The following is a 57,671-nucleotide window of genomic DNA, read 5'->3' as shown; positions in this document are numbered from 1 at the left end:
GCGATTTATGACAAGAGTCAGGCGATTGCTAAAAGCGATCTCGACACGTTATCGACCCGCTACAATCTGGCTAAAAACCGCCTGGCAGATGCTAAGCGCCAGCTGGAATACACTGAAATAAAAGCGCCATTTGATGGCATCATTGGCCGCAAGCTGGTTGATAACCATGTGCAAATTCAGGCCAATACTCCAGTGTTCACTTTACACAACCTCGGTGATCTGGAGGTGGTGATTAATATACCGGATACCGTGATGTTATCAGGGATCCACGGTACGAACGCACAAGCTGAGATTTCGGCCATTCCCGGTGAAGTTTTCCCGTTAGCATTGCGTACCTATGCCACCCAAGCCGATCCAATTACTCAGACCTATGCGGTGGTATTAGGTTTTAACGACCTCAACGGTTTCCGCGTATTACCGGGTATGGCAGTCAAAGTGGTACCGATTGTACCTTCTGCTAATGCCACTGCGGTATTGTCGTCTATTACTGTGCCGTTAACGGCAGTAGTACCTGATAATCAAGGTAAGCAGTTTGTCTGGGTGATTAACAGTGCTAATAAAGTGGAAAAGCGTTATGTACAAGTGGGCGCATTGAGTAAAAACCGCATTGTCGTGAAAGATAACCTCAAGCCGGGTGAGCGCATTGCGATTGCGGGCGTATCGAGTATGAAAGAGGGAATGGAAGTTCGCCCATACACCGATGATAACAACGGAGTGTAATAGATGGACTTTGCACGTTATACCATCGCAAAACGCACTAGCGTTTGGGTGTTGATCGGGTTGATCTTATTGGGTGGCTACATTAGCTACCTGAAGCTGGGGCGCTTTGAAGATCCGGAATTTGTGATTCGACAAGCGGTGATTAATACCCCGTACTCCGGCGCAACGGCGCAGGAAGTGTCTGATGAAGTGACAGATGTCATTGAAGGGGCTGTGCAGTCGCTGCAAGAGCTCAAAGAAGTGAAGTCGGTGTCCAAGCAGGGCATGTCGGAAGTCACGGTTGAGATCAAACTCGAGTTCGCGGGGAGCGCCGCTGATCTGCAACAAGTGTGGGATAAACTGCGCCGTAAAATTGGTGATGTACAGCGTCATCTTCCTCCGGGGGCAGGACCGTCGATTGTCAATGATGACTTCTCAGACGTGTATGCACTGTTCTTTGCTGTGACCGGTGAAGGCTTTACCGATAAGCAGTTGCAAGATTATGTGGATACTCTCCGCCGCGAGTTAGTGCTGGTTCCGGGCGTGGCTAAAACGGCCACACTGGCTGAGCAGCAAGAGACTATTTTTGTTGAGATCTCCAGCGAGCGTCTGGCGAAGTTTGGTCTGTCTGCTGAGAACGTGTTCCAAGTACTGCAAAAGCAAAACCTGGTTACAGTTGCTGGCAGTATTGAGACCGATGCGATGCGCATTCCGGTGATCCCAAGTTCAAATATTCGTTCATTCACCGACTTGAAAAATCTACAGGTCAGTGTGGGCGATAATAATACGGTATTGCGACTCGGGGACATTGCGACAGTTACTCGTGGTTATCAAGAGCCATCGTCAATGCTGATGCGCTATAACGGTGAGCGAGCAATTGGCTTTGGTATCTCAAATGTCACTGGCGGTAATGTGGTTGACATGGGGGATGCGGTAAAAGCTCGAATTGCTGAGTTGGAAGGCCAGCGGCCTCTGGGTATGGAACTGAATGTCATTTCGATGCAGTCAGACTCGGTACGCGCGTCCGTGACCAACTTTATTGATAACCTGATTGCCGCTGTTGCGATTGTATTTGTAGTTCTACTGCTGTTTATGGGGGTACGCTCCGGGGTGATCATCGGTTTTGTCTTGCTGCTAACGGTTGCGGGCACACTATGTATCATGCTGATTGAAGACATTGCCATGCAGCGTATCTCGTTGGGTGCGTTGATCATTGCACTGGGTATGTTGGTGGATAACGCCATTGTGGTGACCGATGGCATATTGGTGCGGTTACAAACTGAACCAGAAGCAGATCGCGATACCATTGTGTCTGAGGTTGTTAATTCGACGAAGTGGCCACTACTGGGTGGTACAGTGGTGGGGATCTGTGCGTTCAGTGCCATTGGTTTGTCACCGTCAGACATGGGGGAATATGCAGGTTCACTGTTCTGGGTGATATTGTATTCTATGTTCTTGAGCTGGGTGTTTGCCGTTACGGTCACCCCAATGCTGTGTTATGACTTCCTGAAAGTGAAGCCGGTGCCTGCCGATCGTAAACCAGGACGCATGGTTACTGCCTATAAAGCGCTACTGAAGTGGGTGCTGGCGCATCGTATCATTAGCACCGCAATGATCTTGGGACTATTGGCGATATCCATGTATGCCATACGTTTTGTGCCACCGGGCTTTATGCCGGAATCACAGCGTGCGCAGTTTGTGGTGGATGTGTATTTACCGCAAGGTTCGGACATTAAGCGCACTGAACAAGTCGTGGCAAGCATCGAGCAAGATGTTAAAGCCAAAGAGGGGATTACCAATATCACCAGCTTTATCGGTGGCGGCGGTCTACGCTTCATGCTGACTTATGCACCGGAAGCGCGTAACCCAAGCTATGGTCAGTTGCTCATCGATATCGACGATTACACCAAAATTGCGCCATTGCTGGTGGAATTGCAGAACGAGCTTGATGCGAAATACCCGGATGCGTCGATCAAAGTATGGAAATTCATGCTAGGTCGCGGGGGCGGTAAGAAAATTGAAGCGGCATTTAAAGGCCCAGACAGTCATGTGTTACGTCAACTTGCTGAGCAGGTGAAAACCATCATGCTCAATAATGACCAGTTGATTGCGGTGCAAGATGACTGGCGTCAGCAAGTGCCAGTGCTACGTCCGGTGTATTCGGCGCAGGAAGCACAACGCTTTGGTTTGACCACGCAAGAGATTAACCAAGCTATCGCTCAGACGTTATCAGGTCGTGGGGTCGGTGTGTACCGTGAAGGTGATGATCTGATCCCGATTGTGGTACGTTCGCCTGAAAGTGAACGTGATCATCAGCGGGCGATTGAAAATACCGAAGTGTACAGTCATACCGTGGGTGGGTTTATTCCGGTCAGCCAGCTAGTTAACTCTGTTGATGTGGTTTGGCAGGATGCGATCTTACGTCGTATCAACCGAGTACCGACTATCATGGTACAAGCAGATCCGGCGCCGGGTGAGCTAACCGCTGATGCGTTTAACAGTGTACGCAGCCAAGTGGAAGCGATTGAACTGCCGCCGGGTTATGAGCTGATTTGGTACGGTGAATTCAAAGCATCGAAAGACGCCAATGAAGGTCTGGTGATTTCAGCACCTTACGGGTTTGCAGCGATGATTCTATCGGTGATCTTTATGTTTAACGCCATCCGCCAGCCGCTGGTTATCTGGTTGACGGCACCGTTGGCGATTATTGGTGTGACGGTTGGCTTGATCATCTTCCAGACGCCGTTTGAGTTTATGGCGATCCTTGGCTTCCTGAGCCTTATCGGGATGATGGTGAAAAATGCTATCGTACTGGTGGATCAGGCGGATGTGGAGATCAAACAAGGGAAAACGCCTTATGACGGGATTATCGAAGCGGCATTAAGTCGTGCTCGTCCGGTTTTGTTGGGCGCATTTACGACCATTTTGGGTGTAGCACCGCTCTTAATTGATCCATTCTTTAAGAGTATGGCGGTCACTATTATGTTTGGTTTGTTGTTTGCGACTATCTTAACCTTGGTCGTGATCCCGCTGTTCTACGCCATGTTCTTCCGGGTGAAGGTTGAAACGGCATATGTAGAGAGTCCGGCAAGTTAAAAGAAAAAATGAATTAAAAAAGGAGCTTCGGCTCCTTTTTTGTCTTTAGCCAATACGTGTATTGGTTTTCATTTAATGATCTGAATTAAACAAATCCCACTCTTTTTGCACAGTAATCATAGGGTTTGATACCATAAAAAACAGGTGTTGAAACTGGAAAATGGTTGTCTGGCTCATGCAATATATACTCTTCTCATTACTACTTGGTGTGGCAGTTGCAGGGCTTCTTTGGTATGCCTATCAAGCTCGAAAATGTAGCTCTCGACAGGTATGGGGGATCAGCATTGCGGTTTGTCTTTTCTCGCTATTTGCCTATGGTTGGCTGGGGACGCCGATTGCTAGTGAAATGAGCAGCATAAAAGCAGAGTTAGATACCAGTGATACCACTGACGTGGTTATGGATGAGTTGGGCTCACAGGCTACGCCATTACAAATACGTATTGATAATTTGCAAAACCAATTACGCAAAGATACTCAAAATGGTGAATTATGGTATGCCCTTGGTAATGCCTACATGTATGAGAACGCGTTTGATAAAGCGCAAATTGCTTTCTCATATGCCTTACGGTTAGCTCCAGAACCTCAGACTAATATCTATACCGCGTTAGCAACATCCAGTTATTATCAGCAAGGCCAGCGTTTTACCCCTGAAAGCCAAGCTTGGCTGGAGAAAGCATTACAGTTAGATGCTGATAATATTTCAGCGCTTATGCTGCTGGCATCAGATTATTTTCTGACGGCGCATTATCAAAAAGCCATCGATACCTGGCAGAGAGCACTTGATACCGAACGCAGTGATTTAGATCGCGTTGCCATTATTAATGCTATTAATCAGGCAAAAGGGCTGCTGTAATCTTTCCATGATATTCATGCTTTTGAATTAGCTATGGGTGCCAGTTTTCGTTATTTGATTTGCTTGTTTAATCTGTAAGATTTTTTGTCTGTAATCAACCATGTTGATGGAGTGAACTATAAACAATAAGAAATTATCGTAAAACGATAAGTTTTTATTGTATTACGTTATGATTATCAGGTAGTATCACGCTATCAACTTAATATGAGAAATCAACATGGATAATCTACAAAGTATTCGAACGCTTAGTAATCGTTTATTAATTGGCTTATGGGCAGTACTTATCATTAACCCTATATTTACCGCTACGATGTGGTTTAGTAGTGTTTATACGCCTAATAATGAGTTTTTCTATTCTGACTTCTCATTTCCTGTTGAGCTTCCTTTAAGTACAGGCCATGCTATTGTGGGTTATTTGGTCATTAATTTAACTGTAATTGTTGCGTCATTGATTACTTGGCAATTGATTAAATTATTTCAGCTATACAGTCAGGGAGAGATTTTCACCCTTAATAATATTAATCATTACAGAGCTATTGGTAATCTAATGATTCTTTACGTCTTGGTTGGTTGTTTAGATGGGCTATTATTAGGGCCTGCGCTAACCTATGGTCAGGAAGAAATGAGTTTTTGTTTTGATATCGCAGACAGTGATATCGCATTGTTGGTTTCTGGGGCTATTATCCGCTTAATTGCCAAAGTCATGACTGAGGCCAAAGGGCTTTATGACGAACAGTCTTTAACGATTTAGAGTATTAATATGCCTATAATAATTAATTTAGATATCATGCTCGCAAAAAGGAAAATGCGCTCAAATGAGCTCGCTGCACTGATTGGTATTACTGAGCAAAATCTATCCGTGTTAAAACGAGGAAGGGCAAAAGCAATTAAATTGCAAACTCTTGATAGTATTTGCCATCATTTACAATGTCAGCCCGGAGACATCCTTGAGTATGTCTCTGAAATTCATAGTGATAATGACTAAAAATAAAATGCCCAGCGTGTATTTACAGCGCTGGGGCATTAATGATGGCTCCCACATTTTTGTTCATTCCTGATCTGTGCCATGCATCCTATGTGCTCCCTCGCATTCTATTGTCTGTGTGCTGGGTATGTTTAATTTACGTTTTCTTCTGCTTGCCAGCCTCAACGAACAAGATAAATACCACGGTAATAATTGGCATGTGTCCGACTAACTCCTCTTTGCCTGAAAGCATAAAAGTGATTGCAAAAATAGTGAGCAGCAAAGCATAAATGATCCGGTTTGCAAGGTTGGCGATAAGTAAAATGCCAATGATTGCTTCACTGATTCCGACAAAGAAGACAAAGTGAAGATTACTAATTTGGGGAAGATGAAGCAGTGGGAAGAAGTTGTAATAGTCATTTTGATTGACGAATTCTAACGCCATACCCGGCAACATCAATTTATTGTGGATCCCTAACTCCAGTAGTTGCAGTCCTAATCCGATACGGATGAGCTGCACGGCTATATTCCGCCATTGATCTTTGTCTTGTTGCCATAATTGGCATAATTGAAAGTCATTTTTGTTTAGGCTAGGACCGATAAAAAATAACGCAAGTCCAAGAAAGAGAAACTCAAAAAGGTAGTCAAGTGCGATAAAAAATGGGAAAAAGACTAACAAAGCCAGTGATGTGGCTGCGATTGCAATCCCTGTCAGGCTGACAGAAACAGCCATAAGCACGATAGCTGATGCTTGAACAATGACGCCATACAACGCCAGTTGTGGTGATAAGTAGAGGTTTGGGGCAAGAAACTCTCCCTGCAACAGGTTGACCGCAAAGTAAATATTTACGATAAACACTAACAGATACCACATCCAAGGGTGAGAGGTCACAATGGGTCGAGTCAATCCTGTTTTGACTTTGCTTGGCAAGATCGGAGCATAAGAGAGCATCGTAGCGATAAAAAATAACCCGAGTGTGGTCACTGCGATGATCAGTGCAATGTTATCTGAGGGGAGACGTATGTCAGGGTTTGTCCCATCAGCGATAAACCACCTGACATGCGCATAACTGGATTGACTAAAGCCCATAGCCACCAGAGTGATAATGATGTAGAGCCATTGTTGGTAATGAACCAGATGTATCCTTTTCATATATTGTCCCCCGAATGTGGCTATTTTGCTGAGTTGTTTATCTCTTCACCGGTCAACGTTAAGAGAAAAGCGCTAAGTTGGTTGATTTGATAAGGTAATAATTTCAAAGCGACTAAATCGGTATGTGTGCCAGACGGCGTCGCTGCACGGTTGTAATAGCGGAGTACTTCTTTAAGCGTGTTAAATTGCCCAGCATGCATATAAGGGGCGGTGTGGGCAATATTCCTCAGGCTGGGTACTTTCGTTGCCCCCTTCAGCTCATCAGTCCCTCGTTTACTGAAAAGCAATTCTTTACACTGTGCCGAATCACTATTGCTATAGCGGCCCAAGCAATTAAAGGGATCGTCATGAGCATATTCAATACCGGCAAAATGTCCTTGTAATGCGGCGGGATGAGGGGAGGGAACCGTGGTGACATGAAAGCCGCCATTTGTTAACAGAGGGCCATTGTGGCAACGCAGGCACTTGGTTTGTTCACTAATAAATAGCTTCAGTCCTGCTATCTCATCGACATTTAATATGGCGTGTTCAGCACTTATTTCATTTTCGGGTGCTACGAAAAGTTGATCGAGATAACGGTCAAAGCGAGCCGCTTTAGGCCATAAGGTGGCTTGATATGCGGCAAGTGATTTACCTATGTTGGCAAAAACACGGTTTATACTGATTTGAATGTTGGGGGCTAGCTGTTGCCAGTTCAGTTGTTCTTTGGGTTCGCGGCTATTGGGCGAGGCTTGACTCGGTAAATTCTGCTGAGTAAGCGACCGTGGAATGTCACCAAATACTGATTGGTAAAGCTGGGGGTATCGACGAAGTACGTATTGAACATATTGGGTTCGAGTACCACCGTGTTCAAGGTGGTTTTCTAATGGTTTTAGTGCTTGTGCCCAAAGACTATCCGCACTGCCATCAAGCATATACCAGTTGAAATGCGCCGTCCCCAAGAGTGACGGGACTTGTTTGTCGAGGGTGATTTCACTGTCGTGTGGCAGGGTAAAATAGTTCCCGGGTTGGTGGCAGGTAGCACAAGCAATTTGTTTTGAGCGACTGAGCTCAGTATCAAAAAAAAGTAACTTACCCAGCTTGGCGGCTTGGGGATTATGTAGAAAGGCATTAGAGGGATCATGCACCTCCCATTGTGAGGGAAGACGTAAGCTGTTAAGTATAGCTAATTCTTTATTTGTCCAAGTGATATTCTCAGCCTTGAATATAAATAAGAAGTAATAGGCAGAGATGATAAAAATAACCACAAGTAGGACTAATGCTTTATTTTGCGTTTTCATGATCTAGATCAAGCTCAATTAATATATTAAGGGGTGGCGTTAATTTCAAATTGATTAATTCGATTTCCCATCTACCCGTCATGTTAAATTTTAAACCATCAATAATATATTCTCCTGGCATCGCTTCTTGAATGAGTTTTGGCTGCGTCGGAAAACCGTGTTGATGAGTTGGCATTCCACCATTAACCTCAAAACTCAAACCTTGTACTGGCGCCCCGGTGTTATCTTTTATGGTGATGCTCCAAGATTGTATTTTGTTTAATTTAATTGATTTTTCAATTGGTTGAGCTGTTATCTTATAATGTTCTGATAGTGAGGTAAGCGGTAATGAAGATGAAGCCCACGAGGGATATCTTATTAATGAGACAAATAGAATAACGATATATTTATAATACATACCCAGCCAATATTATTATAATTGTTATTTCAGTGTTGTATTTAAAGGATTGGTCGTCAAGTAAGACACTCAATAAGTTCATGTCATTACAATATTAAAGACGGTTTATATAGTTATAGGATAGTCTTTTACTCAGCCTGTACTATGAGGAAGGTGAGTATTGTTCAATAGATAATAAAAAGCCCCAGCATGTATTTACAGCACTGGGGCAATCATAATAAATCTCAATATTTATGAAACGTTAGCGATTATTTATCGTAAGACGCTTCACGGGCTTTTGCCTGTTTATCCCATTGTGGTACGACGGTTTCTAGGAAATCGTCTTTTTCAGCATTCATCTTGTCCATATCCATACCCAATGCTTGCTGTGCTTTTTCTTTGGTTGAAATGTCAGGGATTTGAACTTCTTCAGTGATGCCTTTGGTTGCGAGTAAGCGAACGACCTTGGTTCGGGCATCGGTTGCTTTGTCCAGCGACGTTCCAAGTACGCGTAGTGCGACCTCAGGGGCATGCATATGCACACCGTGAGAAGCAATGGCATAGTCCCAACGCCATTGAGCATGACGGATATCAGTGAGGATAGGCTTCATCTCTTCATCGGTCGCACCCGCAGCCCAAGCCGCTTTTGCTTCAAAGTGAGCGGCAACAATTTGCTTCTCAGCACGTAGTTTCATTTCAGTTACTTGTGCTTTACGCGTTGAGACTATGCCTTGTAGGGTCGCTTTGTCCTGAGTGTGACAGTTTGCACAGGTATCTTCGAAGCGGTCAAATGGATTACCAACTTTATGGTCAGTGAAGACTTTACCGTCTTCATTTTGGACTTTTGGCATGTGGCAATCGATGCACGTGACATTGTTCTTTCCGTGCATGCCGTCACGCCAAGTTTCATACCCAGGGTGTTGCGCTTTTAGCATCGGAGCTTTAGACACGGCATGGGTCCAGTCTTTGAAACCGATATCATCGTAGTAGACTTCCATTTCATCAACGGTGGTGCCTTTATCCCAAGGGAATTTTACGGCTTTGGTTGGACCGGTGAAGTAGTATTCAACATGGCACTGACCACAGACTTGGGCTTGTTGATCAAGGCGAGATTGATCTTCAAACTTCATATCGATGGCTTCCATCGCGCGCTCAACATAAGGACGAGACAGGGTGAGGGCGGGTTTACCTTGCTTGAAGTCTTCACTGCCAGTGTCATGGCAGTCAGCACAGCCGATAGGATTGTTAATTTCAGATCCTAAACGCGCCCACTTGCCTTCAAAGTAGCCATCTTCGCCGCGTTCATTAATTACACGGGCAACATCGGGACTTTTACAGCTCCAACAAGCCATTGGCATCGGGCCTGAATTGGCATCTTTTGGACCGCCAGTACGTAAGGTTTCGCGTACATCCGTGACCGCGTAGAAGTGACCTCGGGCTTTGTTATAGTCTTTGGCAAAACCATATCCGGCCCAGAGAATGACCATGTTAGGGTCTTCTGCTAATGCGTCTTCGATTTTTTCACTATTTTGAGTGGCTTCCCAGGTTTTATATTGGTCAGCATGATCCTTCGCAAACGTTGAGTTACGTGCTTCAATCGGGGTTGTTTCATTAGTGTCAGACGCCGCAGACGCATTCGCTGAAAGGCATATTGCAGACAGTAATGCTGCAACGGCGGCAGTATTTCTCGTCCATTTCATACTCACTGTGTGTACTCCATAATTTTTCTTTATAAATAGAGCCAAGCGTTGTGAATGCAGCTATTTGATACAAGAGAATTGGAGTTCTTATTTAGAATATCAGAATGATAACAATGAGTTTAAAAAGGATTTTATTTATTGTTTTAGATCAAAATAGAAATGCTGATAACGGGAGCAAGGTTAATGTTTTAACATGTTACCCCTTTTGGGGTATTTACATCAATTGTGATAAATAACGTGATGCTTGATTTTTGTTTTTATAAAACAACACGTTATGATAGTTATTTAATTTGATCTAAATCAGAAAAACGTCTCGGTAACAATATTTTATCGTATATTTGCAATTTAGTTCATGTATTCACATCTTGAAATATTGTTTAATAATCATGTTGAGCGTTGTGGCTTATGTTGATGCAAATAAGAATTGATTTCAAGTGAGGTTGATAATTATCGCACTTATCATAATTACACTGTCACTATGTTGTGGTGTAGTTAATTTGTATATCAGCACCGGTTACTTTTCAGATTTGAAAAGTAATTATGGAAGATGAAAAGGTGAACAATGGCCACTTATAAAGTAGCCCTAAATAGCGTGGTAACCCTGTTTGTTGCTATGTGTATTTGGGGTTTCTCAATAAATGTTGCCGCAGACTCTCAGCCCGCAGAAGCCACATCAGTTAGTTCTTCTGTTTCCAGCCAGGAGTTGGGTCGACATGTAGTTGAATTCAATCGGGATCGCGATTACGCCTGTACGCAATGCCACAAAGATGAAAAAGACACCCTCAAGGGCGCGCATAGCGACGCCATTCATGCACAAACCAACCGTAATATAACCTGCGTGGATTGCCACAGTAATGTGGGTAAAGATCACCGTGATGGTGCGCCTGTCGTGACTAAATTTGCCCCCTCGCAATCTGTCGCGGGTAGCGAAAAAACAGCGGCGGATGTTGCTTGGATCACCCAGCAAAATGAAACCTGTGTTGAGTGTCATGATCCGAAAGATCTCCGTGAGGTGAACTGGATCCATGACGTTCATGCGGTTGATCTCTCTTGCGCCTCTTGCCATACCATCCATCCGCAAACGGATCCGATGAAAGGTATCGATAGAAAGTCGAAGATCAAGCTTTGCGTCGACTGCCACTCAGATCTAAAAAAAGAGAAGTAGGGGGAGAGTATGACGTGTTCAAGACGTAATTTTCTGGCAGGGGCTGGGGCGGTGATCTTCACAACTGGTGTCGCGGCAAGCAATTTGCTCGGAAGGCAGACACTGGCGGCAACCATGGAAGATGGAATTAAGCGCTATGGTATGGTCCATGACGAAACCTTATGCATTGGGTGTACCGCTTGTACCGATGCCTGCCGCGATGTGAATAAAGTGCCGGAAGGGGTCTCTCGGTTAGAGATTGTGCGTAGCGATCCTCAGGGTGAATATCCGAATGTTGACTACAAGTTTACCCGTATCTCTTGTCAGCATTGTGATAATGCCCCTTGTGTGCATGTCTGCCCAACGGGGGCGGCCTATAAGGATCCTGAAACAGGGATTGTGGACGTTAATAATTTCAAATGTGTTGGGTGTGGTTACTGTCTGGCGGCGTGCCCTTATCAAGTACGCTTTGTGAATCCGGAAACCAAATCGGCGGATAAATGTGATTTCTGTAAGAAGACTAACTTGAAAGAAGGTAAGCAGCCTGCGTGTGTAGAATCTTGCCCAACCAAGGCGTTAACCTTTGGTGATCTTAATGATCCTCATAGTGAAATTAGTCAGCTGATTAAGCAAAAGCCGGTCTATCGCCAAAAAGTGGACTTAGGCACTCAGCCTAAGCTGTACAAGGTGCCACATGGAAAAGGGGAGATAGAAGGATGAGTATGACATTTGCAGATGCCTTTTATTTTGATTCATTAGTTTGGGATTGGATCATTGCGGTTTACTTATTTCTGGCAGGCATGTCAGCAGGGGCTGTGATGATTGCAATTTATTTGAAACGTAAGGTGATTGAGGGTTATCCCGCCAGTAATGGCATCATCAAGGCCACCGCGATACTGGCTCCGTTCGGTATCATCGCGGGTTTGCTGATATTGATCTTCCACCTCACTAAACCGTTGTCGTTTTGGAAAATCATGATTTTCTATAATCCGACGTCAGTGATGTCGATGGGGGTAATACTCTTTCAGGTATATCTGATCGTCCTGTTCGCCTGGATTGCCATCATCTACAAAAATGAGTTACTGAATGTGCTGGGTAATCGTTTACCGATTGTTGGTAAGGTTATGGCGGTTATTTCACGGTTTGAAAATGCAATTGAACTGTTTCTTGGGTTCTTGGCTTTGGTACTGGCTGCCTATACCGGTTTTCTGTTGTCTGCGTTACAGACCTACCCATTGTTGAATAATCCGGTTCTGCCTATCCTGTTTTTGTTCTCCAGTTTGTCCTCTGGCGCAGCAGCGTGTCTGTTGTTTGGCGTTACGGTGTTCAAAGAATCAGCGCATAGCGCCAGTGTTCGCTGGATCCATCGGTTTGAACGGCCTGTTGTGATGTTTGAGTTGTTTGTTATTTTTGCGCTATTCACTGGTTTGTATTTTGGTGGTGGGCAGAGCCAAGCGGCGGCAATGGCAGCGATTGGTGGTGGCTTTTGGGCGAGCTGGTTTTGGTATGGTGTGATTGGTATGGGTATGCTGCTACCGCTTGGTTTAAATGCTGTGAGTCCTGCAGGAGTACGCCATAACATCGCCTTTATCATGTTAGTCACGACGGTAAGCTTGATAGGGGTATTGATGCTGCGAACCTTTATTTTGTATGCCGGTCAGATCACAACGTTGTAGAAAAAAAGAGTGTCACAGCACAAGCTGTGACACTCTGCACAAGGAATTTAAATGCTCCCAGAAGTTGGACATTTCGCATTAATTTTAGGGATGGTATTCGCGCTGGGCGGGAGTATTGTGCCCGTTATCGGCTTAGTCAAAAAGGATCCCTATCTTACCGGTTACGCATGGCCATTTAGTTATGGCGCGTTTGTGTTTATCACCTTATCAATCCTGATATTGGGCGCTTGCTTTGCGACGGATGATTTTTCCGTAACTTACATTGCCCATCATTCGAATACACAACTTCCCTTCTTTTTTAAAATTGCAGCAGTGTGGGGTGGCCATGAAGGGTCGTTTTTGTTCTGGCTGTTCTCTCTTGCGGGTTGGGCCGCTTTGGTCGCTTGGGTATGCCGTGATCGGGATGAAGCGTTTATCTCCCGGGTTCTGGTGACGTTATCGTTGCTGGTGTGGATGTTTAGTGTGTTTGTATTGCTGACATCGAACCCTTTTGAACGGTTATTTCCTATTCCGTTTGAAGGGCGAGATCTTAATCCGATGTTGCAAGATATCGGGCTGATATTTCATCCTCCGATGCTGTATCTGGGCTATGTGGGGTTTGCCGTTAGCTTTGCGTTTGCCATTGCAGCATTAACGGGTGAGCAGGCTGAAGAATCATGGGCAAAATGGAGTCGACCTTGGACAGTGGCGGCATGGGTGTTTCTGACTGGCGGAATTGGATTAGGATCATGGTGGGCCTATTACGAATTAGGTTGGGGGGGCTGGTGGTTTTGGGACCCGGTTGAAAATGCCTCTTTGATGCCTTGGCTGACAGGGACTGCACTATTGCATTCGTTAATGATCACCGAGCAAAAGAAAGCATTGATGGGCTGGAGTCTGTTGCTGGCGATTTTTACTTTTTCACTTAGCTTATTAGGCACGTTTATTGTGCGCTCAGGGGTGCTAACGTCAGTTCATGCTTTCGCCGTTGATCCGACTAGAGGGGTTGCTCTGTTGAGTATTCTTGCTCTGATTTTGACGGTAGCGTTAGGACTATTTGCCTTGCATGCCGGACGGTATATTGTGCCTGCAAAATTTGGATTTTTGTCCAAACAAGCCATGTTTATGATTGGCAACAGTTTGCTGACTGTCGCAACATTAACGGTATTGTTGGGGACATTCTATCCCTTGATTTTCCAAGCGTTGGGGTGGGGAAATATTTCGGTCGGTGCGCCGTATTTTAACGCTATGTTTATTCCGATGAGCTTTGTGTTGTTTATGTTCATGGGGTTCGGGGTATTGATCCGTTGGCACCGTGTCAGCATTGATGATCTGATCACCCGTGCATTGGCACCTATGTCTATTTCTATCGTATTGGGTGTTGCCTTGTCTGTGATGTTTGACAGAGGGGTTAATCTCACGGTTTGTCTTGCCTTCACAACCGCGCTGTGGATAACGCTGACAGCGTTACAATCGATCTATATGCGGATTGTGGCACGTCGAGCTGGTCGTACTATTTCATTATGGAAACCGACAGCGATGCTACTGGCCCACGCAGGTGTCGCTGTCACTATTATTGGGGCTGCCTTAGTCAGCTTCTATAACGAGGAAATCAGTGACAAGATGGGACCTGGCGATAGTGTGGCGTTAGGGGAGTATCATTTTTCTTATCTGCAAACTGATCTGCTGGTGGGGGCGAACTTTACCGCGGAGCAGGCCAATATCATGGTGACGAAAAGCGGGAAAGTTATTGCCATTGTTACACCGCAACGTCGTCATTATACGGTCCGTACGATGAATATGAGCGAGCCCGGTATTGCGTGGTTCTGGGATGGTGATATTTATATCACGCTGGGTGAGAAATTGAGTCGTACAGATTACGCGATGCGCATCCAGTATAAACCGTATGTGCGGTGGATCTGGTTCGGTGGCGTGTTAATGATGTTGGGTGGGGCAATGGCTTTAGTGACAGTGCGACGACAGCGACAGCCACATAGCGCGTTACCACCGATCGAAAGTATTCCCGTCAAAACAGTTTCTGTTGAATTGAATAAGTAGTGGTGAAGATGAGATTGAGAATACACCAACGATTATTGCCACTGTTGATCACTAGCGTGCTGCTGGGGATGATTGCGTTGGCGATGCTGAAGCACAACGCTGGATCAGGATCGGGTTCTGGCGTACCAACTCTGGCCAATAAGCCTATGCCAGAATTTAGGTTGGATCAATTGGATGGTCAGGAAGTGGCTGATCAGTCATTGTTTATGGGTGATCTGACTCTGCTGAATGTATGGGCGTCTTGGTGCGGTATTTGTAAGAGTGAACATGGCCTCTTAATGTCATTGGCTGAGCAAAATGCGATTCGGCTCGTAGGTCTGAATTACCGTGATGATCGGCTTGCAGCAAAGCAAGAATTACAGCGTAGTGGTAATCCATATCAAACGGTTTTGTATGATCCGAAAGGTATACTGGCGATAGATTTGGGCGTTTATGGTACACCGGAAAGTTACTTGGTTGATGGCAATGGAATGATACGTTATCGCTATGTCGGGGCACTGGATGAGCAGGTTTGGCAGCAAGCGTTTCTGCCCGTGCTCCAACGGCTAAAACAGCCAGAATTACAAGGAGAAAGCGATGCATTGTCATCGTATTAAGTACTTAGTGAATATATTGGCTCTAATGATGGTCTGGATGTTATCTTTGCCAACCCGTGCACAAGTTGATCAGGTATTTATCGTGGCTGATACCGAGTTGGTGGAATCGGTAGAAACATTTCAATTTCGCTCTGCGACAGAGCAGCGGAGGGCGATTGAATTATCTCGCCGTTTACGGTGCCCACAATGCCAAAATCAGAACTTGATTGAGTCTAACTCTCCGGTGGCCAAAGATCTGCGGCTGAAGGTTTACCAGATGGTGAACGAAGGTAAACCCGATCCCATTATCATTGAATACATGACATCACGTTTCGGTGATTTTGTCCTGTATAAGCCTAAGCTCAATGTTCAAACGTTAGTGTTATGGGGGGGGCCATTTGTGTTGTTATTTGTATTTGGCATGATAATTATTATGACCATCCGCAGGCAACAGCGTACATCTTCTTCTGTGTGATTTTCTCATTTAAATGAAAGCATTAAAAAGGCCAGCCTAAACAATGCTGGCCTTTTATTTGTAGCTTCAATCTAGTCTCTGCTTCTTGCTTCTTGCTTCTTGCTTCTTGATCCTAGACCCTATGCCGCTTCTGCGCTTAATTTTGTTGATGATCGAAAAGATCGAGCGAGCAAGACCATACTGCAAGGTAAGAACCAGCTGGCGTGAGCGCTATATAGCGGTAGCCAGCTCGTCAGTATGTTATTGAGCGCTGTCGGCATCATATCCAGAATACTTACTGCATCGAGTGTGCCAAAGATAAAGGCTGTGATGATCATTGCGATATAGGTATTGGCATACTTTTTATCGCCCGGATAGAACAGCGCCGCCAGAATCAGGGCGATGGCGACCGGGCAAAGAATTAAGATAGCTGGCAAGCTGAGTGCTAGGATCTGGTTAAGGCCGATATTGGCAATCAGGCAGGTTGCTACAACGACGATAGTTGCACTACGACGAAAAGGTACGTTAAACGTCTGCTGGTAATACTCGGTACAGGCATTAGTTAGACCAACAGTGGTTGTCAGGCATGCCATGATGATAATGGCCGCCAGTAGATATTGACCATAATCGCCAAAAGTATGGGCAACATAGCGACTCAGTAACTCGCCACCATTGGTTGCGCCTGCTGCAATCGGGGAAGATGTCGCACCAACAAAGCCCAGAGCCAAATAACATGCGGCCATCAGTACGGCGTAAATCAGCGCAACTTTTAGGGTGATTTTCGCGACAGCTTTAGCACTGGTCACGCCTTTATTATTGATGTTCTTAATCACAACCCAGCCAAAGCCAACCGCAGCGATAGCATCCATCGTCATATAGCCTTGTACTAGCCCTTGAGTCAGTGCGCCTGTTGCGAAATCTGCCTGTGGAATTTGTGGTGGTGCAAGCGGGGAAATCATTGCTGTGAAGGCTAGTACACAGAGCATTACGATCAGCAGGGGGGTCATAATTTTGCCGATGTAATCGACTAGTTTTCCCGGACGGAAAGCGAGTAAAAGTGTGGCAGCACAGAAAAGGATGGAGAACAAGGTCAGGTGATCATCGGTAACGAAAGGGCTAATACCCATCTCATAAGCTACTGTCACTGCACGAGGCATGCTGAAGGCCGGACCAACTGCGGTTAGAAGAGCAACCCAAATCAGCGTTGCCAGCCCGTTTGGCAGTGGGTTGGTGAGCTGGCTGCTACTGCTCAAGCGGCCGAAAACGATCAAGGTTAACGCTGGAAGACCCACTGCGGTGATCAAGAACCCAGCCATTGCCGGTAGAAGCTGGCTACCTGCTTCCAGTCCGAGGAATGGTGGAAAAATGATGTTGCCAGCACCGAGGAACATGGCAAAAGTCATGAGCCCGATGGCAAGTATGTCGTTTGTTTTCATTGAACGGATCCTGTTTACATACCAAAAACATATTAGTTTGGTATTGGCTATTTGGACCGTCAGTTTGCTGGGAGGAAAAGAATAAAGATGAGTCATTCTCCGTCAGCATGGCTGACGGAAAAGGCCGTCAGCCTAGATAACGATGACTAGGACGACGACAGAAACAATTGAAAGTGTTGCACGCAACATCGTGCGCTTGGAGGTTTCCAAGAACGATTCAGTGATCTGAGCGATGTTTAATAGGGTTGAATACATAGTGTGTAGTCACTTAATTACGGGCAACGCAAACAACATATAAGTAATTACGCTATCTGTAAATACCGAATGGGTATTTTTAGTCACTTATTATTCTAGAGACGAGGAAAGAATGTTGCGGAGGAGTAGCATGTCTTGCGCAGAATATAGCCCTCTACAGTGCAATTACAGTAGCACTGTAGAGGAGTTGATCATTGTCGGAGTGTTACTTGATGTTTGATGCTTTTCCATCGAGGTTAGCAAGATGAACAAGGTCTTGTTGATCATCTTCAGTTTGTCGGCTTAACCATTTACTGACTGCTATCGTGGCAAACACAGGAAGTAACCAACTGGCATGAGCCGCAAATAGTGGGACATGTTTTGCCAGCGGAGCTGACAGCGTTCCAGGTAATAAATCCAGAATATTCAGGGCATCCAAGCTGCCGAAAGCGAGGGCGATGGCCATAATGACGAGATAAACCGGGAAATAACGTTTGGTTGTGGGTAGGAAAAGGGCGGAGAGCACGAGCGCAATGGCGATAGGGCATAAAACGAGTATCGCGGGCAGGCTGATCGCCAGGATATGATCCAATCCGAAGTTGGCGATGACACCAGTCATTGTTGTGACGATAGCCGCCGTAAACGCAAATGGGGCCCGAAAGGTTTGCTGATAGTATTCAGCACATGCATTGGTTAGTCCGACGGTGGTAGTCAGGCATGCCATGATGATGATGGCACCTAGCAGATATTGGCCTAGTGGACCGAAAACAGCCGCAACGTAGCGAGTGAGGATCTCCCCACCATTTGTTGCACCTTCAGCAATGGATGCAGAAGTAGCACCGACATAGGCCATCGCTAAATAACAGGCTGACATTAGCACGGCATAAATTATTGTCACCTTGACCGTGGCCGTAAAGACATCACGGGATGATGAGCAACCGGTATCGCGGATCGCTTTGATGATCACCCAACCGAATCCGACTGCTGCGATAGCATCCATGGTCATGTAACCCTGGATCAAGCCACTGGTGGTCGCTTGGTGCTGATAGTCACCAATGGGAGCTTCGAGTAAACCCAGCGGGGTAATGATTGCCGCTAATCCCAATGCAGCCAGCATGAAGACCAATAATGGCGTCATGATTTTGCCAATGTAGTCGACCAGTTTGCCTTGTTGGAAAGCGAGTAATAAGGTTGCTCCAACGAAAAAGATAGAGAACAGCATCAGGTGATCGCCAGAGAAGAAGGGCTTTATGCCCATTTCATAAGCGACGGTAACAGCGCGAGGCATGCCGAATGCTGGTCCGATTGCCGTAAAAAGTAATACCCAGAATGTAACAGCAAGAGGCTTGGGCAGGGCTTGAGTTAATTGTCCACTGTCACTCAATCGTCCCAGTACAATCAGAGTAAGTGCTGGCAGTCCAACAGCGGTTAGTAAAAAACCCAGCATAGCTGGAAGGTAATGCGTGCCCGCTTCAAGGCCAAGCAAAGGTGGAAAAATGATATTTCCTGCCCCTAAGAACATGGCAAATGTCATTAGGCCAATGGCTAGTATGTTGTGTTTTTTCAATGGACAAGTCCTCGTGCTGTTAAGCAACGTTTTTATTATGGACCGTCATATTGGCTGAAGAAAAAGAGGAGAGAAACTCAGCAATTCTTCCATCAGCCAGGCTGACGGAAGAGGCCGCCAGCCTAGTTAATAATCACTAGAATGACAGCAATAATGCCTGATGTTAGGCACGATACAGCACCGAGCATGGCTTTATGTAAAGCAGCAGATTGTCGGGCTGGGAAAAAAGGCATTAATAATATCCTAGTGGTTTATCGTGCAATTAAGCACAACATATAGCTAAAAAATTACAAAGTAAAGCCACTGGCGGTAAAAATATCGCCTGTGGGTATTTGTTTGATGTGAATTGCCTGTCATTTTCATCAAGTTGTTATCGTCATGTCTGGATTTCAGAACATTGTCTTTAAACTGGTATTCTGCCTTTTTTTGAGTGATCTAGGCTGTTAAAGAGTGCGACAAAATATGCTCAGTGAGTCCAATACTCCAAACAGTAAGGGATAATCAATGAATAAGAAGGTCATAACCGTTTTTGCCATTAGCGTGGCTTTATCTGGGATACAAAACACGGTGCTGGCGTCGGGTGGGGGTGAGGTGTTGTCTGATCCCGGTGCAGCAGAAGGAAAACATTTCGATCCTAAAGGTAAGTCGCCGTCAGATCATACGATTAAGCTGCAACAGCAACAGCGAGAATCATTACCATTTGATGATAAACGAGATTTTGATGAGGCAAAAAAAGGATTCATTGCCGCTCCAACCTACAAGCAAATAAAGTCAGAAGACGGTAATGTGGCTTGGGATATGGCGAGTTACGAATGGCTTTTGCAAGATAAAAGTTTTGACAGTATTCATCCGTCGTTGCAGCGTCAGGCTGTGTTAAATATGGCGTATGGTCTGTATGAAGTTGTTCCTGATAAAATCTATCAAATCCGTGGTTTTGATTTGGCCAATATTACCTTTATTAAAGGTAACACGGGCTGGATTATCTTTGATCCATTGACCGCGAAAGAAACAGCGGCAGCCGCTTTAAAATTTGCTAATGAGCAACTAGGTGAACGCCCCGTTGTTGCGGTCGTTTACTCGCATTCTCATGCAGATCATTTCGGGGGGGCCCGCGGAGTCTTGACTGACGAGCAAATTAAATCAGGGAAAGTGAAAATCATTGCTCCAGAAGGATTTATGGAGCATGCAGTCGCAGAAAATGTATACGCTGGTAATGCAATGAATCGCAGACTATTTTTCCAGTATGGCGTGTTGCTGCCTCGCAGTCCATTTGGTCATGTCGATCAGTCTATCGGAAAGAATACGGCGGCAGGCACCACAGGTTTAGTGCCGCCTAATATGTATATAAAACATGATACGGAAACGCACACCATTGATGGTGTAGAGATGATTTTTCAGAACACACCCGGTACCGAAGCTCCAGCAGAAATGAATACCTATTTCCCTGACATGAAAGCGTTTTGGGCGGCTGAAAATATTACTGGCACGGTACATAACATCTACACCTTACGTGGTGCCTTGGTACGTGATGCGCTTGAGTGGTCAAAGCAGATTAATAACGCGTTATATTTGTTTGGACAGGATGCGGAAGTGATGTTTGCCTCTCACAGCTGGCCTCGCTGGGGAAATGCTCGCATTCAGGAGATCATGCGATCACAGCGTGACATTTATGCCAACCTGAATAATGAAGTTTTACACCTCGCCAACCAGGGGGTCACGGTTAATGAGGTGCATAATCAGTATAAACCGCCTAAGAGTCTGCAAGAGCAGTGGTCAGCGCACAGCTATCACGGTTCTGAGGCCCACAACAGCCGCGCGGTGATAAATCGTTATCTAGGATACTGGGATGGCAACCCAGCTACATTGATCCCATTATCACCTCGAGATTCCGCGCCGCTGTATGTTGAGATGATGGGCGGGGCAGATAACATCCTCAAAAAAGGTCAGGAGCTTTATGACAAAGGGGAGTATTTAATGGCCTCTGAAATCTTAAATAAGCTGGTCTATGCTGAGCCTAGTAATCAGAAGGCGAAAGACTTATTAGCTGATGTGTTTGAACAAGTTGGTTTCCAGCAAGAAAGCCCGAGCGTACGGAACAGTTTTCTTGCGGCTGCGTACGAATTACGAAACGGCATACCCACAGGAGCGACACCCAAAACGTCAGGACCTGATGTTATCCGAGCCATGTCAACAACGTTGTGGCTTGATTTTCTCGGGGTGCGGTTAGACAGTGAAAAAGCCGAAGGGACTGAATTTGTGATTAACCTCGTGACACCGGATAACGATGAAAAGTATGCGGTCGAACTGAGTAATTCGACCTTAACAAATATTGAAGGACATTTAGCGCCCAATCCCGATCTTACAATCACGATCGATCGCGCTGATCTTGAGCAAGTGATGATGGGGGCGGTGTCGATGGATGAGCAGATTGATAATGGTAAAGCGAAATTGGAAGGCGATCGTGCTGTAATTAATCAGCTCAAAGGAATGCTCACCAGCTTTACGCCCGACTTTGAGTTGATGCCCGGTACTAAAAATTCAGATTCAACGGCGACAGACGCGAAAGAAGCGACATTTGCCCAACCTGAGTTGGGTAGTACAGAGGGAGGCTAAGCCATGCTAAATGAGGTTGATGTGTACATCGCTTCAGGGCGACATCATCCTGACAAAACAATCGTCTAAAACTAGTCAAAATGCAGGTCTTTGTGGTGATGTAAGGCCTGCATCTTCAATTACGCTTTAATAAACACGAACAAGATTAAGGCGTAAATGTGAAGATTGCATTTTTTGGTGAGTGTATGGTGGAGTTAAGCGGCCAACCACTGCAACGTACCTTTGGTGGAGATACGCTGAATACCGCATTATACCTGTCACGTCTAGGCGAAAGCCGAAACATTACCGTGAGTTATGCGACTGCTTTAGGGGTTGATAATATCAGTCAGGACATGCTTGCGTCTTGGCAGCGAGAAAACATAGAGACCTCAATGGTCCGTTCGCTTGATAATAAGTTACCCGGTATTTATTTAGTTGAAACTGAGCCTAGTGGGGAGCGTCATTTCCACTATTGGCGTAATGACAGTGCCGCAAAATTCTATTTTTCCCTTCCTTCAACGCCATTGGAGCGAGCAATTGAGCATCATGACTTTGATGCACTATATATCAGTGGGATAAGTTTGGCGATTTTGGCGGAGGATGCCAAAGCCATTTTGATCACTTTACTTGAAAAGCACAAGGGTAGAGGTGGAAAAGTACTGTTTGATAATAATTTCCGTCCACAGATCTGGACATCAAAGCAAGCTCAATACTGGTATAGCCAAGTGCTCCCCTTTGTTGATATTGCTTTAATTAGTGAGGCTGATGATCACCGCATTTGGGGGGAGGGGGATATTGTACAGCGATGCAAGGCGTTTGGATGTGGCGAAGTAGTGATTAAACGTGGAAGCGAACCTTGCCTTGTGGTCACAAACCTTCAGTCAGGCAGTTCAAATGTTTACCATGTCAGTGCGAATAAGGTTGCAAAGGTCGTTGATACTTGTGCTGCCGGGGATTCATTTGCTGCTGGGTATCTGGCTGCTCGTTTGAGTGGCGGTAGTGCAATGGTATCAGCGGAGTTGGGTCATCAGTTAGCTGCGATTGTCATTCAATACCCTGGAGCCATTATTCCATCTGAAGCAATGTATGAATTGTCGGCTGGTCTCGGTGATAACCACAAATAATGAATTGCTTGTTTTTAGGATATAGTCAACTAGCGAGAGGTTGAATTGCATACTCTTATTGATATTCAGTACAAATATCAGGCGATTGGATTTTTTTGTATAAATTATTTGTTGACTCAAGGCGTGCTTTACGTAGAATGCAACCCATACCGCAGCGGCACTGCTCGTTAGGTATAGAAGGCGCGTTGGCAGAGTGGCTATGCAGCGGATTGCAAATCCGTGTACCTCGGTTCGACTCCGGGACGCGCCTCCATTGCGACACTAGCTCAGTTGGTAGAGCGCAACCTTGCCAAGGTTGAGGTCACGAGTTCGAACCTCGTGTGTCGCTCCAAATAAATTGCGATATGGCTTTTAGCGGTATCAAAGATGGTGTTTAACTTATTCAGTTAGCGCATCGCAATACAGAATTGCGTGCCCTGGTGGTGAAATTGGTAGACACAAGGGATTTAAAATCCCTCGACGTTCGCGTTGTGCCGGTTCAAGTCCGGCCCGGGGCACCATCTCATTAGAAAGGCTTACCGAAAGGTAAGCCTTTTTTCTTGTCTGCTATTTTTATTTTTGTATTCTTTCGCACCTCGCACCTCGCACCTCGCACCTCGCACCTCGCACCTCAGTTCTAATCCATATCACTTTTCAAATTCAGTGAAAAAATATTCTCGGCGTTTTGTATTTTGAGGTAACGTGGGTATATCGATTTAATCAGTGCACAAGGATGAGCGATGAAGCTGAACTGCGATATGGGAGAGAGTTTTGGCTGCTGGAAGATGGGGAATGATGCGGCAGTAATGCCATGGGTAGACATGGCTAATATTGCCTGTGGTTTTCATGCGTCTGATCCAGACAATATGACTGCGACCATCAAACTGGCGATAATGCATAAGGTCGAGATTGGTGCTCATCCCGGCTATGACGATAAGCTGGGCTTTGGTCGTCGCACGATAGCACATACTTCTGTGGCTATTACATCTTTAGTGGCTTATCAGGTGGGCGCGCTGGAGGCGCTTTGTCAGCTACAGGGTGCATCAGTCAATTATGTGAAGCCTCATGGCGCGCTATATAACGATATGATGGCGGATACTGATATTTTCTGTGCGATATTAGCGGCTGTTGCTGGGCTGAATCAACATCGTGCGACACCATTGAAGTTGATGATTTTAGCGCGGGGGAGTAACCAGCATTATCAGCAGTTGGCAATGGCAATGCACGTGGAATTGCTCTATGAAGCCTTTGCTGATCGGGCCTATGATGACAGTGGAATGCTGGTGGCGCGGCATGTGGCAGGTGCGGTTTACCATGATAGTCAGCAAATTCGAGCTCAGGTCGCTAAACTCGCTCAAGGGGGCGTAATGACCGTAACGGGAAAGCAATTAGCTTTACAGGTCGATACGGTATGTGTACACGGCGATAATGACGAGTCGATAGCGACGGTAAAGGCCCTGTATGAGGATCTTCATCCATGATCCAGATCCTGCCAATTTCAGAAACGAATGTGATGATTTATTTGGGTGATCAGATAGATGTGTCTCTGACGCAGGTCATCAGCGCCTGGGTTGAACAGCTTCATCAACTCGCTCATCCAGCCATTATAGAAGTGATCCCTTCCTATACATCAATCTTGATCCAGTACCAGCCACGCATGATCTCTTTTGCTGAATTGACAGGTATATTGCGCGATCTTGATGCGCATTTAGATGACATCAAATTATCAGGCAGTCAGCAGAGTGAAACTAAACACATTATTCTGCCTGTGTATTACGGGGTAGATGTTGGACCGGATTTACTGCCTCTAGCGCGCAGTAAGGGATTAACCGTAGAGCAGGTGATTAAGTTACATAGCCAGAAAACCTATACAGTGAGTGCCATTGGTTTTGCGCCCGGTTTTGCTTTTTTGGCAGCCGTTGATGAGGCAATTGCGATGCCTCGTCATCGAGAACCACGTGCTTTGATCCCGGCAGGAAGTGTTGGTATTGCAAATCAACAAACGGCGGTTTATCCATCCGCTTCACCCGGTGGATGGCAGATCATAGGTAATTGTCCCCTTGCGTTATTTTCACCTGATATGATGCCGATGACGCCTTTTAGTGTGGGTGATACGGTTACTTTTACGCCTATCTCACAAGCGCAGTTTGTCCAGCAAGGAGGTGAGTTATGCCCGAGTTGGAAGTGATCCATCCAGGAATGCAGTGTTTGATCCAAGATATCGGGCGCTATGGTGCTGCAGAGCAAGGATTGAGTCAGGGCGGTGCTGTTGATCTGCACGCCCATTGCTGGGCAAATTATTTAGTCGGGAATGATCCCAATAGTCCGACCATCGAAATTACCTTGGGTCAGGCACAATTTCGAGCAACGGATGACTGCTTAGTGGTGCTGACAGGGGCCGATATGCATCCGACACTAGCCGGAACGCCGGTGCCTAACTGGCACAGTTTTGTTATGAATAAAGGGGAGTGCCTTAAACTCGGCATAGCCCGTCATGGTTTACGTGCTTACCTTGCGGTTCGGGGTGGTTTTGACGTGCCAAGCGTATTGGGGAGTTGTTCAGCAGTACTTCGTAATAAGATCGGCGGGTTAGTTCCGGGGCTGCCGCTAACCCATAATGACAGGATTATAATCAATCACCATGAGGTGATTCCTCTCGATGAACTGGAAGGGCGTCAGGCCGCTGCTCGATTTGTTCCAGACTATTCGCTACCGATCACCTTGAGGGTGATCGAATCTTATCAAAAAGCGATGTTTCAATCGGTTGAAAAAAAACGCTTCTACACCAGCAACTATACTGTTAGTCAAGACGTTGATCGGATGGGCTATCGGTTGGTAGGCCCAGCGGTTAGTGCCGATGTTGATGGTATTATTTCTGAAGGTATTGCCTTAGGGGCGATTCAGTTTCCACCTAATGGCCAACCGATTGTGTTACTTAATGATCGACAGACATTGGGGGGATATCCAAAGTTGGGATGTGTCGCGCGGGTCGATCTCCCTCGGTTAGCACAGGCAAGACCAGGGGATGTTGTCGAGTTTCGTTGTGGTGATTTAGCCGTATTGACTGAAGAGTGGCAGCGTTTTTCACGGTTTTTTGGCTTATCGATTTAATCATTCTTAACACGTAAAAGCGCAGGATTTGTAGGCAGGGATTATTATGTATATTTTTGGTTATGGCAGTTTGATAAATCGTCACTCTCGTACCTTAACAGGACAAACACAGGAAGCCATTCCGGCGACAGTAAGTGGATTACAGCGTCATTGGGGTAAAGTTGAAGGTAATTATCCCATCTCCCCGTTGGTTGCTGCTGTCGGGGAAGGGATGTGTAATGGGGTATTGGTTAGCGTGGATAAATCGGCACTGGCACAGTTTGATCAGCGTGAACGAGGCTACAATCGTATTGAGTTAGATCCGATGCAATTTGAGACTCCTCATCTATTTGATACCAATCAACCAATATGGGTTTATACCAAGTCACTACCAGAGCCCCCATGCATGATAAAACCAATAATGCAGACTTATGTTGACACGGTTTTATGTGGATGTTTGTCGATTTCGGATGATTTCGCTAAGACTTTCATTGATACCACTCAGGGGTGGCATCATCCATTAGAAAATGATCGGCATCAGCCAAAATATGGGAATTTTGCTGGCGTGCGCAATGAGCATATTGCGCATATAGACAGATTGCTAACGACAGTGAGGACGACCTGCCATTAAGCATGGATATTTAAGGTAGCTTGGGTATAAACAGGCCGCTAAGGGTGTTGTTATAAATTAAGCGCGACAGTACATATTATTTGTTTATTAAGCAGTGTTGCTTTAAGGTCGAGAATGTTACGTTTATAAGTCGCTTTGACGAGTTGGTAATCAATGTCGGGTGAGAACCACATAACCAGTTTTCGATCTTTCTTTCTTATCTGTTCAACTTTGAATGCGGTGACTTTTCCGAAATTAGAGTTGATAGTCTCTTTACCTATTACTTTGAAATAATAGTGATTAACATCATCTGACCCTTGTAGCTTGTAATCAAAATCTTTCTTTCCTTGAATCAGAGCTAATCGTATATCGCTGCTAATGGCATCGATATCCAATAAGGGAAGAGCCGTACTGGTAAATGACAATTTTTTATTATCGGTAGTAACGGTAGATTGCTTTCCTTCAGCGGTAAACGTTGCATTGGTGGTTTCGGTTATTAAACCATTCACGTGTCGTGTGAATTTTTTGGTGACAAAAGATTGTTGTTCAGGTGACCAGTAAATCATACTTTGCTGTTTAAAAAGAGTTTTTGTTGCAAGTACATTAATCTTGCTGGAGGATAATATGGTGGCATGATTGTTTTTCCAGCGTAGGCTTCGGCTTAATTGGCCTATTTTTATGTTATTGAAAAAGAGTTGATAAATAAACGTTTTGGTACAGTTATTAAGGCCAAGATCAGGGTCAGAGCTTGCGTAAGCGGTAGTGGATAATGTCGCGTAAATAAGAAATAGCAAAGAAAGCACTGCTTGCACATTGATGCCTCATAACGTCATACTGAAAGTATTAAGTTAGCAGTGAGGCCTTGGTTGTGCCACCTTAGAGGGGGGCGAAAATATTTAGCCAGAATAATAGTAGGCAGGATGATATACCCAAGCGACCTCATGCGATCACTTGGGTATAAGGGTTACTTCAACATCCGCTTTAATATTTTACCAGTGGCCGTCATTGGAAGTTCTGTCACAATATCAAGCATGCGAGGGTACTTATAATCGGCCAAGCGTTCTTTACCCCAGTGAATGAGATCTTTTTCTGTCGAGGTTGCATTTTCTTTTAGGATAACAAACGCTTTCGCTTCCTCACCGTAAGTTTTGTGAGGAATCCCGATAACCGCGACCATATGAACATCAGGATGACCCATGAAGGTCTCTTCAATATCACGCGGGTAGATATTAAAGCCTCCGCGAATAATCACCTCTTTTAAGCGATCGACAACGTAAACGTATCCTTCGTCATCCATTCGGACAATGTCACCGGTATGAAGCCAGCCATTCACCACGGTTTTTGCGGTATCATCCGGTTTTTTATAGTAGCCTTTCATTACATTATGGCCACGGATTAAGAGTTCACCTTCTTTACCGCGTGCAACTTCGTTACCGGCATTATCAACCACTTTCATGGTCACGCCGGGCAGCGGTTGTCCAATACTTCCCGGTTTGCGTTCGTACTCTAAGTGATTGAATGCGGCTACTGGTGATGATTCTGATAGACCATAACCTTCAATCACAGGAACATTCAGTTTGGCTTCAAATTGCTTGAGGATTTCAACGGGCATAGATGCGCCACCTGAAATCGCAACTTTTAAGTTTGCAGCGATGTCTTCAATATAATCGCCGCCATGTTTTTCAGCAAAAGCGAGCAGGCCAATAAACATGGTTGGTACCCCCGCGAGGTGGGTTACTTTGTGGGTCTGCATTTGCTGCATCACATTTTTAGGTACGAAACGTGGGATCAGAACCAATGCGCTGCCAGCCAGAATGGATGTATTCATGATCAGTGATTGGCCAAAGGTGTGAAATAGCGGCAATATTGCAATACTGACATCGGTCCCTTTTTGATTCGTCAGTGCCTGACACGCTTGCGCATTACAAAGCATGTTGCTCTGGCTTAATTCTGCGCCTTTTGCTCGTCCGGTTGTTCCAGAAGTGTATAAAATAACGCAGGTATCTTCTGCTCGGCGGTAGACGGCATCAAATTTCTCAAGATCTGATTGAAGCCACTGATTGAAGCGATGTGCGCCTTCAGGTAGTGCGGTGCCAGCGCCGGACTCAATCGTGATGAAGTGCTTGCAGTTTGGTGATTGATTGAAACCCTCCAAACAGTACTCCCCACAGGGTAATGCACTATTACCTTCAAAACTGATCAGAGCGACCGCATCGGCATCATCAAGGTGATAGGCCACTTCTGGGCCTTTTAACATGACGTTGAGTGGCACCGTCACTGCACCGAGTTTTTGAATCGCATAGTAGCCGATAATAAATGCCGGAGTATTTGGACAAGAAATGGCGATTTTGTCGTCAGCTTGAATACCGAGTTCTTTGAGATGGTTGGCCACTTTGTTGACCATGATGTTGAGAGTTTGATAATCGATTTTATCGTCATTGAAAATCAGCGCGGTATCGTGACCTCGAAAGACAGCATTACGCTCAAGGTTAGTTGCTAAGTTATACAAGACAGCGTCCAAAAAGTTTATTCATGATTGCCATCATTTTATACCTAAGTCACTTAAAGGTGTGCGTTGTTGCGCTAATTAATTACATTTCAATTGTTACTTTGCTGGTGGCATCTGTCTGTGGAATCGGATTCTTGCATCGTTATTCCTACGGAGGATGCTTTAGATTGAGAGTTAACGTCATAAATGATAGTTGTTACGTATTTTGAATATAAAAACGAAATTTTTATTACAGCCGTGCTTATTGTAATTCAGAGGGTTACGTGTATGTCTGATTCAACTCTACTGATGAGATAGTCGAGTGTGTAACTAACACATTGATATGATGGCTTTTTAAAGTTGGTGAGCGATAGCTGATGATGATGACAATTTGATGTCAGAAAGTTGACGATTTTCTAGACAACTTCTATTTTTAGTTGGGTTTAACTGACTGAGGTGTGAAAGATGAAGAAAATGAACTCGACATATCGTTTGCAAGTCATTAAAGAGATCGCGACCCGTCGGCGCTTGACATCTCAGGGGGATCTTATGGCCTGTCACATTTCACAGTTGCTTGATGGGAACCATGAAAATAAACCTGTTGTTGAGAAACACTTTACTGGCTGCCACTATGATGACAGTGTCGGAGGATGGGTAAGTAACTTGTGGGATCAGAAAAAGTAGGGTGTATTCCCAAGCTACCTCAATATGCTCGCTGAACCATGTATCTTGAGGTAACTTGGGCATAATCACTGGCGCAATGCGATCGACTCAGGTACATTTCTTATCGTCTTATATTTTTTGGTCGATACATGAATTACGTAGAGTTAGACAGTTATTCACGAAAGTGGATTTTTACCCATGCTTCAATGCCTGTTGAAGAATCAGACTTGGCCTTGATTAAGCCATTTACTCAAGCCCGTTCGGCTCAGATTTGGAATGAGCATATTAGTAGCCAAAGTCCAAGTGCTGATCACTTTGCCAAAGGTGATTGGGCATTTGACGACAAAGCTTGGTCTGAGGCGCATGATTGGCAAGTTGCATGGGATAGTGATGAACCTGAACTTCCCGAGGCGCTGTTGGCTTTCATTGACTGGGAAGATAATACGACAGTTTTCTTCTGCTACGAAAAATACAATGTAATTGAAACTAAATGGGGTGTATTTAAGCGGAACTGGAAGAACTTCTTGTTTTTTGATGACGGCCCTATCCTCATTGGCCGAAAGAAAAAGCAAGCGGTGTGGTTTAGCACTAAAGGAACCTACCAGCTTGGCCACCGTAATTAAGCTTGTGATCGTTGGTCAGACCCCATTGATATTGTGATGTGGGGTCATGTTTAACGAGAGCGATCATTGTCACTGGCTTAGGCGGTTATACATTAATAATCAAAAATTATTTATGTTGGTGTTACTTTGGTTGCTCTTCGTCTTTACGGTTGTATTCGATTATTTGTCCTTTACCAAGCAATTTTGCCTCGTACATTGCTTTGTCAGCTCTACGCAGTATGTCATCAATGTCTTGTTCATCCTTAGCATTGACGTAATAACAGCCAATACTGGCACTCACGGACAATGTTTTATCGTTTATTTTCATTGGTTCGCAGATCCGTTGGAACAATCGCTGACAGGTTTGTTGAACGGTGATGTATTGTTTAACGGTCGAAAGTAAAATAACAAATTCATCACCCGCTAAGCGGGAAACCATGTCACTGTTACGTACTGTTCTTCGTAATTTTTCGGCAATGATCTTCAGTACTTGGTCGCCAATATCATGGCCGTAATTATCATTGACGTCTTTAAAGCCATCCAAATCGATAAACAGTACTGCAAAGATTTCATGGGTTGTTTTTTGCTGAGTTAATGCGGTTTGTAGAGCCTGATGAAGCTTAACGCGATTCGCAAGGTTTGTCAGTGGATCATGGTTAGCGAGATGTTCAAGTCGCTTCATTTCTTTGCTTGAGCGTAGATCTGAAGCAATAACGACCGTTTGTTGTTCTTGATTATGCATATTATTGATTTGATTAATACGGACAAATAGCGGCAGTTGTTCACCATCAATTGAGTAGGTGTGAATTTCACCGTGCCACTGGTTGTCGATATCCAGAGCAGAATCGATATCTTCACGAATGTATTCAAATTCAACTGGATCAATAAATTGTAAGAAATGCTTACCTAAAATTTCACGCTCATTATAGCCAGTTAGCCGCTGGAAGGTTGAGTTCACCATCGTTATTTGGCCGTCCAGCTCAAGAAGTAAGATTGAATCTTGACTGTTATCAAAAACTTTTGCGGCCATTTTTTGCTGTCTTTCAGCTTGATGGCGTTCAGTGACATCTTCTACGGCAAATAACGTTTGAGTTCTATGGCGTAAAGGACGGCTGACAATTTGATATGTTCTGACACCGCCTGTGTATTGGTTTCCGTCAATAAGTAGGTGATTGAGTTCATCACCTTTTGCCAAAACATTATTCAGTATTTGTTGAAAAGCATAACGGTCAACAGGTGCGATAATGTCAATGAGAAATTTACCCATCAGATTGTTGATGGGTTGGCTGAAAACAGGATAACAGGATTTATTGGTTAAGGTGACTATCCCATTAGTGTCAACCACAATAAGGGCATGTTGTACCGTTTCAATAACCTCATCAGCAAAGGCTTTTTCTTCTCCTAGTTCATTCATGGCTTGACGTAGCTCATTATCTCGCTGACTGATGGTTTCTGCCATCGTATTGAAGCCGCGAGTGAGTTCATACAACTCATCGTTGGCGTATTTACCCTGCGGGATAGGCTGATGTTTATCACCGATAATGATCCGACGCATTCCGCGTTTGAGCTGGGTAATGGGATTGACAATCCACAACTGCAATCGGTTGATAATATAGACACTGGTGCCAGAGAGTAGCAGTAATAAAAATAGGCTAATTTTTAAGTGGTTAATACGTATATCTTGTAGTGCCTGAAGTGATACTGCAATGTGGATATGCGCAATATTTTCATCATTGAGCATAACGGGTACGATAATGTAGAGCATTTCAGCACCAAACAGATGGCAATTTTCAATAATTTGCTGCTGTTGTTTGGGAGTAGGGTGAATATAATTAAATGCGGAATTTGTATACTCTGCAAACCCTTGGTGATCGGGTAATTCAAGCCGTGCTTTTACGATTAATGTATCTGCTTTGAGGGTGGTCAAAATGTCTTGAGCAGAGATAGCATCGTTAAACAGGACTGGGGCGACAAGATTCATGCCGACGCCTGTAGCCAAAATTTCAGTTCGGGTTAACAGGTTATCTCGTTCTATGGCTAAATAATTTTGGTAGCTGATCAGCTGGAAGCCAAGGAAGACCAATAAAATAAAGCTCATAATAGGGATAGAGAGCCGTTGATTAAGCGAGAGTTTTTCAATCCATTTACTCATGGCGGCCTCCTGCGTTAACGGGGTGTGGTGTATCTAAAATTGCAATTTTAAGTAATTGTGAACTGACTGTGAGGGACGCTTTTTCAATATTTGCCAGTGATAAAGCGGGTTTAATTTGTTGGTTCAGTTTGCGTAACTCTATCATGCCTCCGCGATTGAGTGTTTCCGAGCTGTCACTAACCGTGAGCAAGCCTGAATATTGCGGAATGGTTTGTAATATTTGCAGTTTGCTTTCTGTTATATACAGAAGGTCACATTCCAGGCTGGCTTCAGTCAAATTAATCATCGTATGAAGGCGTTTGCTCTCTGATCTACTAATGATTAACTTCTCTAAAGTCACGGTAGTGCTATCACGACCAATCGCACATAGCATTGGCGTTGTCACCGTTTTATGATCCCATCGGATGAAGTTAGCAAGGCGGTAGATATATACCGCTTTGATTTGATGCTCAGCAAAGCTTTGGTCTGTTGAATTAGCACCATAAGCGGAAACGCTGGCAAGTGTAAGGATACTTGTCCCTATTATAATCAATAAGTGATAGGCGTAGCTTAAGTTCATTATTGAATATTCCAAGATGCTCTTAAGAATACCGTCTCATCGATATAAGCTTTATCGGTTAGATCTTGGTAATCATCTTTATCAATAGCATCGATAATTAATTCGACTCTTGGCCAGTTCTGTTGTTGCTGCCATGCTAAGCGCATATCAATCGTACTGATTGATGGTGCGTCGAAGTATGTACTCTCAGAGGTTACAGCGCTCTTGTGCTTATACCAAAGATCAAGCTGCCAACCGGGTGCGAAACTCCACAAGCTTTGTAATGAGACTAGATGCGCAGGCTGGTTATTGTACTTTGTTTTGTAACCAGAAGGGGATGTAGTGTCACAGCTAACATGGCCTGAGCAGGTGGCATCGGTTCGGATATAGCTATAGCTGGTATTAATCATGACGGTATCGAAAGGCGTCCAGCGAATAGCGGTTTCAAATCCATAAGTGTCGGCATCTAGTGCATCACTATAATTCTCTATAAGCGCAAACATCTCAAGCGGTAATGTTGAACCGTCATTGCATTGCCCATAAATACAACCCCATTCACTGTTTCCTTCCATGCGAAGGTTTTTGTATTGGCTGTAGAACAGAGTGCTATCGATGTTTAATGACGATGAAGGGGTATAGCGGTGACCCATATCAACTGTTGTCACAGATTCGTTTTTTAGCTCTTGATTGGCAGTGGTATAAACAACCGTAGGTTTGCTGTCAATGGGCAACCCCGTCGGCTTGTCGATGATAGTCACCGTGCCAAGGAAATAAGCATCTGTCTTGGTGTCAACAAAGGACGGTGTCACGACGGCACGCCCAGCCCCAGCCCAGAACTGTTGTTCATCATTGTATCGGTACAGTAGTCGTGCTTGTGGTTGGAATTCGACGGTGTCATTGAGGGAGAAGTATTCGATTTTCCCTCCCAGTGTAGAGGTAAGCTTATCACTGAGCTGAGATTCAAGCTGGGCATAACCATTTACGATAATGTCAGTGCCTTTTGGATCACGGCTATAGCGGCCCCATGGTTCAACATATGAATAAAAATTGTCCGGGTAGGGTTCAGTGCGGCGATGAATAACCCGAACACCACCGCCGACAGTGAGTTCATGCTGGTGATTTAGCGAAGTATGGGCAAGTGTATCGATATCGAAGGTATAAAATTCACCTGCTGCAGACGGTTCATTTGTGGAATTAGTATCCATCCACATATGCAGTTCATACTGGGTGTCGTGATGTTGCTCAAACCAATCTATGCTCACATACGCACCGCGGGCGTATATGTTGATATCCGTTTCGTTGAAAACATTAGCTGGATCACTATAGAAGTTCATGTAGTACCAGTAATGCTCTGATCGTGTTTGGTAGCCTCCTACCTGAAACGTTACTTGACGATGGGTTTCTTCATAGTCTGCTCTTATACCGCCACGAAGGTTTCGCCAGTTATCATCTTGACCTAGATAGTAATCCGCATTAACGCCCTTGATGAAAGCACGCGCAGTTAACCTGTCATTAATTCTGGCACCATAGCGGTAGTTTATTTCTTGATAGTCACGTTCGCCATAAGCCACTTCGGTGTAATGCCCTAAGGTATCACGGCTATTTTTGGTAATAATATTAACCACGCCATTGGCCGCATTGCCACCCCACATAGTGCCAGCTGTTCCTTGGATCACTTCGATTCGAGCAATATCTTCAAATACGGTATCAACGGTATGCCAGAACGTTCCTGACATCAGTGGGCTGTATACACTACGGCCATCAATCATGATCAGTAATTTATTAAATAAGACCTCGTTTAATCCACGTAATGAAACCTGCCAATTAAACTCTGAAATACGTGTAACTTGTAAACCAGGGGCGAGTGATAGCGCTTCAGCCACTGAACGTACACCGCTACGGCGAATTTGTTCATTGGTAATAACGTAGACTGCTGCTGGTATTTCATTGATTGATTGATTTTTTTTTGCTACTGATGTCACGCTGATATCAGCATTTGACAGTTCGTCAAGGCTCATTGACATCAGGCGTTCAAGCTCATCAACACTTGCTTGCGTGGTCGCACAGGTAAACAGAAGCAATATCGCTATTTGTTGACCTAGTGGTGATCGCTTGGAGTGGTGACAAACAGGGAATGACATATTTCAGGAAGTCCACATTTAAGATACGCACTTATTTTACCAAATAAATGGATAATTCCTTCTAATTTACTTATATGATCGGAGTGGAAATTAATTTACCAAATACCTAAAAGGTATTAAATTGGCTTTCTAAAGTAGGTTGAATATTATGGTCTGATGTTTATCAGGTAAAAAAATGACACCTTATATGATAAATTTCTCATAATGGAGAGTGAATAGAGTTGAATAATAATTTATGAGTTAAAAATGACGCAAAATTTAATGAAGAAGCGTATGTGTTCACCCAGAAAATGAATTATTTGAAATGTGACTAATATCACTAATCCAATGTTGTTTATGTCAAAATTATTTTTTCAATACCATAAGATTTGCAATGATTTGGGTGGATTTTGACATATTTTGTGCAGATGAATGAACAGAAGATGCTGAAGTAAAGAAGGATTGGTTCAGTGGCTCTCCAACAATAACAAACATTCTAGCGGCAATGTGACCGGTTCGAATTTCAATCGGTAGCGATGATGGGTATAGCGTTGCCATTTGATGGTGATGAAGCTGGCTACCACTAATATAAACACAACCAGACTGAAGATAGACAAATCCTGTCGTTTGATTATTATCTGGAATAAAATGCCAGACATCATAGGGAGCAATCATTATATCTAAGTAAGTAATCGGGTTGCTGTAGTGTGCTGGACTGATTGCTCCTTTATAATTTCCCACGATGACTTTGGTAATTGTATTATTTTCTTCGAGTAAAGGCAGTTGACTGGCTTTGATTGTACGACTGAAGGCGGATTTCATTTCTGATGTGCCGGCAGGTAATGCTGTCCATAAACTAAATGACTCAGCGTGCCCATTTTGCGGGGTCATTACATCTTTGTGAATAATACCATTACCTGTTGTCATAATATGAACATCACCGCTCAAGAGAAGGTCATGGTTACCGGTTGAATCGTGGTGGTTTAGTTTGCCAATAGTGGGATAGCTGATAGTATCAATACCAGAATGGCCATGATAATTTAATCCTATCGCGCTGTGGTTAGCTTTTACGGCGAAGTGATCCCAAAGCATGAAAGGATTAAGTTGCTCTATCTCGGAATTGTCAATAAAGGCCGTAAGTAACCCAGTTCTTTTGCCAAATCGAATTTTATGTACACTTCTTGTCTGTCCCATGGCTGGCCACCAAAACACGATCATTATTTAGTTATTCTATAAATATAGAAGTGATCATCGATTAATCGATAGAAACATTAGATGTAGCATTATGGCAGAGTAAATGAATTTTCAGTAAGTCGTTTAAAATTGTTATCAACGCTTAATTCTTTCAATGGCTTGGCGGCTTATCTGCTGGTATTATTCGCCGCAAAGTACATTGAAAAATTAATTTGTTAGCGCAGGTGATAAGGATGGAAGTCTTCCGTTGGTGGAGTGTATTGTGGCTATGCTTTATGAGTGGCTGGGTATCTGCCAGTGAACCTGTGTCAAGATCAGTTGATTCACCCAATATAGTGGGTGCTGTTTGCGTTATTCGCCACGGTAACCAAATGGTGGTGCAGTCTGAGGTGATCACCCAAAAATTTTCACTACCCGGCGGATATATTGATAAAGGTGATACGCCCCAGCAGGCTGCTGCAAGAGAGGCGTTAGAAGAGACGGGTATCGATGTGGCGGTGGGACCGCTAATCCAATATCGTGGACATGCCGCTATTTTTGCCTGTGTTGCTAAATCGCCTATATTAGTATCGTCATATCCCGATCAGCGCGGTTTCTCTATCGTGGCATCATGGTTTTCACCTCATTTCTCGACAGAAATTGAACGTGTTTATTTAATTGATCCGGATGATATAGATGCCAGTGAATATCGATATGATAAGGATGCTAAATTATTACCAGCTTGGCTTGAAAAAACACCAGAAAGTGACATTTTAGTATATGAACGGCTTGATGATCAGGCTAATATTCTTGACCAATTCGAAATAAGAATGATTGATAACTTTCAGAATGCGATTAAACAATGGTCTCCGCGGTCTCAGCATTTTTTTGATATTTTTGTTGCAGTGCTAAATATGCCTGGTGAAGCATGGTTTATCTGTATATTATTGTTATGTGCCGTGAGTTTTTGTGGGCAGCGAATATTTCTTGAATTATTATTTTTTCTATTATTATCATTATTTATATCATCGTTACTTAAGCATGTAATGGCATCACCAAGACCCTTTTTTATTGTTCCTGAATTGCAAAAAGTGGCGGCCTATGGTTTTGGTTTTCCAAGTACTCATACATTGTTGGCAACATTATTATGGGGAATGTTGTGGCATCGACTCAGTCGGCAATTAGTCTTTAGTCAGAAAGTACTCTTAGCCAGTGTGGCATTGCTACTGATGCTCGGCCAAGGCATGGCGAGAGTATGGTTTGGTGTCCATTTTGTCAGTGATGTTATTATTAGTATCATGCTAGGATTGATCATTATTTCAGCGTTGAATGTTTGGCGGGCGTATGAACGTTCATCCCTGCAAGCTTGCCTGAGTAATCGATGGTTTTGGTTTTTTGCCACAATGGCGGTGGGTATTGTGATGAGCTATTCAATGGCACCATTTCATGTCTATATTTTTGCCATAATGCTAGGCGTTTTTCTCTCTGTCGAATATTCAGTGCAAGTTGATATAAATCAACCGTCACTATCATGGCAAAAGTCATTGGTGGTTTGTGGGGGCATTACGGTTGTTTTAGCCGTATTATATTGGGGCTTTTATTATCTAGCAGCACAGCAGACGGTTAGCTTAATTGTATTGACTATTAAAGGGATTGGCTGTGTCATCATGACTATGTGGTTGTTAGCTGGGTCGGCTTGGATAAAGCAAAAACTATCGAGCTAGGTTGGTCTTTATGAGGTTGTTCTTAAGCGGTTGATTTGATGCTTCACATCACACTTTTTTTCCCTTCACTGGTAGGGTAAAGTGTTTGTATAACCTGAATTAGATAGGCCAGTTGTCGTAGGAAACGGCAGTAGACTGGACAAGGAGAGCAATGTTACCTGCACTGACATATCAAGACAGCACCGATGATGTGGTTATGTCGTACCTGCAAACGCTGAAAAATGCGGGCTTTTGCGGTGATATCGAACAAGCATATGCCAGCCGTTTAGCGGTAGCGACTGATAACAGTGTTTATCAGCAAATCCCTCAAGCGGTTGTTTTTCCTAGGCATACGCAAGACCTGATCACACTAGGTAAAACAGGAAAAAACGATGAGTTTTCTGTTATTACTTTTTCCGCCCGCGGTGGGGGTACTGGCACTAATGGGCAGTCGTTAACGCCAGGTATTGTGGTTGATATTTCTCGTTATATGAATAATGTGCTGGAAATCAATACAGCAGAAGGTTGGGTGCGTGTTGAAACCGGGGTAATAAAAGATCAGCTTAATGATGCATTACGGCCTCTAGGTTTCTTTTTTTCACCAGACCTTTCAACCAGTAACCGAGCAACAATCGGTGGAATGATTAATACTGATGCATCCGGGCAAGGATCGCTTAAATACGGCAAAACCTCTGATCATGTTTTATCACTAAAAGCGATATTGGTGGACGGCTCAGTGCTGGAGACCGAGTCTATTGGATCTGATGTGATTCAGGCTATGCCAGAACAGCCAACGTTAGCCAATCAGGCGCTAAAGGTTTCAGAGCAAGTTTGCCGTGAAAAACGGCGACAAATATTAGCAAAATTCCCACCCTTGAACCGTTTTTTAACGGGATATGATCTTAAGAATGTTTTTGATGAGGCCGTAAATCAGTTTGATGTGTCGCGTTTATTATGCGGTGCAGAAGGTTCATTGGCGTTTATTGCTGAAGCTAAGCTCAATATCACCCCAATCCCCAAAGCTCGCACATTGGTGAATATCAAATACGATAGTTTTGATTCGGCGTTGAGAAATGCCCCCATGATGGTTGAAGCGAAGGCACTGTCGGTAGAAACGGTTGACTCTCGGGTACTGAATTTAGCCAAACAAGACATCGTATGGCATACCGTCAGTGATTTACTGAAAGATGTACCGGGTAAGGAAATGCTTGGCATTAATATGGTCGAGTATGCCAGTCAGGATCTTGACGAGAATACGGCATTGGTTGATACGTTGTGCCTGTGTCTTGATGAGATGATAGCGAAGAAGCTTAATGGTGTGATTGGTTATCAGGTGTGTCATGATCTGGCAGGGATCCAGAAAATTTATGCCATGCGCAAGAAGGCGGTGGGTTTATTAGGTGCAGCAAAGGGCAGTAAGAAGCCGGTTGCTTTTACTGAAGACACCTGTGTCCCGCCTGAGAATTTGGCTGATTTTATTGCTGAGTTCCGAGATTTGCTTGATGGTCATCACCTTGATTACGGTATGTTTGGCCATGTTGATGCTGGTGTATTGCACGTGCGCCCTGCACTGGATCTTTGTGATCCTGAGCAAGAAAAGCTGATGAAGAATGTGTCAGATCAGGTTGTTGCATTAGTCGCTAAATACGGTGGATTAATGTGGGGAGAACACGGTAAAGGTTATCGTTCTGAGTATGGTCCAGCTTTTTTTGGTGAGGAGCTGTTTACCGAATTACGACGGATTAAAGCTGCTTTCGATCCTGATAATAGGATGAATCCGGGTAAAATCTGTACCCCACTTGGTAGTACGGCAGCGCTGGTAAAAGTCGATGGGGTTAAGCGTGGTTTCTATGATCGCCAGATTCCAGTAAAAGTACGCGATAGTTTTAAGCAGGCGATGGAATGTAATGGCAATGGCCTGTGTTTTAACTATGATACCAGTTCGCCAATGTGTCCATCGATGAAGATCTCAGCAGATCGGCGCCACTCCCCCAAAGGCCGGGCTGGGCTGGTTCGTGAGTGGCTGCGGCAGCTGGCTGAGCAGGGTATTGACCCTATCGCGCTTGAAAAAGATCTGATGGACACATCGCCAACGGTCAAGCAGATCATTGATAGGCTTAGGAATAGTTTCGGTCAGAAGCGTAAGGCATATGATTTCTCGCATGAAGTGATGGAGGCAATGAATGGCTGTTTAGCGTGTAAAGCCTGTGCCAGCCAGTGCCCGATCAAAGTTGATGTGCCTAGTTTCCGTTCCCGCTTTATGCATATTTACTACAGCCGTTATCAACGTCCGGTGAAAGACTATTTGGTCGCCTATGTTGAAAGTTATTTACCCTTGATGGGAAAAGCGCCTGCGACGTTTAATGCGCTTATGCGGCCTGCATGGTCAAAAAAATTGACTGAGAAAACTATTGGCTATGTTGATATGCCTGCGCTATCCGTTCCCTCCTTGGCCGAATGCCTAGATGGTCATCATGCCACCCGGTTTGACATGCTGTGGTTACAGGCGCTTTCCTCCCGAGAGCGTCAAGAGTATGTGTTGATTGTACAAGATCCATTTACGAGTTATTACGATGCTGATGTAGTGCGTGATTTTGTGTATTTGGCGGATAAGTTAGGTAAAAAACCGATACTCGTGCCGTTTAAACCCAACGGTAAAGCTCAGCATATCAAAGGATTTTTACGCCAGTTTGCCAAAACCGCGAGGAGTACGGCTGAGTTTCTTAACCAGCTTGCTGATCTGGGTATTCCGCTGGTGGGGGTTGATCCGGCATTGGTGCTGTGTTATCGCGATGAATATAATGAGATTCTGGGCGATAAGCGAGGAGAGTTTCAGGTTCTGACTGCCCATGAGTGGCTTGAGCCTATGCTGGAAGTACTGCCTGAATATACACTACAGGCTGATGATTACTGGTATTTGTTTGCCCACTGTACTGAAAAAACCAAGTTACCCAATGCGGAAAAAGAGTGGGCCGCGATTTTCCGTCATTTTGGTGCAAACCTAATGCCTATTTCAGTCGGTTGTTGTGGGATGGCGGGGACGTTTGGTCATGAAAAAGACAAGCTAGAGATGTCACGTGGTATCTATAACCTGAGTTGGCAGCCAAACTTAGAGCAGTTAGATCCTGAACGGTGTATGGCGACCGGATACTCATGCCGTAGTCAGGTGAAGCGTCTTGAACATATTAAGATGAAACATCCTGTACAGGTATTGCTGCGGATATTAAGTGTTCGTCAGTAATTTACCGCGTTATATTTTCAAGATCATTGGTTAGATACAGGTATAAAAAATGCGGCAGTATGCCGCATTTTTTTTACGTGCTGAGAAGCCGTATTAGCTATCTTCATTGGGACTTAGCCAGCGGTATAACCATCCCGCTACGAGTGCTCCTAATATTGGAGCAAGCCAGAATAACCACAGTTGGGCCATCGCCCAGTCACCGACTAAGATAGCGGGTCCCGTACTGCGTGCGGGGTTTACTGAGGTGTTGGTTACCGGAATGCTGATAAGGTGGATAAGGGTAAGAGATAGCCCGATAGCCAAGCCAGCCATTGCAGGAGTTGCCAGTTTATGTGTTGCGCCTAAGATCACAATTAAGAACATGAAGGTCATGACCACTTCGGTGATAAAGCCTGACATTAAGTCATATTTACCTGGCGAGTGTTCGCCATAACCATTCGAGGCGAGGCCATTTGCCAGACTGAAGCCATCTTGCCCACTCGCAATGAGATAAACGATATAAGCGCCCGCTATGCCGCCTAATACTTGAACCAGAACATATGGCAACACTTCGCTGGCAGGAAAGCGACCACCAGACCATAATCCGACAGTCACGGCAGGGTTAAGGTGACAGCCTGAAATATGCCCGATGGCATAAGCCATCGTGACAACGGTTAAGCCAAAGGCCAGTGCGACGCCAAGAAAGCCGATACCAAGTTCAGGGAATGCCGCTGATAGCACCGCACTACCACAGCCGCCCAATACCAGCCACAATGTACCAATAAATTCTGCTGCTAACTTCTTGATCATGACTCACACACCTTCAGCCCCAATATTGAGCAGAGTATAGAGTGCGCAGCGTTTTGGTATTGCCTCATTGGTGACACAACATCAAAGTCAATTAGATTCTTCGTCTAAATAGTCTTCTAATTGAGTTGCTAGCCAATGAGTTAACGCACCCTGATGGCTATTTTTACCGTGAATAACACCGTATGGCTGCCATTTCATTGCCTGATAATGGTTGAGTACTTTAACCGTACCGTCACGCAAGTAGCTATTGATCAATACTGATGGGACGTTAGACCAGCCTGTACCATCAAGAACGGCGTTACGGAGATGCTCATAAAAGGGCAGAGCAATATAGTTGGTTGAGGTCGGAGAAACGGCTTTTAATCCTTCTTCGTCAACGACAGCTAAGGCAAACTCGGTATAGCGAGCCAAATCCGAGCTGACCACTTTGCTTAATTGACTCAACGGATGGGTATAGTGAACAACAGACATCATCCGAATTTGTCCCAGTTTTGTGTGGTAGTTATGGGGCAGGCTGTCAGTATTCGGTAGTAAGCAATAAGCCACATCGACCATATTGAGTTCGACCATTTCAACAAGTTCAGGAGGCGGAGCCATACAGATAGAAACGCTGGTGTTGGGAAATTGCAGGCTCATATCGTGCACTAATTGACGCCAGAAGGGTTCGGGTAATGCATCATCTCGGGCGATACGCAGCGCGGATTCGACCCCTTTGAGGTGCTGGCTACATTTGGTTTCAATGTCTCCTGCAATCATTAAAATGCGTTCACAGTCATTTTTTATCGCTTCACCAATCGGCGTAAGTTGAATCTGGTTACCTGAACGTTCAAGAAGCTCCACACCAAGTTTATCTTCTAATGCGCTGATCGACGAGCTGACGGTTGTGCGGCTTTTATCGAGTTTGCGGGCGGCTTCGGCAATCGACCCGCTTTGACTGGTTTCAAGAAACATTTCAAGCTGGCTAATTTTCATCGTTAGTACTCAAAGTAAAATGGGCTGAACAGCCAGATACCACTGTCTATGCAACAGCAGAGTGTAATACTCAGCGACGAGTTTGTCGTCGCTCAGCGATTATAGTAATGCATTCAGAGCCGTTAATATAAGGCGTAAGTTAAGAATTAAAACAAAAACTGACGAAAATAAAGTCAGTTTAGAGGTAGTTATGTGTGGTGATATATCGTTAGAACGGAAATTATTACAGTTTTCGACAGTATCGGCATTGTTGTTTGCCCTGCTGGGAATTGGGTTAGGGGTCTGGATGGGCTCTCTGGTGATTGTTTTTGATGGTGCTTACTCATTGGTAAGTTTAGCATTAACATTAATATCGCTGGCGACACTGACCTATCTGCGTTCACCTAAAGCTCGCAGTAATCCAAATTTTAAGATGATTGAGCCCGCCGTTATTGCGTTTAAGGGCATCATTATTACTGTCATGTGTGGTATTTCTTTTGTATCTGCCATTATTGCAATCATGCATGGTGGTCGAGATGTTAATGAAGGCTTAGCGCTGATATTTGGTATTGTGAATATCATTGGTTGTGTTGGTACATATTGGACAATGCGAAAATACAGTGCCAAGACAGGCTCTGCTCTCGTGGCCGCTGAGGCAAAACAGTGGATGATGGATACCGTGATCAGTGCTGCGGTGATGATGGGGTTTGTGGTTGCCACACTGTTAACCTACATTGGTGAAGCGGAGTATGCCGTGTATGCGGACCCAGCGATGGTTGTGATTGCATCTGTATACTTTGTTATCGTACCGGTGAAAATGGTGGCCGGCGCAGTAAAGCAGTTACAGGCACTCTCATCGCCTAAATCACCTAAAATGATGGGAGCGGTACAACGCTTTAGCTGAAAGACAATGAGAAAATAATCCATTAAAAAAGAGGTGGGATATGATTATCCCACCTCTTTTTTAGTCTATTTGATGAGCTATTTTCGATTGAGTAATAAGGTTTCTTCAATTTCACGGAAATAGTGCGCAGTATTGATTAGTGAAGCTGCGGTCAGACCTGGAACGCCATAAACTTCAACATCAATACCGTATTTAGATTGGACTTTATCAACCAATAGATCGAAATCACCATCACCAGAGAGCAGAATAACACGGTCAACCTGTGAGGCATGCTCAATGACATCCAGTGTAATACCTACATCCCAATCACCTTTGGCTGAACCATCGCTGCGTTGAATAAATGGCTTTAGCTTTACCTCAAACCCAATGCCTCGTAAAATATTTTGGAATTGCCCCTGCTTTTCATCACCACGGTGAATGGCATAGGCATAAGCAGCAACCACGTCTCGTCCCTCAGAGGCTTCTGCCCAGAATGCATTGTAATCAAAGTTACAACCATAGGTATCTTTGACGGTATAGTAGATGTTTTGAACATCGACAAAAATGGCAACTTTTTCCACGGTTTCTCTTCTTTAATATGGATGCATAGCTAGGTTAACAGATCCTTGAATAAGGGACAAAGAACTCGCGAATATTCCATGAAATGATCTTATTAAGCGCATTAGGAATCCTCTATCTAGAGGAGAAATTGGTATAGAATTCTTGTCGTACCATCCAAAACATGTGAAAGTACAAGCAATTATTCGTTAATGACTCAAAGATTTTCGTTATGAACAAAACATTGATTGCACTTATTTTTCTACCCATGTCTATGGGAGCCTTCGCCCAAAGTTGTCCAGTGAATGTACCTAATGATATTCATATTGCTGATGATCAGGTATCGATATACCAAGAGGGTCGAGCAAAATTATTGATTGATGATAATAATCAACTTTTTATCAATGGCAAAAAAATTGATCTCGATGTTGCCCAGCAACAAGCGATGCAAGCATACAGTGATCATGTGAAGCAGTATTTACCCCAAATGGCGGCAATTGCTGATGATGGCGTATTGATCGCAAAAGATATGATAGACGAATTATCAGCGAGCTTTGATGGCAATGAGGCATTTGCCGGGGCTAACCAGTTGGTAAAAAAATACAGTGAAGAGGCTAAGCAAAAATTCTATAAAGACGGCGAATTTGTGATGCCAGCGGATATATTCTCTACGGTTGATGGTCAATGGAAGCAGGATTTCGAGCATGCGATTAAGAATGTGAGCGCTGAGTCTATGGCGGGTATATTGGCCGCATTATCTAATGAGATGAAAAACGGCGATCTTAATTTTACCGAGTTCCAGCAAAAGTTATCTGACTTGAAAACGCGGATGCAAACCCGGATTCAGGAACGTTCTGGTGACGTAGCAGAAAAAGCGAATAATTTGTGTGATTCGATCCAGGGGTTGGCTGAAGAAGAAAAGCAGCTTCAACATATGATCCCTGAGTTGAAAAATTATCCGATGTTTGAAATTTAACAAAAACTAGACCGCTTTAACAAATGTTAATAATGGTAGGTGCTAGGCTAATCAAAAGGAATTATGGTGGTACGATTATGCTGAAATTAGTGGTGATTGCTATATTGCTATTGCTTGGCGCGCTAGCAACCAAATATCTTGATGATAAGTCACAGCAGAAAGTATTGATCGGGTTAGGAATTGTGATTGCATTCGCGGTGATTGGATTGATGAGTGCAGAATTAATGCGCTAATCTGTAACCTTATTACTTTGTTACTGTGTGAAAAGAAAAGCCCGCATGTTTGAAGTGCGGGCTTATTTTTTAATAATATAGCGTCAGTACGCAGCTTTACCGTTTACGGCTTGGTTTATTCGTGCTGCCTTGACCTTGGCGCTGACTAGTGGGTTTACCGTTACGATTAGGACGGTTGCCATTAGATGTCGTCTGCTGCCCTTGACCTGAGCGTTGTCCGTTACTTTGCTTTTGCCCATTTCCATGAGCTTGACTCTGGCCATTATTCTGACCATTGGTACGTTGTGAAGGCTTACCTTTACCAAGTGCCGGTTTTCCGCGTGAACCACCTGGTTTACCGTCTCTACGGATGTCTGGCTGATTTGGGTGTTTGGTCGCAAAGCGCTTGGCGCCATGTCGGCCAGAACCACGACGTTCAGCTGGCGTCATTTCTGCCTCGCTGCCTTCAGCGGGTACTAAGCAGTTAGGACGATCACCAATCAGGTGTTTTTTGCCCATATTAACCAGAGCTTCACGGATGAGCTTCCAGTTAAGTGGATCATGGTAACGCAGCAAGGCTTTGTGCAAACGGCGCTGTCGCTCGCCTTTCGCGACAAATAAGTCTTCACGCTTCTTGTACTTGACACGTTTTAGCGGGTTAGTCTCCGAATGGTACATGGCGGTGGCATTACACATCGGCGATGGGTAGAAGTTTTGTACCTGATCGCATTCATACTCATTCTTTTTCAGCCACAGTGCCAGATTTAGCATATCTTCATCTGTCGAACCTGGGTGTGCTGAAATAAAGTAAGGGATCAGATACTGTTTCTTGCCCGCTTCCTGGCTGTATTTTTCAAACATTGTTTTGAATCGGTCATAGCTACCCATGCCCGGCTTCATCATTAGATCCAGCGTGCCTTTTTCCGTATGCTCAGGTGCGATTTTTAAGTAACCACCCACGTGATGTGTCACGAGCTCACGGACATATTCTGGCGACTCAACGGCCAGATCATAGCGAACCCCAGAAGCGATCATGATCTTTTTAATACCTTTGACATTGCGTGCTTTGCGGTATAAATCGATGGTGTGCTTATGGTCCGTATTGAGTTTTTTACAGATCTCCGGGAAGATACACGATGGACGGCGACAGTTAGCTTCCGCTCGTGGGTCGGAGCAACCTAAGCGGTACATGTTAGCCGTTGGGCCTCCCAAGTCGGAAATCGTGCCTGTGAACCCAGGCACCTTATCGCGGATCTCTTCCAGCTCACCGATGATAGACTCGTGAGAGCGGTTTTGGATGATACGACCTTCATGCTCGGTAATCGAGCAGAACGAGCAACCGCCAAAACAACCACGCATGATATTGACGCTGGTCTTGATCATGTCGTAAGCAGGGATTTTCGCTTTACCGTAGCTAGGATGAGGAACGCGAGCAAACGGTAAACCAAAAACATAGTCCATTTCTTCTGTGGTAAGCGGGATGGGTGGACGGTTAATCCATAGTTCGCGATCACCATGCAGCTGGATTAGCGCGCGCGCAGAATATGGGTTGGTTTCCAGGTGCATTACACGACTGGCATGGGCGTATAAAATACGATCATTACGCAGTTTTTCGTAGGATGGCAGGCGAATAACCGTGCTAGTGGCATCATGGCGCGATGGCTGGATATGAACCGGTTTTGCTTCAGGCGCTGCTGCCTGAGCCTCTTTGTTTGTTTCGCAGACTTCTTCTGTCGCATAAGGGTTTGGCATTGCCATTGCCTTACCCGGCTTCTCGATTCTGCTTGAGTCTATTTCGCGATAGCCTTCCGGTATTTCCTTCAGGATCACAGCGGTACCAGCAATATTCGTTAATGTCGCGATATCTTCACCGTTGGCTAACCGATGGGCGACTTCAACGAGAGCACGTTCAGCATTACCAAACAACAGAATGTCACCTTTTGCATCAAACAGCACAGAGCGACGTACTTTGTCTGACCAATAGTCGTAATGCGACAGACGGCGTAAGCTAGCTTCAATACCCCCTAGGACAATAGGCGTGTCTTTATAGGCTTCACGGCAGCGTTGGGAATAAACCAGTACGGCACGATCAGGGCGCTTGCCACCTTCGTTGTTTGGTGTATAGGCATCATCATGACGCAGTTTACGATCAGCAGTATAACGGTTGATCATCGAATCCATGTTACCCGCGGTGATCCCGAAGAACAGGTTCGGTTTCCCCAGAGACATGAAAGCGTCTTTATTGTTCCACTCAGGCTGAGCAATGATCCCTACGCGAAAGCCTTGTGACTCGAGTAAACGGCCAATGATTGCCATACCAAAGCTAGGGTGATCCACATAGGCATCACCAGTAACGATAATAATATCGCAGCTATCCCAGCCAAGGGCATCCATTTCCTTTCGGCTTGTCGGCAGGAAGGGGGCGGTGCCATAGCATTCAGCCCAGTATTTTGGATATTCGTTTATTTTATTTGAAATCATTTGCTTACAGTTACTTATTCAATAATAGGGGCATACAGGGGGCATTCTTGCCGTATTTTGTGTTCAGCATATCCAGCTGATCTTGGGTGTGCTCACTCACCCAGTCGCCGTATGTTTGATAGATTTCTTTTGCACTAGAATGCCCCATTTGGTTAGCGATAAATGTTGGATTGGCCCCTGCCGATAACATCCAACACGCATATGTATGACGCGTCTGATACGGCCTGCGATAAGTCACCTTGGAGCGCCTACAAACCGATGTCCACTTATCATGGATGCTGGTATGAAAATAATAGGCCTTAGTTTCTCTTGTTGCTGTGACTCTTGGTGAAAATACAGGGCGTATAAAAAAGGGCATGAGTTTACCATGTTCGCGCTGTAATACATCAATTTCTATTGTTGGGTACATCAATGTTAGTCGCTGTTGTTGCTTAAGGGCTTCAATTGCGGGTTTGAATAGGTTGATAATCCTTTCACCTGAGCGGGTTTTAGGTAATTAAAACACCCCTTCAAGGGGCCGGCTCATTAAACCACCATAGATCAGCTCCTAAACCTCAGAGGATGAGAGAAAATATGAATAATTTGGCTCAAAGCGGCCTCATTGACCCGCGTTTAGCAAATGCAGCACGTGCTGTTCCGCATCAAGTCAGCTTGGTTAAGTGAGTAAGACATAGTTGAAAATACTAACAGCTATAGAAGATGGTGATTGCTCGACAGGTAGCATACAGACCCAGAAGCAATCTGCAGTGCTGTTGGGATAGATTATAAACCTGAGTGTGAATACACCATACTCCTCATTGATCACAAGAAAGCAGATGAGGTTGGTGATATGCACAGCTTCATTCCCACATATGAGCGGATGAGTGAATTTGAGGATAGTCGTGATTTAATTGCACCCTGTACGACACCCGAATTCAGTGGTTATTATGAGCGGGTAATGGTTTCAGCAGAGCAGGATGGTGTTGATTTAAAGAAACAAAAGGAATTGATTGAATATTGTCAAGAGATCGGATTTACACCAAGTCAATCTGACACTTTGAGAACACGTCATCAGATTGAACAAGGCTTAGGAGCGAATGTGCATTTCCTTGGTAATGGTGTCACTAAAGATATTAGTGTTGAATACAATCAAACACCTTTTGGTGAGATGGATGACGCGTTGGAATATGGCCCCTGTGAAACTTTTACATGGGATAAAAACCCGCAAACTCTCGGTAAGTTAGAAGACGAAGGCGCTATTATGAGAATAAATATCGGGAGAGGAACAGAAAAATGAAGCAATTTAGAGAAATTGACCCATTGACTGTAGCGCAGCACCCTAATCGTATTGCAACTTTGCTTGATAAGACAGACATCGGAAACACGTTCTATTTTTTGCTGATTGATGATTATTTAATCATTGCAGATACTAAGTATTTCACCAATAAGAGAACAGGAAAAAGTAAATGGCTCCACTATCAAATTGAAATACCAAAACATGGCCTACGATGGTTTTTAGATACACTGGATAGGAAGTTTTTCAAAACCGCAGCTGAAGGCGGTTTGCCAAAAGGAACGTTCAACAGTGAGGGAACAGTTAACGGAGAGCGATTAAAACTGAGGCGTGCCTTTAATGCTGATGGCAATGGTGGTGGTGGTTATGCTCTTGTAACCCTAGATAGAAAAGAAAAAAATAGTGTTTGGTCGAAGTCATACACTTTTACAGACTCCTTATTATTTGAACATGGCATGATCGACACCATGAAAGAGATAGCGTATAAAATCGACATTGGGCAGCTTTAGTCTCGTAAATATTGGTCGAAATATCCTATATTTTTGATGCTTATGGGAGAGATATCTCTAATTTACTAAGTATTTTAATCTGGATAAATAATATCAAAATTATGCTGAAAGAATATTGTGATATTTCATGATGACGCAATATTTTGGCTAAAGAAGCCCTGCTTACATCGCCACTCCTGTAGTTTTTTTCGTCTATGAATCGAAAAGATTTGGCTCAGATTATGGGGAAAAAAGGGGGTATTCTACAATAGTTATAAACAATAAAATCAGTTGATTTAATACATTGAAAGGTAATGGATTTTCTTGTTTTTATGTCTAAATCATACAGTTATGAAGCAGTAAGTCAGCATTCAGCCCAGTATTTTGGATAGTCGTTTATTTTAAATTAATTTCTATTGATAATTGAGTTCAGTCATGGATGTGTTGGTATTAGTCAACGGTGGAGAGGTTGAATGAAGAGGGGGAACGTAAGACTAGATCACCATTACAGCAATACCTAGTGTCGCGGCAATAATCATGAAGATAATTTGTATGACTAAACTAGAAAAGGCAATTACAAACCCGACGAGCATATTAATAGAGAACAGCATTGAATAGATAAAACCAGTAATAAGTAAGGATAGAAAGAAAGACAGGAAGCCTTGACCGAAGAAAATTGTCGGTATGATGGTTGCTACAATGGATAAAATGACGGCAAAAATGCAGGTAGTCAATCCGGCATTATCGACATCAAAGAAATTTGCCACGAATTTGACAGACAATGATGCAAGGATCACAAGCACAAAAAGAAGAATCAATATGGTCATCGTACATACCTAAAAGAGTTGATTAAGTTATCTCATACTAAGCTTGCTTGAATATCTGTAGTCGAGAGTAAGCCATATTTAACCAAGTGTGGTTTATTGTAAACTTAAGTCGTCTTGAATAGTACGTATTGGGAAGCAGATTAAATATAATGGCTGTAAATTACACTATGATGCATGTAAAATTTAATAATACGCCACTTTGTGATATGGATATATTCAATTTTGTAAAGAGAAAATGGTCGCTGAACTATACCATCATGGAATTTTATTCTCGTTTGAAAAACAAATTAAATATAAATGAATAAATACAGTTAGTAATCTAAGTGGTGAACATCATGATAGGTCATTGATGATCTCATTGCATCATAAGCTGAATTTTATTTAGCCACTATATTACGATGATGTCATCTTCGATAGCGTAAATTAACATTTACAGATGTTGTGATATAATAACCATACATAATAGTTAATAGTCCCTACATTACATTGTAATATTGTTTTGTATCACAAGGAAAAATGTACGTTCGGTTATTACAGCAAAGAATCGCACTGTGTATCGCAATTAAATAACAGAGGTTTTATCAATACGGCTAAATTGGGTTGACACCACAAAGTGCATGCATTCATAGCGTTACACTCGCCATGTATTTGGTAATGCATCATTGGACAAGCCCGATTACCGTCAGTTGGCTGTTAAAGGGCATGGTCAAGGATGACTTAAGTATAATGAAAAGGAATTGTCATGAAAACTGCACTATCTATTGCACTGGCAACCTTGCTAGCTGCACCGGCTGTTATGGCCAAAGAACCGGTTGTCGGGGGCTATTTCGCTGACTGGCAATATGCAAATAAACAAAATCCCTATGTTGTTGATGATATCCCTGCGGATAAACTTAGCCATGTTATTTATGCTTTTTTAGGTATGTGTGGTCCAGTTGAAGGTGCAGGAGAGAAAGTGCGTCAGCAAGTTGCCGCTGCATGTAAAGGCAAGGCTCCTTACACGGCAATTATCGTCGATAGAGAGTCTGCATTAGAGCTTGATTTTGGTCCTGTAACATCGAAAGTGAATTACCAAGGTCATTTTGCACAACTGAAAGATCTTAAGGCTGAGCACCCACACTTAAAAATATTACCGTCATTCGGTGGATGGACAATGTCAGAGCCTTTCCATGCGATGGCGAAAGATAAGAAATCCATTGAGCATTTTTCTCGAACAGCCGTTAAATTAATCGCTGAGTATGATTTTTTTGATGGTATTGACCTTGATTGGGAATATCCAGGGGGCGGCGGGTTGACAACCTCACCATGGAATCCAGAAACCAAGATGTCAGATGAGCAAAAAGCATCTGAAAAAGAAGCTTTTACGCATTTAGTAACAAGTTTACGCGCTGATTTAGACAAGTTATCAGTGAAAACAAAGCGTCAGTATGAATTATCAACCGCAGTGGGGGTTGGGCCTAAAGCCGAAGGAATTGATTGGGCAAAGGTTGCACCAGTAATGACTAACATGTTTGCGATGACTTATGACTTCCTTGGGGGGTGGGGATCGCAAACAGGGCACTTAACGAACCTTCATGCGACGCCTGATGTTTGGTGGGGAATGGGCTCTGATGTGTTTGTCGAAAAAATGGTTAAGCTTGGTATCCCTGCTGAAAAGTTGGTTGTTGGCGCAGCATACTATGGACGCGGCTGGGAAGGGACGCAAGATTTCGATGGGCGTACATTGTCATCGACACTCAGTTCTAAGCAAGGTGCCAGTTTTGGGACCGATCCTAAAGAGCCGGGTTACTTCATGTATTGGGATTTAGCTCGAAATTATACCGAGGCGCAAGGCTATTATCAGGGATATGATGATAAAGCAGAGGCGCCTTATCTCTGGCATCCTGAGAAAAAAGTGTTTATTACTTATGAGGACAGCCGCTCAATAAAAGCAAAAGCCAACTGGGTGAAGAAGCACAAATACGCGGGTATGTTTGTATGGGAGCTGACTGGCGATCCTGAACATGAATTGACAGAGGCGATGGCATCGGGCCTAAAGCAATAATGCTGTGATAAACATTCTGTAAAATAAAGAAAAAGCCATTAGTTTTGAACAATGGCTTTTTTATATTGTAGGCAGTAAGTTGGTATAAGAGATAGGAATTGGTATTATCCTCGCACTTTCTATTCCATTTTTAAGATATCAACTCATGTATGCTGCTTTGACTTTTCTTATCCCCGCACTGTTTGGTGCGCAGTTAATTTTGACGCTAGTCCTTCTTAAAGGTGAAATCTGTCCTGGCCAACGAGGGCGTGTGCATAAGACACTTCCTGTGCTTCTTATTGGTTGGTTACTTGCAACGGTAGCTCAACCATTGGCTGTTTTGCCTTTGGTTGCGTTGGGTTATTTCACAATGAAAGTGAAAACCGGAAAAACCCGTGATGCAGGGCCGGTGAAGGTATTATTTGCCGCTGATGGTTTGGGGTTTGTTGTGTGGTTGGCAATGTTGCCTCAACTAACGTTGCCTGTAGCAGCGTTAAGTGCTATTGCGATTGGACTGTTGGGGGGATTATTGGCGCACATTTTATTGACTCATGCTCGTACGCGACTGCAAGCCTTTCATCGTCTATTACCATTCGCTGGTTTTGCGAGTGCGATGCTAAGTGTTCTGTGCCTGCTATGGCTTACCTCCCAGTATGATGAGGTTCAGGTTCAGGCCATGACGAGTACAATTATTGGTGCATTAGTACTCATGGTTTGCGCATTATTGGTGTGGGCGATGCATCTTCTGACAAATAAGACTGTGAATCGTTGGCAGTTAATGATAGCGGGTGGTTTGTTGATCGGCTCTGCATATATGCAAAGTGGTCTTTTCTAAGTAAGGCTTTCTATCTTGTTTCTGTCTATGCTTACTTTGTACTGATACGTTCGCGAGGGGGTAGGTATGGAAATTAATAATTTGTTGAGTATGGATGGGAATATTGTCCTTGGTATTGTTAATGAGAGACTGCGGTTAGAGTGTTCTACCATAGAAGAACTAGTAAGTCGTTATGAGCTTGATTTCGATAAGCTTAATGAAAAAATGGCTGACATGGGCTATCACTACGATCCTATAAATAATCAATTCAAATAATGTAGGTAATGTTATTTACATCACCTATAGGCCTTCCTATAGGCTGCGTAATGCTCTGCACTATTATGCAGCCTTTATTCCTTCCAGATGTGTTTGGCATTGCTGCTTTGCGGTAGCAAAAAATGCGGATAGGTAGTGACGTTCGCGTTCTGATGAGCGAATGGCAGCAAATAAGCGTCGCCATAAGCCTTTATCACCCAGTGGTTTGCTTACAATTAAGCCTTGCCGGGCAAAGTCATAGACCGCCCAGTTCGGTAGGGCTGCAACGCCAAGTCCCGCTGACACCATTTGGATTAACATTAAGGTATTGTCAGCCTGTTTCCAGTTTGCTGGCTCAATGCCTGACGGCTGTAGAAAGAGTTTGACCACATCCAGACGGTTTTTCTGAACCGGATAACTCATCAGTGTTTGATCTGCGAGATCATCGGGAACAATGATCGTTTTACGAGCAAGTGGAGATTGTGGTGCCACAATTAAACGCATTTCGAAATCAAACAAAGGCTCAAAATGCACGTCGCTACGAGGTTGAATATCAGAGGTAATGACGAGATCCAGTTCACCGGCACCGAGTGCGGGTAAAGGGTCGAAACCAAAGCCAGATGAAAAATCCAAAGTGACATTTGGCCAATGGATTTGATACTCCTTGAGGGCTGGCATGAGCCACTGAAAACAGGAATGGCACTCGATGGCCATGTGCAGGCGCCCATTGGTATCTTCTTTCAGACAGGCAAGTTCATGTTCTGCTTTCGCTAATCGTGGGATGAGATCATCAGCAAGGCGAAGTAAAACACAGCCCTCGGCGGTGAATTTTACGGGCCGGGTTTTACGAAGAAATAATTGGCTGCCAAGCCGTTGCTCAAGGTCTTTGAGTTGATGGGAGAGGGCTGATTGGGTCAGACACAGGCTATTGGCCGTTGCGGTTAAGGAGCCTGTATCTCGGAGTACCGAGAGTGTTCTTAAGTGTTTTATCTCAATCAAGGTTTTTCCCTCTTCCTTATGGGGTGTACTGCAGGGTTACTGTACTGACTATTATCGGCAGTGTAAACATCTAGACGTCTATTTATGGGTAAAAGGTTAAATTAATATGAATTATCTTCATGTTAAACATCAAGTATTAGAAATTGCTCATCTTTGTGAGGTACGTCATTGTAATGCTAACAATATGGTATTTAATTCATATAAATAAGAGTAAATAATGACAACGAATGCAGTTTCAACAACAGACGTAGCCGTAAAAACAAAGACACACATTCTGGGTTACCCTCGAGTGGGTGGCGAACGAGAACTCAAGTTTGCGCAGGAAAAGTACTGGCGTGGTGACATTACCCAAGCAGAATTAAAAGACGTGGGGCGATTATTGCGCCATCGTCACTGGGGTGATCAAAGTGATGCGGGATTAGATTTTGTCTCGGTGGGAGATTTTGCTTGGTATGATCACGTGTTGGGAACGAGCATGCTTCTTGGCCATCTGCCTAAGCGTCATCGCCATGGTTTTCCAGATTTAGACACGTTATTTCGCGTTGCACGTGGTAAAGCACCAACCGGTTGCGCCTGCGCCGCCTCTGATATGACCAAGTGGTTTAACACCAATTACCATTATATTGTACCAGAGTTCAGCGCTGAAGATGAATTCACTGTTAGCTGGCCACAATTGTTTGAGGAAGTGACAGAAGCGAAGAAGGCGGGTAAAGATGTGAAGCCTGTCTTACTTGGGCCGGTATCGTACCTTTGGTTAGGAAAGGAAAAATCCTCGGATTTTGATCGCCTATCATTGCTACCTAGGTTATTAGCCGCTTATCAGCAAATCCTCGCAAAGTTGGCAAAACTCGGGGTTGAGTGGGTCCAAATTGATGAACCGGTGCTGACGCTTGAGTTACCTAAACCCTGGGCCGATTCATTTAAGATTGCCTATCAGGTGCTTCACGGTAGTCCAAAGCTATTGTTGACGACCTATTTTGATAATATCACCCATCATCTTGATAACATTATGGATCTGAAAGTTGATGGCTTACATATTGATTTATCAGCGGCTCCTGAGCAGCTGGATGCTGTTGTTGCCGCCTTGCCAGAGCAGTGGGTATTGTCTGCGGGGGTGATAAATGGTCGTAATGTGTGGCGGGCGGATTTGAGTGCTCAGCTTGAGCGGCTGCAGCCTGTGAAGCAGAAGTTGGCAGAACGCCTATGGGTTGGTACCTCTTGTTCGTTGCTGCATACCCCGATTGATCTGGAGCTTGAAACGGATCTTAATCCGGAAGTGCGGCAGTGGCTCGCCTTTGCGAAGCAAAAATGTCGCGAGGTTACATTGCTGGCTCAGGCCTTGGATGATAATGCGATTGCCATTGAAGAGTGTGCGCATTACAGTGCGCCGATTAAAGCACGTGCAAACAGTGATATAGTGAATAATCCCGTGGTTCGTCAGCGTACCGCAACAATCACTGATGCACTTGCAGAACGCAAGTTAGCGTATGAAGAGCGTGCTCGTTTGCAACGTCAATCATTGGGTTTGCCTTTATTTCCAACGACCACGATCGGCTCATTCCCGCAAACCAGAGATATTCGTACAAAGCGGAGTGATTTCAAGGCTGGCCGCCTGTCAGAGCATGCCTATACGGCAGCGATGAAAGTCCATATTGCGGATGCGATTGAACGTCAACAGCAACTCGATCTGGATGTCTTCGTTCATGGTGAGCCAGAGCGTAATGACATGGTGGAATATTTTGCTGAGTTACTGGAAGGCTTTGCAGTGACACGCTTTGGTTGGGTGCAGAGTTATGGTTCGCGTTGTGTCAAGCCCGCTGTGATTGTGTCTGATATTTACCGTTCTGCGCCAATGACAGTAGATTGGACATGCTATGCGCAATCATTGACTGAAAAGCCAGTGAAAGGGATGTTAACAGGGCCCGTGACGATTCTAGGGTGGACCTTCCCACGTGAAGACTTAACGCATGAAGATATTGCCAATCAAATTGCACTCGCGCTGCGTGATGAGGTCGCCGATTTACAAGAGAAAGGGATCAAGGTGATTCAAATTGATGAACCCGCTATTCGTGAAGGACTACCGTTAAAAGCTAGCGAGTGGCAGCAGTATTTGAACTGGGCGGTGAAGGCATTTAAGATTTCAGCCGCCAGTGCTGAAGCGCAAACCCAAATCCATACCCATATGTGTTATAGCGAATTTAATGACATTATCAAGTCAGTTGCGGAGCTGGATGCAGACGTGATCACTATTGAAACCTCTCGTTCGGATATGGCGCTGCTAAAAGCCTTTGAGGCCTTTGATTACCCAAATGAAATAGGACCAGGTGTGTATGATATCCATTCGCCAAATATTCCAGAGGTGGAACAAATTATTCTGTTGGTTGAAAAAGCCGCTGCTTTAATACCTGCAGAGCGACTATGGATCAACCCTGATTGCGGCCTGAAAACACGTAACTGGGTGGAGACAGAGGCCGCATTGGCCAGTATGGTCAAAGCCGCAAAGCAATTACGAGAGCACTGGCAAGCGAAAGCGATGTAGGGGGGATTTCCCCTAATCGCTGTCGAATAAGTTAACAAAGAGCGCACTGGCGCTCTTTTTTTTTGTTTGCCCAGCGAAGCTGGCAAACCCGTCAGGTTGCAAGAAACCTGAATCACCCCGACTGAGGGGAAGATAATCCGAATCGCAAGGGCGTTGCTGGCCAACGGCAGGGTCTGAAGGAAGCGATAGGAAGTTAACAGTACACAACGAAAGTGAACCTGATTCGGCAGTCTAGGTGGGTAAGCGTGCAAAATAGCGCAAAGCCCCATACTCAGTCAGACCCC

49 protein-coding genes and 3 tRNA genes (1 of these 52 running past the window's edge) are annotated in these 57,671 nt (G+C 44.3%); 33 read left to right on the top strand and 19 right to left on the bottom strand.

The genetic code is table 11. The features are described 5' to 3' along the window. From L4D12_RS20415 to L4D12_RS20395, 5 genes are all read left to right on the top strand, one after another. On the top strand, positions 1-720 hold the 3' portion of the coding sequence (locus L4D12_RS20415; RefSeq protein ID WP_428449675.1) for an efflux RND transporter periplasmic adaptor subunit. The gene continues 390 nt to the left of window position 1, outside the view; the window shows 720 of its 1,110 coding nt (coding positions 391-1,110); its start codon lies off the left edge, out of view; the stop codon is at positions 718-720. Between the two features lie 3 nt (positions 721-723). Next, the gene (locus tag L4D12_RS20410) at positions 724-3,795 is read left to right on the top strand and encodes an efflux RND transporter permease subunit (protein WP_428449674.1); all 3,072 of its coding nucleotides are present in this window, start codon (positions 724-726) and stop codon (positions 3,793-3,795) included. A gap of 175 nt (positions 3,796-3,970) precedes the next feature. Next, complete coding sequence (locus L4D12_RS20405; RefSeq protein ID WP_428449673.1) at positions 3,971-4,648, top strand: TPR domain-containing protein; 678 nt, start codon at positions 3,971-3,973, stop codon at positions 4,646-4,648. A gap of 217 nt (positions 4,649-4,865) precedes the next feature. Further along, positions 4,866-5,399: a DUF2975 domain-containing protein gene (locus tag L4D12_RS20400; protein ID WP_428449672.1), complete on the top strand. Its 534-nt coding sequence runs from the start codon at positions 4,866-4,868 to the stop codon at positions 5,397-5,399. Positions 5,400-5,408: 9 nt separating this feature from the next. Further along, positions 5,409-5,633, top strand: coding sequence for a helix-turn-helix domain-containing protein (locus L4D12_RS20395; protein ID WP_428449671.1), 225 nt, complete (start codon positions 5,409-5,411; stop codon positions 5,631-5,633). Between the two features lie 136 nt (positions 5,634-5,769). Here L4D12_RS20395 and L4D12_RS20390 read toward each other — a convergent pair whose 3' ends face one another. The 4 genes from L4D12_RS20390 to nrfA form a co-directional block, all read right to left on the bottom strand. Next, a complete protein-coding gene (locus L4D12_RS20390) occupies positions 5,770-6,765 on the bottom strand; it encodes a hypothetical protein (protein ID WP_428449670.1) in 996 nt (331 codons plus the stop codon). 20 nt (positions 6,766-6,785) lie between these two features. Beyond that, on the bottom strand, positions 6,786-8,045 hold the full coding sequence (locus L4D12_RS20385; protein WP_428449669.1) for a cytochrome-c peroxidase: 1,260 nt from the start codon (positions 8,043-8,045) through the stop codon (positions 6,786-6,788). Next, positions 8,029-8,442: a FixH family protein gene (locus L4D12_RS20380; protein ID WP_428449668.1), complete on the bottom strand. Its 414-nt coding sequence runs from the start codon at positions 8,440-8,442 to the stop codon at positions 8,029-8,031. The genes L4D12_RS20385 and L4D12_RS20380 overlap by 17 nt, the downstream gene beginning before the upstream one ends. Before the next feature lie 248 nt (positions 8,443-8,690). Then, entirely contained in the window at positions 8,691-10,127 is a 1,437-nt protein-coding gene (nrfA, locus tag L4D12_RS20375) for an ammonia-forming nitrite reductase cytochrome c552 subunit (RefSeq protein ID WP_428449667.1), read from the bottom strand. 556 nt (positions 10,128-10,683) lie between these two features. Between nrfA and nrfB the strand changes: the two genes are divergently transcribed. The 6 genes from nrfB to nrfF are packed head-to-tail and all read left to right on the top strand — an operon-like array spanning position 10,684 to position 16,028. Beyond that, positions 10,684-11,286 (top strand): cytochrome c nitrite reductase pentaheme subunit, encoded by a 603-nt coding sequence (nrfB, locus tag L4D12_RS20370; protein WP_428449666.1) that lies wholly within the window; start codon positions 10,684-10,686, stop codon positions 11,284-11,286. Positions 11,287-11,295: 9 nt separating this feature from the next. Further along, the gene (gene nrfC / locus L4D12_RS20365) at positions 11,296-11,985 is read left to right on the top strand and encodes a cytochrome c nitrite reductase Fe-S protein (RefSeq protein ID WP_428449665.1); all 690 of its coding nucleotides are present in this window, start codon (positions 11,296-11,298) and stop codon (positions 11,983-11,985) included. Beyond that, positions 11,982-12,941, top strand: coding sequence for a cytochrome c nitrite reductase subunit NrfD (gene nrfD, locus L4D12_RS20360; protein WP_428449664.1), 960 nt, complete (start codon positions 11,982-11,984; stop codon positions 12,939-12,941). Before nrfC ends, nrfD begins: the two co-directional genes overlap by 4 nt. 51 nt (positions 12,942-12,992) lie before the next feature. Further along, entirely contained in the window at positions 12,993-14,978 is a 1,986-nt protein-coding gene (locus L4D12_RS20355) for a heme lyase CcmF/NrfE family subunit (RefSeq protein ID WP_428449663.1), read from the top strand. A gap of 8 nt (positions 14,979-14,986) precedes the next feature. Next, the gene (locus tag L4D12_RS20350; RefSeq protein WP_428449662.1) at positions 14,987-15,574 is read left to right on the top strand and encodes a DsbE family thiol:disulfide interchange protein; all 588 of its coding nucleotides are present in this window, start codon (positions 14,987-14,989) and stop codon (positions 15,572-15,574) included. Then, positions 15,555-16,028, top strand: a complete 474-nt coding sequence (gene nrfF / locus L4D12_RS20345; RefSeq protein WP_428449661.1) for a heme lyase NrfEFG subunit NrfF — start codon at positions 15,555-15,557, stop codon at positions 16,026-16,028. Before L4D12_RS20350 ends, nrfF begins: the two co-directional genes overlap by 20 nt. 119 nt (positions 16,029-16,147) lie before the next feature. On the opposite strand, the gene brnQ (L4D12_RS20340) is transcribed toward nrfF, so the two are convergent. Beyond that, positions 16,148-17,443 carry a branched-chain amino acid transport system II carrier protein gene (brnQ, locus tag L4D12_RS20340; RefSeq protein ID WP_428449660.1) on the bottom strand — a complete coding sequence of 432 codons (1,296 nt, stop codon included), beginning with the start codon at positions 17,441-17,443 and terminating at the stop codon, positions 16,148-16,150. 460 nt (positions 17,444-17,903) lie between these two features. Further along, complete coding sequence (gene brnQ, locus L4D12_RS20335; protein ID WP_428449659.1) at positions 17,904-19,244, bottom strand: branched-chain amino acid transport system II carrier protein; 1,341 nt, start codon at positions 19,242-19,244, stop codon at positions 17,904-17,906. A gap of 504 nt (positions 19,245-19,748) precedes the next feature. On the opposite strand from brnQ (L4D12_RS20335), the gene L4D12_RS20330 reads away from it, so the two are divergent. The 9 genes from L4D12_RS20330 to L4D12_RS20290 all read left to right on the top strand — a co-directional run bounded on the left by L4D12_RS20330 (position 19,749) and on the right by L4D12_RS20290 (position 26,660). Continuing rightward, entirely contained in the window at positions 19,749-21,857 is a 2,109-nt protein-coding gene (locus tag L4D12_RS20330; RefSeq protein WP_428449658.1) for an alkyl/aryl-sulfatase, read from the top strand. A 185-nt stretch (positions 21,858-22,042) separates the two neighbouring features. Beyond that, on the top strand, positions 22,043-22,960 hold the full coding sequence (locus L4D12_RS20325; RefSeq protein WP_428449681.1) for a sugar kinase: 918 nt from the start codon (positions 22,043-22,045) through the stop codon (positions 22,958-22,960). A gap of 179 nt (positions 22,961-23,139) precedes the next feature. Then, positions 23,140-23,213: transfer RNA gene (locus tag L4D12_RS20320), tRNA-Cys, on the top strand. Between the two features lie 2 nt (positions 23,214-23,215). After that, positions 23,216-23,291, top strand: a tRNA-Gly gene (locus L4D12_RS20315). Positions 23,292-23,373: 82 nt separating this feature from the next. Continuing rightward, positions 23,374-23,460 (top strand) — tRNA-Leu (locus L4D12_RS20310). A gap of 219 nt (positions 23,461-23,679) precedes the next feature. Further along, positions 23,680-24,420 carry a 5-oxoprolinase subunit PxpA gene (locus L4D12_RS20305; RefSeq protein WP_428449657.1) on the top strand — a complete coding sequence of 247 codons (741 nt, stop codon included), beginning with the start codon at positions 23,680-23,682 and terminating at the stop codon, positions 24,418-24,420. After that, entirely contained in the window at positions 24,417-25,127 is a 711-nt protein-coding gene (gene pxpB, locus L4D12_RS20300) for a 5-oxoprolinase subunit PxpB (RefSeq protein WP_428449656.1), read from the top strand. The genes L4D12_RS20305 and pxpB overlap by 4 nt, the downstream gene beginning before the upstream one ends. Continuing rightward, the gene (locus L4D12_RS20295) at positions 25,109-26,050 is read left to right on the top strand and encodes a 5-oxoprolinase subunit C family protein (RefSeq protein ID WP_428449655.1); all 942 of its coding nucleotides are present in this window, start codon (positions 25,109-25,111) and stop codon (positions 26,048-26,050) included. The genes pxpB and L4D12_RS20295 overlap by 19 nt, the downstream gene beginning before the upstream one ends. A gap of 46 nt (positions 26,051-26,096) precedes the next feature. Further along, positions 26,097-26,660 carry a gamma-glutamylcyclotransferase family protein gene (locus tag L4D12_RS20290; RefSeq protein ID WP_428449654.1) on the top strand — a complete coding sequence of 188 codons (564 nt, stop codon included), beginning with the start codon at positions 26,097-26,099 and terminating at the stop codon, positions 26,658-26,660. Positions 26,661-26,710: 50 nt separating this feature from the next. Here L4D12_RS20290 and L4D12_RS20285 read toward each other — a convergent pair whose 3' ends face one another. Further along, positions 26,711-27,451 carry a DUF3108 domain-containing protein gene (locus L4D12_RS20285; protein WP_428449653.1) on the bottom strand — a complete coding sequence of 247 codons (741 nt, stop codon included), beginning with the start codon at positions 27,449-27,451 and terminating at the stop codon, positions 26,711-26,713. Positions 27,452-27,603: 152 nt separating this feature from the next. Next, positions 27,604-29,148, bottom strand: a complete 1,545-nt coding sequence (locus L4D12_RS20280) for a long-chain-fatty-acid--CoA ligase (protein ID WP_428449652.1) — start codon at positions 29,146-29,148, stop codon at positions 27,604-27,606. Between the two features lie 444 nt (positions 29,149-29,592). Here L4D12_RS20280 and L4D12_RS20275 point away from each other — a divergent pair, with 444 nt between their 5' ends. Beyond that, on the top strand, positions 29,593-29,811 hold the full coding sequence (locus tag L4D12_RS20275; RefSeq protein ID WP_428449651.1) for a hypothetical protein: 219 nt from the start codon (positions 29,593-29,595) through the stop codon (positions 29,809-29,811). Positions 29,812-29,939: 128 nt separating this feature from the next. Next, entirely contained in the window at positions 29,940-30,413 is a 474-nt protein-coding gene (locus tag L4D12_RS20270) for a DUF2947 domain-containing protein (protein WP_428449650.1), read from the top strand. A gap of 121 nt (positions 30,414-30,534) precedes the next feature. Here the strand turns inward: L4D12_RS20270 and L4D12_RS20265 are convergent, their stop codons facing one another. The 4 genes from L4D12_RS20265 to L4D12_RS20250 form a co-directional block, all read right to left on the bottom strand. Continuing rightward, on the bottom strand, positions 30,535-32,544 hold the full coding sequence (locus tag L4D12_RS20265) for a diguanylate cyclase domain-containing protein (RefSeq protein ID WP_428449649.1): 2,010 nt from the start codon (positions 32,542-32,544) through the stop codon (positions 30,535-30,537). Next, positions 32,537-33,103 (bottom strand): YfiR family protein, encoded by a 567-nt coding sequence (locus L4D12_RS20260; protein ID WP_428449648.1) that lies wholly within the window; start codon positions 33,101-33,103, stop codon positions 32,537-32,539. Before L4D12_RS20260 ends, L4D12_RS20265 begins: the two co-directional genes overlap by 8 nt. Beyond that, positions 33,103-35,223, bottom strand: coding sequence for a TonB-dependent receptor plug domain-containing protein (locus L4D12_RS20255; protein WP_428449647.1), 2,121 nt, complete (start codon positions 35,221-35,223; stop codon positions 33,103-33,105). The genes L4D12_RS20260 and L4D12_RS20255 overlap by 1 nt, the downstream gene beginning before the upstream one ends. Positions 35,224-35,568: 345 nt before the next feature. Beyond that, on the bottom strand, positions 35,569-36,396 hold the full coding sequence (locus L4D12_RS20250; RefSeq protein ID WP_428449646.1) for a pirin family protein: 828 nt from the start codon (positions 36,394-36,396) through the stop codon (positions 35,569-35,571). A gap of 233 nt (positions 36,397-36,629) precedes the next feature. Here L4D12_RS20250 and L4D12_RS20245 point away from each other — a divergent pair, with 233 nt between their 5' ends. Then, positions 36,630-38,099 (top strand): bifunctional NUDIX hydrolase/phosphatase PAP2 family protein, encoded by a 1,470-nt coding sequence (locus tag L4D12_RS20245; protein WP_428449645.1) that lies wholly within the window; start codon positions 36,630-36,632, stop codon positions 38,097-38,099. A gap of 151 nt (positions 38,100-38,250) precedes the next feature. Continuing rightward, positions 38,251-41,319 (top strand): D-2-hydroxyglutarate dehydrogenase YdiJ, encoded by a 3,069-nt coding sequence (gene ydiJ / locus L4D12_RS20240; RefSeq protein ID WP_428449644.1) that lies wholly within the window; start codon positions 38,251-38,253, stop codon positions 41,317-41,319. A gap of 93 nt (positions 41,320-41,412) precedes the next feature. Here ydiJ and aqpZ read toward each other — a convergent pair whose 3' ends face one another. Next, positions 41,413-42,108, bottom strand: a complete 696-nt coding sequence (gene aqpZ / locus L4D12_RS20235; protein ID WP_428449643.1) for an aquaporin Z — start codon at positions 42,106-42,108, stop codon at positions 41,413-41,415. Between the two features lie 87 nt (positions 42,109-42,195). Next, a complete protein-coding gene (locus L4D12_RS20230) occupies positions 42,196-43,080 on the bottom strand; it encodes a LysR family transcriptional regulator (RefSeq protein WP_428449642.1) in 885 nt (294 codons plus the stop codon). Between the two features lie 190 nt (positions 43,081-43,270). Here L4D12_RS20230 and L4D12_RS20225 point away from each other — a divergent pair, with 190 nt between their 5' ends. Further along, on the top strand, positions 43,271-43,963 hold the full coding sequence (locus L4D12_RS20225) for a cation efflux transmembrane domain-containing protein (protein WP_428449641.1): 693 nt from the start codon (positions 43,271-43,273) through the stop codon (positions 43,961-43,963). Between the two features lie 77 nt (positions 43,964-44,040). Here L4D12_RS20225 and L4D12_RS20220 read toward each other — a convergent pair whose 3' ends face one another. Beyond that, on the bottom strand, positions 44,041-44,523 hold the full coding sequence (locus L4D12_RS20220; protein WP_428449640.1) for a LabA-like NYN domain-containing protein: 483 nt from the start codon (positions 44,521-44,523) through the stop codon (positions 44,041-44,043). Positions 44,524-44,732: 209 nt separating this feature from the next. On the opposite strand from L4D12_RS20220, the gene L4D12_RS20215 reads away from it, so the two are divergent. Next, complete coding sequence (locus L4D12_RS20215) at positions 44,733-45,476, top strand: YggN family protein (protein WP_428449639.1); 744 nt, start codon at positions 44,733-44,735, stop codon at positions 45,474-45,476. Between the two features lie 77 nt (positions 45,477-45,553). After that, positions 45,554-45,709 (top strand): hypothetical protein, encoded by a 156-nt coding sequence (locus tag L4D12_RS20210; RefSeq protein ID WP_428449638.1) that lies wholly within the window; start codon positions 45,554-45,556, stop codon positions 45,707-45,709. Positions 45,710-45,805: 96 nt separating this feature from the next. Here the strand turns inward: L4D12_RS20210 and L4D12_RS20205 are convergent, their stop codons facing one another. Both L4D12_RS20205 and L4D12_RS20200 read right to left on the bottom strand, forming a co-directional pair. Next, positions 45,806-48,169, bottom strand: coding sequence for a YgiQ family radical SAM protein (locus tag L4D12_RS20205; RefSeq protein ID WP_428449637.1), 2,364 nt, complete (start codon positions 48,167-48,169; stop codon positions 45,806-45,808). Between the two features lie 10 nt (positions 48,170-48,179). Then, entirely contained in the window at positions 48,180-48,527 is a 348-nt protein-coding gene (locus L4D12_RS20200) for a tyrosine-type recombinase/integrase (RefSeq protein ID WP_428449680.1), read from the bottom strand. A gap of 471 nt (positions 48,528-48,998) precedes the next feature. On the opposite strand from L4D12_RS20200, the gene L4D12_RS20195 reads away from it, so the two are divergent. Together L4D12_RS20195 and L4D12_RS20190 are read left to right on the top strand one after the other, a co-directional pair. Further along, positions 48,999-49,445 (top strand): hypothetical protein, encoded by a 447-nt coding sequence (locus L4D12_RS20195; protein ID WP_428449636.1) that lies wholly within the window; start codon positions 48,999-49,001, stop codon positions 49,443-49,445. Continuing rightward, the gene (locus tag L4D12_RS20190; RefSeq protein WP_428449635.1) at positions 49,442-49,951 is read left to right on the top strand and encodes a hypothetical protein; all 510 of its coding nucleotides are present in this window, start codon (positions 49,442-49,444) and stop codon (positions 49,949-49,951) included. The genes L4D12_RS20195 and L4D12_RS20190 overlap by 4 nt, the downstream gene beginning before the upstream one ends. A 473-nt stretch (positions 49,952-50,424) precedes the next feature. On the opposite strand, the gene L4D12_RS20185 is transcribed toward L4D12_RS20190, so the two are convergent. After that, positions 50,425-50,757: a hypothetical protein gene (locus L4D12_RS20185; RefSeq protein WP_428449634.1), complete on the bottom strand. Its 333-nt coding sequence runs from the start codon at positions 50,755-50,757 to the stop codon at positions 50,425-50,427. A 742-nt stretch (positions 50,758-51,499) separates the two neighbouring features. On the opposite strand from L4D12_RS20185, the gene L4D12_RS20180 reads away from it, so the two are divergent. The 3 genes from L4D12_RS20180 (at position 51,500) to L4D12_RS20170 (ending at position 53,870) form a co-directional block, all read left to right on the top strand. Next, positions 51,500-52,801, top strand: a complete 1,302-nt coding sequence (locus tag L4D12_RS20180) for a glycoside hydrolase family 18 protein (RefSeq protein ID WP_428449633.1) — start codon at positions 51,500-51,502, stop codon at positions 52,799-52,801. 91 nt (positions 52,802-52,892) lie between these two features. Continuing rightward, positions 52,893-53,615 (top strand): hypothetical protein, encoded by a 723-nt coding sequence (locus L4D12_RS20175; RefSeq protein WP_489685950.1) that lies wholly within the window; start codon positions 52,893-52,895, stop codon positions 53,613-53,615. A gap of 66 nt (positions 53,616-53,681) precedes the next feature. Then, the gene (locus L4D12_RS20170; protein WP_428449631.1) at positions 53,682-53,870 is read left to right on the top strand and encodes a DUF4250 domain-containing protein; all 189 of its coding nucleotides are present in this window, start codon (positions 53,682-53,684) and stop codon (positions 53,868-53,870) included. Positions 53,871-53,933: 63 nt separating this feature from the next. Here L4D12_RS20170 and L4D12_RS20165 read toward each other — a convergent pair whose 3' ends face one another. Beyond that, the gene (locus L4D12_RS20165) at positions 53,934-54,848 is read right to left on the bottom strand and encodes a LysR substrate-binding domain-containing protein (protein WP_428449630.1); all 915 of its coding nucleotides are present in this window, start codon (positions 54,846-54,848) and stop codon (positions 53,934-53,936) included. Positions 54,849-55,065: 217 nt separating this feature from the next. Between L4D12_RS20165 and metE the strand changes: the two genes are divergently transcribed. Continuing rightward, positions 55,066-57,387 (top strand): 5-methyltetrahydropteroyltriglutamate--homocysteine S-methyltransferase, encoded by a 2,322-nt coding sequence (metE, locus tag L4D12_RS20160; protein WP_428449629.1) that lies wholly within the window; start codon positions 55,066-55,068, stop codon positions 57,385-57,387. Positions 57,388-57,671 lie beyond the last annotated feature (284 nt).

The sequence above is a fragment of the Photobacterium nomapromontoriensis genome, assembly GCF_050336815.1.
Taxonomy (GTDB): Bacteria; Pseudomonadota; Gammaproteobacteria; order Enterobacterales; family Vibrionaceae; genus Photobacterium; species Photobacterium nomapromontoriensis.
Note: the sequence above shows the minus strand (reverse complement) of the source record. Positions and strands in the feature narration are given on the sequence as shown.

What these genes read in the sequence shown, in the direction of transcription:
- L4D12_RS20185 (WP_428449634.1), bottom strand. Translation starts at nt 50,757, where the DNA reads ATGACCATATTGATTCTTCTTTTTGTGCTTGTGATCCTTGCATCATTG.
- nrfF (WP_428449661.1), top strand. Translation starts at nt 15,555, where the DNA reads ATGCATTGTCATCGTATTAAGTACTTAGTGAATATATTGGCTCTAATG.
- L4D12_RS20330 (WP_428449658.1), top strand. Translation starts at nt 19,749, where the DNA reads ATGAATAAGAAGGTCATAACCGTTTTTGCCATTAGCGTGGCTTTATCT.
- L4D12_RS20350 (WP_428449662.1), top strand. Translation starts at nt 14,987, where the DNA reads ATGAGATTGAGAATACACCAACGATTATTGCCACTGTTGATCACTAGC.
- L4D12_RS20405 (WP_428449673.1), top strand. Translation starts at nt 3,971, where the DNA reads ATGCAATATATACTCTTCTCATTACTACTTGGTGTGGCAGTTGCAGGG.
- L4D12_RS20270 (WP_428449650.1), top strand. Translation starts at nt 29,940, where the DNA reads ATGAATTACGTAGAGTTAGACAGTTATTCACGAAAGTGGATTTTTACC.
- L4D12_RS20180 (WP_428449633.1), top strand. Translation starts at nt 51,500, where the DNA reads ATGAAAACTGCACTATCTATTGCACTGGCAACCTTGCTAGCTGCACCG.
- L4D12_RS20265 (WP_428449649.1), bottom strand. Translation starts at nt 32,544, where the DNA reads ATGAGTAAATGGATTGAAAAACTCTCGCTTAATCAACGGCTCTCTATC.
- L4D12_RS20260 (WP_428449648.1), bottom strand. Translation starts at nt 33,103, where the DNA reads ATGAACTTAAGCTACGCCTATCACTTATTGATTATAATAGGGACAAGT.
- L4D12_RS20170 (WP_428449631.1), top strand. Translation starts at nt 53,682, where the DNA reads ATGGAAATTAATAATTTGTTGAGTATGGATGGGAATATTGTCCTTGGT.
- L4D12_RS20355 (WP_428449663.1), top strand. Translation starts at nt 12,993, where the DNA reads ATGCTCCCAGAAGTTGGACATTTCGCATTAATTTTAGGGATGGTATTC.
- L4D12_RS20395 (WP_428449671.1), top strand. Translation starts at nt 5,409, where the DNA reads ATGCCTATAATAATTAATTTAGATATCATGCTCGCAAAAAGGAAAATG.
- nrfB (WP_428449666.1), top strand. Translation starts at nt 10,684, where the DNA reads ATGGCCACTTATAAAGTAGCCCTAAATAGCGTGGTAACCCTGTTTGTT.
- L4D12_RS20255 (WP_428449647.1), bottom strand. Translation starts at nt 35,223, where the DNA reads ATGTCATTCCCTGTTTGTCACCACTCCAAGCGATCACCACTAGGTCAA.
- L4D12_RS20410 (WP_428449674.1), top strand. Translation starts at nt 724, where the DNA reads ATGGACTTTGCACGTTATACCATCGCAAAACGCACTAGCGTTTGGGTG.
- ydiJ (WP_428449644.1), top strand. Translation starts at nt 38,251, where the DNA reads ATGTTACCTGCACTGACATATCAAGACAGCACCGATGATGTGGTTATG.
- nrfC (WP_428449665.1), top strand. Translation starts at nt 11,296, where the DNA reads ATGACGTGTTCAAGACGTAATTTTCTGGCAGGGGCTGGGGCGGTGATC.
- brnQ (WP_428449660.1), bottom strand. Translation starts at nt 17,443, where the DNA reads ATGAAAACAAACGACATACTTGCCATCGGGCTCATGACTTTTGCCATG.
- L4D12_RS20195 (WP_428449636.1), top strand. Translation starts at nt 48,999, where the DNA reads ATGCACAGCTTCATTCCCACATATGAGCGGATGAGTGAATTTGAGGAT.
- L4D12_RS20275 (WP_428449651.1), top strand. Translation starts at nt 29,593, where the DNA reads ATGAAGAAAATGAACTCGACATATCGTTTGCAAGTCATTAAAGAGATC.
- aqpZ (WP_428449643.1), bottom strand. Translation starts at nt 42,108, where the DNA reads ATGATCAAGAAGTTAGCAGCAGAATTTATTGGTACATTGTGGCTGGTA.
- L4D12_RS20390 (WP_428449670.1), bottom strand. Translation starts at nt 6,765, where the DNA reads ATGAAAAGGATACATCTGGTTCATTACCAACAATGGCTCTACATCATT.
- L4D12_RS20230 (WP_428449642.1), bottom strand. Translation starts at nt 43,080, where the DNA reads ATGAAAATTAGCCAGCTTGAAATGTTTCTTGAAACCAGTCAAAGCGGG.
- L4D12_RS20305 (WP_428449657.1), top strand. Translation starts at nt 23,680, where the DNA reads ATGAAGCTGAACTGCGATATGGGAGAGAGTTTTGGCTGCTGGAAGATG.
- L4D12_RS20400 (WP_428449672.1), top strand. Translation starts at nt 4,866, where the DNA reads ATGGATAATCTACAAAGTATTCGAACGCTTAGTAATCGTTTATTAATT.
- L4D12_RS20325 (WP_428449681.1), top strand. Translation starts at nt 22,043, where the DNA reads ATGGTGGAGTTAAGCGGCCAACCACTGCAACGTACCTTTGGTGGAGAT.
- L4D12_RS20290 (WP_428449654.1), top strand. Translation starts at nt 26,097, where the DNA reads ATGTATATTTTTGGTTATGGCAGTTTGATAAATCGTCACTCTCGTACC.
- L4D12_RS20295 (WP_428449655.1), top strand. Translation starts at nt 25,109, where the DNA reads ATGCCCGAGTTGGAAGTGATCCATCCAGGAATGCAGTGTTTGATCCAA.
- metE (WP_428449629.1), top strand. Translation starts at nt 55,066, where the DNA reads ATGACAACGAATGCAGTTTCAACAACAGACGTAGCCGTAAAAACAAAG.
- L4D12_RS20210 (WP_428449638.1), top strand. Translation starts at nt 45,554, where the DNA reads ATGCTGAAATTAGTGGTGATTGCTATATTGCTATTGCTTGGCGCGCTA.
- L4D12_RS20200 (WP_428449680.1), bottom strand. Translation starts at nt 48,527, where the DNA reads ATGCCCTTTTTTATACGCCCTGTATTTTCACCAAGAGTCACAGCAACA.
- nrfD (WP_428449664.1), top strand. Translation starts at nt 11,982, where the DNA reads ATGAGTATGACATTTGCAGATGCCTTTTATTTTGATTCATTAGTTTGG.
- pxpB (WP_428449656.1), top strand. Translation starts at nt 24,417, where the DNA reads ATGATCCAGATCCTGCCAATTTCAGAAACGAATGTGATGATTTATTTG.
- L4D12_RS20245 (WP_428449645.1), top strand. Translation starts at nt 36,630, where the DNA reads ATGGAAGTCTTCCGTTGGTGGAGTGTATTGTGGCTATGCTTTATGAGT.
- L4D12_RS20215 (WP_428449639.1), top strand. Translation starts at nt 44,733, where the DNA reads ATGAACAAAACATTGATTGCACTTATTTTTCTACCCATGTCTATGGGA.
- L4D12_RS20385 (WP_428449669.1), bottom strand. Translation starts at nt 8,045, where the DNA reads ATGAAAACGCAAAATAAAGCATTAGTCCTACTTGTGGTTATTTTTATC.
- L4D12_RS20225 (WP_428449641.1), top strand. Translation starts at nt 43,271, where the DNA reads ATGTGTGGTGATATATCGTTAGAACGGAAATTATTACAGTTTTCGACA.
- L4D12_RS20205 (WP_428449637.1), bottom strand. Translation starts at nt 48,169, where the DNA reads ATGATTTCAAATAAAATAAACGAATATCCAAAATACTGGGCTGAATGC.
- L4D12_RS20250 (WP_428449646.1), bottom strand. Translation starts at nt 36,396, where the DNA reads ATGGGACAGACAAGAAGTGTACATAAAATTCGATTTGGCAAAAGAACT.
- L4D12_RS20190 (WP_428449635.1), top strand. Translation starts at nt 49,442, where the DNA reads ATGAAGCAATTTAGAGAAATTGACCCATTGACTGTAGCGCAGCACCCT.
- L4D12_RS20380 (WP_428449668.1), bottom strand. Translation starts at nt 8,442, where the DNA reads ATGTATTATAAATATATCGTTATTCTATTTGTCTCATTAATAAGATAT.